This is a genomic window from Arthrobacter sp. NPDC055585 (assembly GCF_053619115.1).
Map to the genome: position 1 here is coordinate 113653 of NZ_JBSHIT010000011.1, position 44284 is coordinate 157936.

A 44284-nucleotide genomic window follows, 5' to 3' on the forward strand; every position below is an offset into this window, starting at 1 on the left:
TCTCACCGTCCCAGCGCCGCGGACTGGAAGACATCGTCAAGGTGAAGGTCATTGACCGCACCGCCCTGATCCTGGACATCTTCGCCCAGCACGCCAAGTCCCGCGAGGGCAAGGCACAGGTTGAACTGGCCCAGCTGGAATACCTGCTTCCCCGCCTGCGCGGCTGGGGCGAATCCATGTCCCGCCAGGCCGGCGGACAGGTGGGCAGCGCCGGAGCAGGCATGGGCTCACGTGGACCCGGTGAAACCAAGATCGAGCTGGACCGCCGGAAGATCCGCACCCGCATGGCCAAGCTGCGCCGCGAAATCGCCGGCATGAAGCCGGCCCGCGAAACCAAGCGCGCCAACCGCCAGCGGAACCAGATTCCCTCCGTAGCGATCGCCGGTTACACCAACGCCGGCAAGTCCTCGCTGCTGAACCGGCTCACCGACGCCGGCGTGCTGGTGGAGAACGCCCTGTTCGCTACCCTGGACCCGACTATCCGCCGCGCCGAGACTCCGGACGGCCTGGGCTACACCCTGGCGGACACGGTGGGTTTTGTGCGGTCCCTGCCCACCCAGCTGGTGGAAGCCTTCCGCTCCACGCTGGAGGAAGTCGCCGACTCGGACCTGATCCTGCACGTTGTGGACGCCTCCCACCCGGATCCCGAAGGCCAGATCGCTGCGGTCCGCTCCGTGCTGGCCGACGTCGATGCACGCCGGATCCCGGAGATCATCGTGCTGAACAAGGCCGACGCCGCGGACCCGTTTGTCATCGAACGGCTGCGCCAGCGCGAACCGCGCACCGTCGTCGTCTCCGCCCGCACCGGCGAAGGCATTGAGGAACTGCTGCAGGCAATCTCCGAAGGCATCCCGCGGCCGGGTGTTGAACTTGAACTGCTGGTTCCGTACGAGCGCGGCGACGTCGTCTCCCGCCTGCACAGCCAGGATGCCGAGATCCTGCGCCTCGATCATGAGGAAAACGGAACCCGGATGCGGGTCAAGGTCCGCGATTCGCTGGCTCCGGAGCTGGAGCCGTTCCTCAGCCATGCCTAAGAAAGACACCGCCGCCGAGGTCCTGGACCTGCTGCAGACGGCCGTTACAGCCATGGGCGGCCAGCAGCGGCCGGGCCAGCAGCAAATGGCACGCGAAGTCGCCGAGTCCATCGAATCCGGCAAGCACCTGCTGGTCCAGGCCGGAACCGGTACGGGCAAGTCACTGGCATACCTGGTGCCGCTGATCCAGCACTCACTGGAGAGCACCAAACCCGCGCTGGTCTCCACCGCCACCCTGGCGCTGCAGGCGCAGATCGTGGGGCGCGACGTGCCGCGCCTGCTGGCTGCGCTGAAGCCCAAACTGCCACGCGACGTGGACGTTGCCCTCCTGAAGGGCCGCAGCAACTATGTCTGCGTGCACAAGACGGGCGGCGGTTTCCCGGACGACGACGATCCCGGCGCGCTGTTTACGCTCGGTGAGGAAAAAGCCGTCTCCCATCCGGCTCCGGCCGCGGGACCGACGTCGGCGCTTGGCCGCGAAGTGGTGCGCCTGCGCGACTGGGCAGAGGAAACCGAAACAGGCGACCGCGACGAACTGCTGCCCGGCGTCAGCGACCGCGCCTGGCGGCAGGTGTCCGTGACGGCCATGGAATGCCTGGGTGCCCAGCGCTGCCCGGTGGCCGAGCACTGTTTCAGCGAACAGGCCCGCGCCAAGGCTGCGGTGGCCGACCTGGTGATCACCAACCATGCGATGCTGGCCATCAGTGCCTTCGAAGGCCTGGCGGTGCTCCCGGACTACGACGTAGTGGTCATCGATGAGGCCCACGAGCTGCAGGACCGCGTCACCGGTGCGGTCACCGGGCAGCTCTCCGGCACTGTCATCAGTGCAGCCGTCACCGCCGCCCGCAAGCACACCTCCGCCTCAGTGGAGGAACTGGCAGCAGCCGGCCGTGCGTTCGACGCCTCGGTAGAGGGGCTGCCCGCCGGCCTGATGCCCTCCGGTCTCAACGAGGAACAGCAGCTGGCGGTTTCCCGGGTCCGTGAAGCCTGCCGGGTGGCGCTGTCTGATTCCAAGCCTGAGGGCGGTGACGCGGGCGACGGCGGGCGGCAGATGGCCCGCTCCCGGCTGCTCGGAGTGCTGGAAGTCTGTGAACGCCTGCTCGAGGCGCCGGATTCCGGTGAGGTGCTCTGGTCATCGAGGCCCAGCACGTTCTCGCCCGGGGAAGGCTACTCCCCGCCGGATGATTCAGCTCCGGCCACACTGAACGTTGCTCCGATTTCCGTGGCCGGCAGGCTGCGGGACGGACTCTTCGACGGGCACACCGTGGTGCTTACCTCAGCCACCCTGGCGATCGGCTCCGAGTTCGGACCGGTAGCCGGAGGACTGGGCCTCGTCGGCGCCGGTGCGCCGGCCTGGACGGGCACCGACGTCGGCAGTCCCTTCGACTATCCCCGGCAGGGGGTCCTTTATGTTGCCAAGGATCTGCCCAAACCGGACCGCGGCACCTCACCGGCGCAGCTGGCAGAGCTTGAAACGCTGCTGAAAGCCTCAGGGGGCGCCGCACTGGGTCTGTTCTCTTCGCGGCGGGCGGCGGAGGAAGCCGCAGCAGCGCTGCGTGAGAAGGTGGATTTCCCCATCCTGTGCCAGGGCGAGTCCTCCATGTCCGCGCTGGTAAAGGAGTTCGCGGAAGACGACGCGACCTGCCTTTTCGGGACCATGTCACTTTGGCAGGGCGTGGACGTTCCGGGCGAAGCCTGCCGGCTGGTGGTCATTGACCGTATTCCGTTCCCACGCCCCGATGATCCGCTGATGACCGCGCGGACCCGCGCCGTGGCCAAGGCCGGAGGCAACGGCTTTATGAGCGTCTCGGCGACCCACGCTGCGGTCCGGCTGGCCCAGGGCGCCGGCCGGCTGATCCGCGCCGCGGGGGACCGCGGCATGGTGGCCGTGCTGGATTCCCGGCTGGCGACCGCCCGGTACGGCGGTTTCCTGCGCGCGGCGCTGCCGCCGTTCTGGTCAACTACTGACAGGACCGTGGCGCTGGGCATCCTCGAACGGCTGAACGCCGGACAGCGCGCCGGAGCCTAAGCCGCTCCGGCCTGGTTTCATTGCGGGGACACCCGGTCCGGGCGGGTCCCCGCAGGTCACACTGACTACAGGGAACGCATCACCGAAACGACTTTGCCCATGATGGTGGCGTGGTCGCCCATGATGGGTTCGTAGCGGGTGTTCTGCGGCAGCAGCCAGGTGTGGCCGTTGCGCTGCCGGAAGGTCTTGACCGTGGCTTCGTCATCCAGCAGGGCGGCCACAATGTCGCCGTTTTCTGCAGTCTGCTGGCGGCGGACCACCACCCAGTCACCGTCGCAGATCGCGGCGTCGACCATCGAGTCACCGGAGACCCGGAGCATAAAGAGTTCGCCGTGGCCCACCAGCTGCCGGGGGAGCGGCACCATTTCCTCCACCACCTGGTCAGCCAGGATCGGTCCGCCTGCGGCGATCCGTCCCACGAGCGGGACCATTGCCGTGTCCACCGCCGTAGTCAGTTCCGTGACTGATGCAGGAGTTCCAGTGCCTGATGACGTGTCCGCTGCATCCGCCTTCTCTTTGTGCATCAGCAGAGGCACCAGGATCTCCATGGCACGGGGCCGCTTCGGATCGCGGCGGATGTAGCCCATCTTCTCCAGCTGGCTCAGCTGGTGCGTGACGCTGGAGAGGCTGGCGAGTCCAACCGTGTCACCGATCTCGCGCATCGACGGCGGGTAGCCGTTGGCGCTGACGGACGCCTGGATGGTTTCCAGGATCTTCTTCTGCCGCGGGGTCAGTGCCCGGGGACGGGGGGAGTCGGCCGCAGCAGCGGCAGCCGGGCGGCCTTCGGAGTCAGTCCTACGGGGCACTTCGGCTTCCCTTCAAGCGTTCCGGAGGACCCGGAGAGTCGGCAATGTCAGTGGCGGGTGTTTTCCTTTAGTCCAAGGTTCCTGCCGATACCCACGCTAGGGGAGCGGAAGGTCATTTTCAAACATTTGTTCGAGTGAGTCTCGACAGCGTTCGTAGATAGATGCTAGAAAAGGAACAGCAGGAATCGAATACATGTTCGATTCAAGGATGCCAACAGTTCGAATCCACTTTCGAAGCCGGGATTGTGCCGGTACGGAAAGGACTCGGGCCGGAAAGGTTTAGCCATGTCCGTTCAGTTTGCGGCAGCCCGTACTTCACCGGGCTCCCTTCGCTTCATGTCCGCTCCTCAGCGCTCCGCGGGACGCCCCGTCGCCGACCAGCCGGCGGCCGCCCGTCAGGGCGCTGAGCGCCGTCCCGTTCCAGCCGGTCCGCTGAAGCTAACCCGCCGCGGCCGGCTCCTGCTCATCGGCGCTCCGGTCCTGCTGGGCGGCGCCGCGCTGCTGACCTTCATCGGTTTCTTCACGGCACCGGCCCTGGCCTCCAGTGACGGCGCCGAAGTGACGCGCACCCAGCAGGTCAGCGTGAGCACCGGAGACAGTTTGTGGAGCCTCGCCGGCCAGTACGCGCCGGAACGGGATCCGCGTGCCGTCGTCGCAGACATCATGGAACTGAACAACCTCACAGACGACGTCGTTCCCGCCGGCGTCCAGCTCTACATTCCGGTAACCGGCTAGCGCTGCACCGAATCCGCTGTCCGGCATAACCGGCCGTCACCTTTACGCCGGATTCTGCTCCCCGCCGGAGAGCGCCTTAAGCTGGACGGGTGAACGAACAGCTGGAAAAACTCAACCGCCTTCCCCTGCGAGATGACCTGAGGGGCCAGACCCCGTACGGGGCACCGCAGCTGGAAGTACCAATTCTGCTGAACGTCAACGAGAACACCCACGGACTGCCGCAGGAAGTCGCAGAGGCGATCACCGCCTCGGTCCGTGAGGCCGTCACCGGACTCAACCGCTACCCCGACCGCGAGTTCACCGAACTGCGCGAACGCCTGGCAGCCTACCTGGGCCACGGGCTGGCGGTGGAGAACATCTGGGCCGGCAACGGATCCAACGAAGTGCTGCAGCACATCCTGCAGGCCTTCGGCGGACCGGGCCGCACCGCCATGAGCTTCCCGCCCACCTACTCCATGTACCCGCTGCTCTCCAGCGGCACCGGCACCGAGTACATCACGGGCACCCGCGCGGCGGACTTCACACTCAGTGCCTCATCAGCTGCCGAGCAGGTACGGGCGGCGAAGCCGAACATTGTGTTCCTGTGCACCCCGAACAACCCCACCGGCACAGCCCTCGGTCTGGACGTGGTGGAAGCCGTCTACGAGGCAGGCGAGGCGAGCAATGCCATCGTGATCGTGGACGAGGCCTACGCCGAGTTCTCCCACACTGGTACGCCCAGCGCATTGTCCCTGCTGCCGGGCCGGGAACGGCTGATCGTGTCCCGGACCATGAGCAAGGCCTTCGCCCTGGCCGGTGCCCGGCTCGGATATATGGCTGCGGCACCCGAAGTCACCGACGCGCTCCGTCTGGTCCGTCTGCCGTACCACCTCTCGGCCGTAACGCAGGCAACCGCCAACGCCGCGCTGGCCCACGCTGATGCCCTGCTGGCCAATGTGGAGGACATCAAGGGCCAGCGGGACCGGATAGTGGCAGAGCTGACCGAAATGGGCCTGCAGCCTGCGGAATCGGACGCCAACTTCGTGCTCTTCGGCGGGCTGGAGAACCCCCGGAAGATCTGGCAGGGGCTCCTGGACGCAGGCGTGCTGATCCGCGACGTCGGCATTCCCGGGCACCTGCGTGTCACCGCCGGCACCGAAGCCGAAACAACCGCCTTCCTCACCCGGCTGCGCCAGCTGCTCTCTGCCTAGCGCACCCGGCAGCACCGGCAGGGTGCAAACACTAGACTGGTAACCAGAGCCCACTTCTTCCAAAGGAACCTTCTATGACCGTGGAGACCGCCACCGGCCGTACGGCCCGCCTCGAGCGGACCACCAGCGAATCATCCGTTCTCGTGGAACTGGATCTGGACGGCACCGGCCGTTCGGACATCAGCACCTCCGTGCCGTTCTACGACCACATGCTTACCGCGCTGGCCAAGCACTCGCTGATCGACCTCACGGTCAAGGCCACCGGTGACACCCACATCGACGTTCACCACACCGTGGAGGACGTTGCCATCAGCATCGGTGAAGCGCTCAAGACCGCGCTGGGCTCCAAGGCCGGCATCCGCCGGTTCGGCGAAGCCACGGTGCCGCTGGATGAAGCGCTGGCCAACGCCGTCGTCGACATTTCCGGCCGCCCCTACCTGGTGCACTCCGGTGAACCGGCCGGGCAGGAGTACCACCTGATCGGCGGTCACTTCACCGGGTCCCTGACCCGGCACGTCTTCGAAGCGATCACCCTGCACGCCCAGATCTGCCTGCACATGACCGTGCTCGGCGGCCGGGATCCGCACCACATCGTCGAAGCACAGTTCAAGGCCTTTGCCCGCGCGCTCCGCGCCGCAGTGGAGCCGGATCCCCGTGTGGAGGGCATTCCCTCCACAAAGGGTGCGCTGTGAGCCGCAACGTCACGGTCCTTGACTACGGATCGGGGAACATCCACTCCGCTGTCCGTGCGCTGGAACGGGTCGGAGCGAACGTCACCCTGAGCTCCAAGTCCTCCGACGTCCTGGAAGCCGACGGCCTGGTTGTTCCCGGCGTGGGCGCCTTTGCTGCCGTAATGCAGGGACTCAAGGACGTTGATGCGCTGCGGATGATCGGACGCCGGGTAGCCGGCGGACGCCCCGTGCTGGGCATCTGTGTGGGCCTGCAGGTCCTGTTCGATGAAGGCGTTGAGCACAGCGTCCGTACCCAGGGCATGGGCGAATGGCCCGGCGTTGTTGAGCGGCTCGCAGCTGACGTCGTGCCGCACATGGGCTGGAACACCGTTGAGGCTCCTGCCGGGTCACGGCTGTTCGCGGGCATCGAAGATGAACGCTTCTACTTCGTGCACAGCTACGGCGTGCAGAAATGGGACTTCGACGTCACACAGCCGGCCATGCAGCCGCCGCTGGTGACCTGGGCCAACCACGGCGGGCCGTTCGTTGCCGCAGTGGAGAACGGTCCGCTCAGCGCCACCCAGTTCCACCCGGAGAAGTCCGGCGACGCCGGGGCAGCCCTGCTTGAAAACTGGCTGAAGGGACTGGGCTGAGCCATGTGGAGTGTAGTCCTCATGGGCCTGGCCGGTCTGCTGATCGGCGGAGCCATTTCCTTCCGCCGGCAGGGCATGCCGCGCTTTGTCTCCATCAGTTTCTGGATCCTGGCGGGAATGTCCCTGCTCGGCGCCTACGTCCTTACCCTCGGCCTCTGAGCCGGCACCATCACTGAAAGCAGGACCATGTCCCTCACTGAAACACCCATCCTCGAACTGCTCCCTGCCGTGGACGTAGCTGACGGCCAGGCCGTCCGCCTGGTCCAGGGCGAAGCAGGTTCCGAGACCAGCTACGGCGATCCGCTGGATGCTGCCATGGCCTGGCAGAACGACGGCGCTGAGTGGGTGCACCTGGTGGACCTGGACGCAGCCTTCGGCCGGGGCAGCAACCTGCCGCTGCTCAAGCGCGTAGTGGAAGAACTCACCATCAAGGTGGAGCTTTCCGGCGGCATCCGTGATGACGCTTCATTGGAAAAGGCACTTGAACTCGGTGCCCGCCGCGTGAACCTGGGCACCGCCGCCCTGGAGAACCCGGAATGGACCGCCAGCGCCATTGCCCGCTACGGCGACGCGATCGCCGTTGGCCTTGATGTCCGCGGCACCACGCTCGCTGCCCGCGGCTGGACGAAGGAAGGCGGGGACCTCTGGGAGGTTTTGGCCCGCCTGGAAGACGCCGGCTGCCCGCGCTACGTCGTCACCGACGTCACCAAGGACGGCACCCTCCGCGGCCCCAACGTTGACCTGCTCCGTGACGTGCTGGCACGCACCGACCGCCCCGTCGTCGCGTCCGGCGGCATCTCCAGCCTGGATGACCTGGCAGCCCTGCGCGAACTGGTTCCCCTGGGCCTGGAAGGAACCATCGTCGGCAAGGCACTGTACGCCGGTGCCTTCACGCTTCCCCAGGCGTTCGACGTCGCCGGCCATCCGGAGCGCTAACTCCGGTGGCTAAGCGCGAACTGCCCGGGCACATTGCCGCAGCACTGGCTGCCGCAGGCGGGCCGGCGGACTCCGCCGGCGTCCCCTGGGCCGGGCGCAGCCTGGAAGGTGAAGGCAACCCGCTGCACCAGTTCGACAAGGACGACGGGCAGCCCGATGCCGGGTACACCCGCGCCGTCCAGGCGCTGGTTGCCGGCACCGGCACCGAAGCCGGGGTCATTGAGTCGCTGGCCACCGCCCGCGTCTACGTGGCGATCGTGGCAACACTCGGCGAGGAAACGACGTCGGACCACGGGCTCGCGGCTGACAAGGAAGCAGACCTTGCGCTGGTGACCCTCACTGCCCCCGACGGCCGCAAGGCACTGCCGGTCTTCTCTTCCGTCGATGCGCTCTCGCGCTGGCACCCCGAGGCCCGTCCGGTGGCGGTGTATGCACCGCGGGCGGCGCTGTCCGCCGTCTCGGAGGAAGCGCAGCTGCTGGTCATTGACCCCGGCAGCGATGTGACGTTCGTGGTCCGCCGGCCTGCCATGTGGGCTCTGGCGCAGCAGCGGACGTGGGTGCCCTCCTATGAGGACGCCGCGCTGGCTGGGATCGTTACCGAGGCGGCCGGCCAGGAGGCAGCAATCCGGCAGGTCCGCCTCACCGCAGGCGGCGGCGTGGCCTCCCGCACGGCAGAGGGTACGCTGGTTTCCGGCGGGGGCGCCGGGCCGGAACTGAGGATCATCCTCCAGCTGGCACCGGGACTGGATGCCGCAGGTGTCCAGTCACTCGCAGCAGCGCTGCAGCAGCGCCTTGCCAGCCATCCTGAATTCGTTGAGCGCGTTGATTCCCTGGAACTGAAAATCACGCGCTGACCGGCCTAAATGGCCAGAAGAGAAGTGCAGTGAACTTTAGTGTCTACCGGGACCTGCTGGCCATCGTCCCGGTCCGCCGGCTGCTTCTGGTCGGTATGATCGCGCGTTTCCCGCACGCTGCGGCCGGCGTGCTCCTGACCCTCCACGTAGTGCTCACCCTGGATAAGGGCTATGCCGCCGCCGGAGCGGTGGCCGCCCTGGTGACCATCGGCATCGCCGTCGGCGCCCCGTGGCGCGGCCGCCGCGTGGACAACGTGGGACTGCGCAAGGCGCTGATCCCTTCGGTGATTTCCGAAGCCGTCATCTGGTCCGTTGCCCCGCACGTGAGCTATGAATGGCTGCTGGTGCTGGCACTGATTGGCGGCGTCTTCACGCTGCCCGTCTTCAGCGTTGTCCGGCAGTCCCTGGGCATCCTGGCCACGGGGGACAAGCGCCGCACCGCCTTCACTCTGGACTCCATCGCCACGGAGGTTGTCTTCATGGGCGGCCCGGCCGTCGGTGCGGTGCTGGCCACCTCCGTTTCCACGGCCGTCGGGCTCGCCCTGGTCGGTCTGTGCACGGCCGGTGCCGGGCTGTTCCTGATGTGGTTCAACCCGCCCACACGCTCCGAGACTTTGGAGGCGCCGGAGCACGACGTCGAAGCCGCCACGGCGGCGGTCGTCTCCTCAGCGCCGGCTCATCTGGGCGAACCAGCAGCTGAGCTGGCCCAGGCCGCCGGTGCGGCGGCCGAGGCCGAGGATCCAAGCCTGCGCGGCGGGCTGCTGGCGCGGATCCAGGCAGGATTCTCCTGGATGACGCTCAGTGTGGCCGTGGTGTTCGTAGTCGCCGCGGGTGCCGGACTGCTCCTGGCGAGCAGCGACGTCGGCATTGTGGCCCTGGTGGAAGCCTCCGGCAACCCCGGGCAGCTGGGCATCGTCTTCGCCGTCTGGTGCTTCGCCTCGCTGGTGGGCGGCCTGATTTACGGTGCGATGAAGCGGCGGGTCTCCCCGATGCTGCTCCTGCTGGCCATGGCGGTTCTTACCCTGCCGATGTCCCTGGCAACGGACACCCTCAGCCTGGCCCTGCTCTCCATCCCCGGCGGACTCCTGTGCGCCCCGGTGCTCTCTGCCGCCTCCGAGCGTGTAGCTGACCTGGTTCCCGAGGAACGCCGCGGTGAAGCCATGGGCTGGTACGGCTCCGCCCTGACTACCGGAACTGCCATCGGCGCTCCGCTGGCCGGAGCTGCGATCGACATTGTAGGGCCGTGGGCCGGCTTTGCCTTCGCAGGTTCCGCCGCTGCGCTGATGGTACTCCTCACGCTGGGCACCCGCGCCGTGGTGAACGCGCGGCGCACCCTGGTCTAACCGGGGACCCTGGCCTTCAGGCACCCGCACCGGTGTTAAACGCGGCCGGGGCCTGAAGAGTGAACTCTTCGGGCCCCGGCCTTAGCGCTGGAGAATTAGTTGACGGGACCGGTGAACTTCTCGCCGGGGCCCTGTCCGGGAGCATCCGGAACGGAGGACGCTTCGCGGAAAGCGAGCTGCAGGGAACGCAGCCCGTCGCGCAACGGTCCGGCGTGCTGGCTGCCGATCTCCGGAGCCGCGGCGGTGACGAAGCCTGCCAGTGCGGTGATCAACTTGCGGGCCTCATCCAGGTCCTTGAGGTCTTCGGCGTCTGCGCCTTCGGCCAGACCGCACTTCACGGCGGCGGCACTCATCAGGTGGACGGCAGCGGTGGTGATCACTTCAACCGCCGGCACTTCGGCGATGTCGCGGACCTGCGTCGAAACGGGGGCTTCGGAGTGGGTGTGGGTTTCTTCTTCGGAGGTTCCGGGGAAGGAGTGGCGGGCAGAATCGCCAGCCGGATTGCTCTGTGGGGTACTCATACTGGTAAGCTTGTCACAGACCGACCGGTAGACGTTATTTGCGCCCGGCTCACAGGTATGAAATCAGTGGGCTGCTGTTGCAGGTAAAGACACCGGTATGCAAGCGGAGACTCTCCCACCCGCGTCAGCCTGATCAATCCCGCCACGGCGGGATCAGAGTTGCCGGGTTCTGGTCGGCCTTCCAGGGCAGCATCTTCGGATGACCCGCTGGAAGCGCACTGGACTCCAGTGCCAGCCGATCCTCGAGGCCTCCGATTGCGCGTGCAATTGGGGGCCTTCTTCAGTTGCAGGCGGTAGCCGTTTTGAGTCAAACAGGAGCTGCAACATTAGCGAGCCAAGAATCAATGATCGGATCCGTGTCCCTGAGGTGCGGTTGGTAGGACCGGCTGGGGAACAGGTAGGTGTGGTCCGGATCGAGGACGCCCTTCGCCTGGCAGCGGAGTCCGACCTGGATCTTGTAGAGGTAGCACCTCAGGCAAAGCCTCCGGTGTGCAAACTAATGGACTTCGGCAAGTACAAGTACGAAGCCGCAGTCAAGGCCCGTGAGGCACGCAAGAACCAGACCAACACGGTCCTGAAGGAAATCCGTTTCCGCCTCAAGATCGACACCCACGACTACGAGACCAAGCGCGGACACGCTCTTCGCTTCCTCGGCGCGGGTGACAAGGTCAAAGCCATGATCCAGTTCCGTGGACGTGAGCAGCAGCGCCCTGAGATGGGTATCCGCCTGCTGCAGAAGTTCGCAGAGGACGTCTCCGAGGTGGGTGTGGTTGAGTCCAGCCCGCGCATCGACGGCCGGAACATGGTCATGGTGATCGGCCCCCTGAAGAACAAGGCAGAAGCTAAGGCTGAAGCCCGCCGCGCCTCACAGCGCGCCGAGGCCAAGGCTGCCAACGAAGCCGCCAAGAAGGGCGAAGCCCCGGCACGGGTTGATACCAGTGCCGACAAGGCGCCCATGACGCAGAGCCTGGCGGATCTGCTGCCGGACGGACTGCGCCTTGGTTCCTCCGCAGCAGAGGCCGACAAGGCCCGCGCCGAACAGGAGCAGGCTGAGAAGGCAAAGGCAGCACAGGCCGCCAAGGCCGCTGCGGACAAGGCTGCCGCCGATGCCCGCCGTGCCGAGGAAGCAGCGAAGGCTGCTGCCGCCAAGCCGGCACAGGCTGCCAAGCCCGCTGCGGCACCGGCCCCGGCAAAGCCGGCTGAAGCGCCCAAGCCCATGGCGGTGCCGAAGCCGACTGCTGTGAAGCCGTCCGCGCCGAAGCCCGCTGCCCGGCCGAAGCCGGCAGCTGCGGCCAAGCCTGCTGGCAAGGCACCGGCACCCGGTGCAGGCCAGAAGAAGCCTGGCACAGCGGAGTAGGCCCCCGCGCAACACCGCTAGAAACGCCCAGGCGTCCCTAGGAAACCCTGGCACCTGTTACAGGTGCCCATATCCCCGCGGGTTCGTACCGCGGAAACCAAAAGGAGATCGGTTCCCATGCCGAAGATGAAGACCCACAGTGGCGCCAAGAAGCGCTTCAAGCTGACCGGCACCGGCAAGCTCAAGCGCCAGCAGGCCAACCGCCGCCACTACCTGGAGCACAAGTCCTCCCGCCTGACCCGTCGTCTCGCCGGTGACAAGATCGTCACCCCGGGCGAGGCCAAGGTCATCAAGAAGATGCTCGGCAAGTAACCGATCTGATCTTTTCGGACGGTCTTGCAAAGGACTGCTCCACCAATCAACTAACTTTCCCGCGGCCCAGGACGGGCCGCAGCACCGGTAGTGTGCGCGGGACTATTTCTAAGGAGTACGCACGTGGCACGTGTGAAGCGGGCGATTAACGCCCATAAGAAGCGTCGGGTAATCCTCGAGCGCGCCAAGGGCTACCGCGGACAGCGTTCGCGCCTGGTCCGCAAGGCCAAAGAGCAGCTGCTGCACTCGTACGTGTACAGCTACGGTGACCGCCGCAAGCGCAAGGGCGACTTCCGCCGCCTGTGGATCCAGCGCATCAACGCTGCTTCCCGCGCCAACGGCCTCACCTACAACCGTCTGATCCAGGGCCTGAAGGCTGCTGAGATCGAGGTTGATCGCCGCATGCTGGCCGAGCTGGCCGTGAACGACGCCAACGCGTTCGCCACCCTGGTTCAGGTTGCCAAGGACGCACTGCCGTCCGACACCTCCGCTCCGGCCGCTGCTGCTGCAGCTCCGGCTGCCAAGAAGGCTCCGGCCAAGGCTGCTCCCGCTGCAAAGGCTGCTCCGGCTGCCACTGCTGCTGTTGCTAACGGCGGCTTCAAGGCCTCCGAGGGCGAAGCTCCCGAGGGCTACGTCATCAAGGGTGCCGCAACCGGCAAGTACCACGTTCCGGGTTCCACCTGGTACGAGCAGACTGAAGCTGAGTACTGGTTCAACTCCGTGGAAGCAGCCAAGGCTGCCGGCCTGGAGCCTGCTGGCGGCGAAGCCCGCCAGAAGTTCCAGGGCTAATTTCGGTACCTGCTGAACATGTTTGACGCCGGACGCCCCCCAGCGCCGCTGATGTCCAATCCCCGAGCTGATCGGGTGAAGGAAGCAGCGAAGCTGGCGGGGCGTTCGGCGCGTTTAAAGACCGGCCGATTCCTGGCCGAAGGTCCCCAGGCTGTCCGCGAGGCCCTGATTGCGCACCGCGCCGCTCTAGTGGAAGGCCGGCCCGGCGTCGTCGTCGAGGCCTACGCCACCCAAGCCTGCCTGGACCGCCTCCCCGAACTTGCCGAATTGGCAGAGCAGACCATCCTGCGCCTGGCCACGGACGAAGTCCTGGCCGCCATGGCAGACACCGTCACCCCGCAGGGGATCGTGGCGGTGTGCCGCATCCAGTCCCCGTCGCTCGAGGACGTACTGGCCACCCGGCCCAAACTCCTGGCCGTCATGTGCGAGGTGCGGGACCCCGGCAACGCCGGAACGATCCTGCGCGCGGCGGACTCAGCCGGCGCGGACGCCGTGATTCTTACTGCCTCCAGTGTGGACATCCATAATCCCAAGGCCGTGCGCTCCACCGTTGGCTCCCTGTTCCACCTGCCCGTGGTGTCCGGCGTGGACTTCGCTGAACTTTCTTCCCGGCTGCACGAAGCCGGAATTACCATCCTCGCCGCAGACGGCTATGGCAGCCAGGACCTGGATGCCCTCCAGGACTGCTCCGCGCTGCGCCGGCTGGCGCCCGCTGCGGAAGTGTCCGGCGACGCCGGGCCGCGGCTTGAGGATCCCTCCGCCTGGCTGTTCGGCAACGAAGCCCAGGGCCTGGCCGAGAACGAGCTTGAAGCCGCCGACTACCGCGTAGCCGTCCCCGTCTACGGACAGGCCGAGAGCCTGAATGTGGGCACGGCAGCAACCGTCTGCCTGTACGCCTCCGCCCGCGCGCAGAACCGCTAAAGCAGGCCCGGAGCAGCGTCCGCTGTTAGCGCGACGCCGACGGCGTGTTCTCAGCGGCTGCGGTTCCTTCCGGCGCGCCAACCGGACGACGCCGGTCCAGGGCACCGCTGAGCAGGGCGACTCCCAGCCCAAGCAGTGCCAGCACGGCACCGACGATTGCCGGTGAACGGAAGCCCCAGCCCCAGGCAATGACCAGCCCGCCGGCCATGGCGCCCAGCGCGTTGGCCATGTTCAGTGCCGCGTGGTTCAGCGATGACGCGAGCGAGGCGGCGCCGGGGGAGACATCCAAAAGGCGCGTCTGCAGCGCAGGGGTCAGTGCAGATCCGATCGCGCCGACCAGGAAGACCAGGATGATCGCGCCGGCCTTGTACTGCACACCCCAGGCATACACGGCCAGGATCAGCACGGTGCCGGCCAGGACAGCGTAAATGCTGCCCATGACGGAGCGGTCGGCGATCCGGCCGCCCACAATGTTGCCCACTACCTGCCCCACACCGTAAAGCCCGACGATCAGCGGCAGCACTCCCATGGAGAAGCCGGCGACCTCGGTCATGGTGGGGGAGATGTAGGTGTAGACCGCGAAGAACCCTCCGAAGCCGACCGTGCCCACCAGCAGGGCCAGCCACATCTGCATCCGGCGCAGGGCACTAAGCTCACGCCGGATACTGGCATCCGGGTGCGCGGCCTGGAACGGAACAAACCAGGCCACCAGGGCCACGGTGAGCAGGGCGATGGCCCCGACGAGGACGAACATCCAGCGCCAGCCGGCCAGCTGACCCAGCCAGGTTGCGAACGGCACACCCACCACATTGGCGATGCTCAGGCCCAGCATGACCATCGAGATAGCCCAGCCCCGGCGGGTCGGCGCCACCAGGGACGCCGCGATCACCGCCGCGACGCCAAAGAAGGCGCCGTGCGGCAGTCCGGAGAGGAAACGTGTGAACAGCAGCCAGCCGTAGTCGGGGGCAATGAAGGAAGAAAGATTGGCGACGGCGAAGAACGCCATCAGCCCCAGGGCGAGCCACTTGCGGGGCATCTTGGCGCCCGCCGCGGCCAGCAGCGGTGCACCGACGACGACGCCGAGGGCATAGGCGGAAATGACATGGCCGCCTTCAGGGACGGAGACCCCAAGCTCGGCGACCATTTCCTGCAGCAGCCCCATAATGGCGAACTCGGTGGTGCCGATGGCAAAACCGCCGGCGGCGAGGGCTGTGATGGCCAGGGAAACGTGGCGGGTTTTGGGCGTCGCAACGCGCAGGGAGGGCATATATGCGGGGGTGCTTTCGGATCAGCGGTTGCGCGGAGCCGTGGTTGGGGCACGGGCGCGTCTGGCGGGCCCGGGGCCGGAGTATGGATACTTCCGTGGCCGGGGGCCAAACGGCCACAATGCCGTTCCTTCCAATTCTAGGCCAGCAGGCACCGTAGACTCGATCTGTGTCGAATTCAGAACTGAAGCAGGTAGTCGGAGCCGCGATCGTGGATGACCTGGGCCAGCCGCGGAGCCTGCTGGCCGCCCGCCGGACTGCTCCGGAGGCCTATGCCGGCATGTGGGAGTTCCCGGGCGGCAAGGTTGAGCCTGGGGAGACCTGCGAGGCGGCCCTGCACCGTGAACTCACCGAGGAGCTCGGCGTCGAAGTGGTCTTGGGCGCCGAAGTCACCGGACCGCTCGATCAGGGCTGGCCGCTGAACGCGAAAGCCGCCATGCGGGTGTGGCTCGTGGAGGTAAAGACCGGGGAACCGCAGCCGCTGGAGGACCACGATGAGCTGCGCTGGGTCCGCCTGGATTCCCCGGAGCTGGCTGAACTGCCGTGGATTCCGGCCGATCTTCCAATCGTCACGGCTGTCCGTGCGGCTGCGGAGCACCCCGGGGCCGGATCCGCCTGAGCTGATCCGGCCGGGGCACCCCGGGTTTTAGCCCGCGAGGACCGCGTCCATCTGCGACATGGCTTCAGCCGCGCCTTCCACGGCACCCATGGAGATCAGTTCCTCCATCTGGGACCGGTCCGCAAATGACGTCACCACCTCGACATCGGTTCCACCGTCCCGGGCGGTGAGCGTGACGCTCACAGCGGTGACCGGCATGTCTTCCCTCCGGGCACCGTCCTCGTCCGCAAACCCGTCCTGGAAACTCAGCTGCCTGGGCCGATCGACGGCCAGCACATTCCACCAGCCGTGATAGGTCTTCCCATCCGGGCCGGTCATGAAGTAGGTGACGGTGCCGCCGGGGGACAGCTCATGTTCCCGGACAGTGGCCGGGTAGGTAGGCGGTCCCCACCAGCCCTCCAGCTTGCGCGGGTCCGCCCAGAGCTCCCAGACCGTTTCCGGTGCTGCCTCGAATTCGGCGAGGGCGGTAATGGTCAGTGCGTCGTAATCCTTGTCAATGCTCTTCACGCTCATGGCGTTTCTTCCTGCCTCCGGGTGAATTCCCCGGCGTTTCCTGCCGCAGCAGGTCTGACATCCGGTTCAGCCGGCCTTCCCAGGCCTCAGCCAGCGCGTCCAGCGCGCGGTGTGCCTGGTCGACGGCGTCCGGTGCGGTGCTCACGAGCTGTTCCCTCCCGCGGCGAACCTTGAAGACCAGGCCCGCCGTTTCGAGGACCGCGACGTGCTTCTGCACTGCCGCGAAACTCATGGGATAGGCCTCGGCCAGCCGTGATACTGACAGCTCACCGGCGGCCGCACGGCGCAGGATATCCCTGCGTGTGCTGTCCGCCAGGGCATGGAACAGGAGGTTCACGGCTTCGTCTGACAACGTATCTACAACCATTTGGTTGTAACTTAGGACGCGCCGGGGCACGGGTCAAGACCTCGCCGAAACTAAAAGAGAGTTCCGGCGGCGACCGGCAGGCCGGCCTCCGTCACCGGTGCCGGCCGGGCGGCACCGCGGGTGGCGAGGAACTGGTTCTTGCCGGCGAAGCCATGCCGTTTCTTGAAATGGGTGATCCGGCCAGCCAGCCACTGGCGGTAGTCCTTCGAGGCGTAGGTGCCGCCGTCGTACAGCTTGTCGTAGCGTGCCGAAAGCTGCGGATAATCGCGGGCGAGCCATTCCCGGTACCACTCGCGCGCTCCCGGGCGAAGGTGCAGGGCGCCGGCCGTGACCGAGGTGGCACCGGCGTCGGCCAGCGCGGAGAAGAGCGCGTCCAGCGACTCGTCGCCGTCGGTCAGCCAGGGCAGGATCGGCATGGCCATCACATTGCAGTCCATTCCGGCATCCCGGATACGCCGGATAAGGTCCAGCCGGGCCTTGGGCGACGGCGTGCCGGGCTCCACCCGGTGGGCAAGGTCCGGATCCAGCAGGGCCAGCGAGATTCCCATGCTGATGCTGGTTTGCTGCGCAGCCTCCGCCAGGAGCGGCAGGTCCCGGGCCAGCAGCGTTCCCTTCGTCAGGATGGAGAAGGGGGTGCCGCTGTCCGCTAGGGCGCGGATGATGCCCGGCATGAGTTGATAGCGGCCCTCGGCCCGCTGGTACGGGTCGGTGTTGGTTCCCATGGCCACGTGCTCGTACTGCCAGGAGGGTCGGGCCAGTTCGCGGCGGAGAACCTCGGCAGCGTTCGTCTTGACGACCAGCTGGCTGTCGAAGTCAGCACCGGTGTCCAGGTCCAGGTAGCTGTGCGTCTTGCGGGCAAAGCAGTACACGCAGGCATGGCTGCAGCCGCGGTAGGGATTCACGGTCCAGCCAAACGGCATGGAGGAACTCCGCGGAACCTTGTTCAGCACGGACTTGGCGAGGACCTCATGGAAGGTCACCCCGGCGAATCCCGGCGTCTGCACGGAGCGGACCAGCCCCTGCAGGGGGAGCAGTGCGTCTGCGGACGGAGCTGCCTTCGGTTCCTGTTCCTGCCACCTCATGCCCACCATTAGAACATACGTTCGAATCCACGCCTACCCTTCCCTCCTGCCGAAAGGCCAGTTACGGCTCCTTAGACCCTTCAAAAGGGCCGTAAGTGGCCTTTCGACGGCGGTAGGGTTGGCGGCGGCGCCGGGAGGAGGGCCGGCGGGGGCGGTAACCGCCGTCGGAGAGTCCGGCCAGGATTTCGAAGATGTTCGACGACGCCGGATCCCCGGTTCGCAGCTTGGAGAATCCTGCCGCCGCGAAGTACAGCGGCAGGAACACCAGCCCCAGCACCGCGTACTGAGAGCTGTGCCGCGCCTCGTGGCGAAGCAGCGCGGAGGCGGGTTCGGCGTCGAACGCGCTGGAAACCCGGGAGCGGTAGAGAATGACGTTGCCCAGGGTGAAAGCTGCCGCATGGGGCAGGGGAAGGCTCCAGCCGCCGGCCAGCAGCAGGCCCCCGGGGCCTGGCCGGACCGGCACCCGGCCGAGCCGGGCAGCCACCAGTCCTGCCGCCGTCGTCCCGTTGACCAGGTTTGCCGCGCGGCGCAGGGACTGAAGACGGGTCAGGGACGGGCTCATGCGCCCATGCTAGGGGAGGGGAGTCCCTTCACACTGCCGGGACGGGGAACATGAGTTGGTTAGACTGGTAGCCGCAGGCTTTGTGCCTTTGCCTGCGGCACCCTTCGTTTGGTGCATGCACTTCAGGATTTAGCTCAACCCGCAAACCAACCCACATCAACACGGCCGGAAACAGGTAAGAACGGTACATGTCGAATTCCATACCGGGGACGGACTCCCCAGACAACGCGGCACCCAATCCGCTCGACGAGACAGCCATCGCGGCTGCCGTTGATTCAGCGCTCGCAGCCATCGCCTCTGCAGCGGACCTGGATGCCCTCAAGGACGTCCGCATCGCCGTCACCGGCGAGAAGTCCCCGCTGTCCCTGGCCAACCGCCAGATCGGCGGACTCCCCAAGGACCAGAAGGCAGCAGCCGGCAAGGTAGTCGGCCCCGCCCGCGGCCGAATCAACCAGGCGCTCGCCGCCCGCACCGTCGAGCTGGAAGCCGAGCGCGACGCCCGGATCCTCGTTGAGGAAGCCGTCGACGTCACCGCCGCCCCGCGCCGCCGCAGCATGGGCGGACGCCACCCGCTCTCCACCCTGCAGGACCGCGTCAGCGACATCTTCGTGGGCATGGGCTGGGAAATCGCAGAAGGCCCCGAGGTCGAATCCGAATGGTTCAACTTCGACGCGCTGAACTTCAAGCCGGACCACCCCGCCCGCGAAATGCAGGACACCTTCTTCGTGGAGCCTCCCGAGGCGCACCTGGTGATGCGCACGCACACTTCCCCGGTGCAGGTCCGCTCCATGCTTGAGCGCGACCTGCCCATCTATGTGCTCTGCCCTGGCAAGGTGTTCCGCACCGACGAACTCGACGCCACGCACACCCCGGTGTTCCACCAGTTCGAAGGCCTGGCCATCGACAAGGGCCTGACCATGGCAGACCTGGTCGGCACCCTGGAGCACTTCACCCGGGTGCTTTTCGGCGACGAAGCCAAGGTCCGGCTGCGCCCGAACTACTTCCCGTTCACCGAGCCCAGCGCCGAGCTGGACATTTGGCACCCCGGTGCCAAGGGTGGTCCGCGCTGGATCGAGTGGGGCGGCTGCGGCATGGTCAACCCCAACGTGCTGCGCGCCGCGGGAATCGACCCCGAGGTCTATTCAGGTTTTGCCTTTGGCATGGGCATTGAACGTGCCCTCATGTTCCGCAACGAAGTATCCGACATGCGGGACATGATCGAAGGCGACGTACGTTTCAGCGAACACTTCGGGATGGAGATCTAAGTGAGAATCCCACTTTCCTGGCTGCGCGAGTATGCCCAGGTGCCGGCGGACGCAACCGCCGAAGACGTCATGGCAGAGCTGGTCAAGGTTGGCCTGGAGGAAGAGGACGTCCACCGTCCCACCGACGAACTCTCCGGCCCGATCGTTGTAGGCCAGGTGCTCTCCAAGGAGCCCGAGCCGCAGAAGAACGGCAAGACCATCAACTGGTGCTCCGTCCGCGTGGTGCCCGAGGGTGCCGAGCAGACACTCACCGGTGACGGCATTGACCCGTCCGGCGTGCAGGGCATCGTCTGCGGTGCGCACAACTTCGAGGTAGGGGACAAGGTTGTTGTGACCCTGCCCGGCGCCGTGCTGCCCGGCGACTTCCGGATCAGCCCGCGCAAGACCTACGGCCACGTCTCCGCCGGCATGATCGCCTCCGTGCGTGAACTCGGCATCGGCGAAGACCACGACGGCATCCTGGTGCTCTCCACCCTGGGACTCGATCCCGAGGTCGGCACCGACGCGATGGAGCTTCTCGGTCTCTATGACCAGGCCGCGGAAATCAACGTCACCCCGGACCGCGGCTACGTCTTCTCCATCCGCGGCGCTGCCCGCGAGTACGCCCACGCAACCGGCACCAAGTTCACGGACCCCGCCGCCACGGTGGAGGTTCCGGAAGCCGACGGAGCCGGGTTCCCGGTGCACCTGGCCGACGAAGCCCCGATCTACGGCAAGGCCGGCTGCGACCGTTTCGTCGCCCGCACCGTCCGCGGCGTGGACCCGACCCGCCCGACGCCGCCGTGGATGTCCTCACGCCTGCGCCTGGCCGGAATGCGTTCCATCTCCCTGGTCGTGGACATCTCCAACTACGTAATGCTCGAGCTCGGCCAGCCGCTGCACTTCTATGACCTGGACAAGCTCACCGGGGAAATCACGGTCCGCCGCGCCAACCCGGGTGAGACGCTGAAGACCCTGGATGACAAGGTCCGCACCCTGGACCCCGAGGACCTCCTGATCACTGACGGCTCCGGTGCCATTGGCATCGCCGGCGTGATGGGCGGGGCCGCCACCGAGGTCTCCGACGCCACGCAGAACGTGCTCATCGAGGCCGCACACTTCGAGGAAGTCTCGATTGGCCGCTCGCGCCGCCGCCACAAGCTCCCGTCCGAAGCCTCCAAGCGCTTCGAACGCGGCGTTGACTGGTACGTGGCGGACATCGCTGCCCAGCGCGCGGTCGATCTGCTGGTGGAACTGGCCGGCGGCACCGCCGACGAGTCCATCACGGACGCCGGCACCGCCCCGGAAACCCGCAGCATCTTCCTGCCTGCGGACTTCCCGGCCAGGCTGATCGGCCTGGACTTCACCGAAGAGCAGATCACCGGCACCCTCACCGATCTGGGTGCGGACGTTGAAAAGGCCGACGGCGGCTTCCGGGTTGTTCCTCCGAGCTGGCGGACCGACCTGGAAACCCGTGAGGACCTGACCGAGGAAATCATCCGGCTGGTGGGCTACGACAAGATTCCCTCCACCCTTCCGGTGGCGCCTCCCGGACGCGGCCTGACCCGCATCCAGCAGCAGCGGCGCCGCCTGCTGCAGTCCCTCGCGGCGTCGGGCCTGACCGAAGTGCTGTCCTACCCCTTCGTCACCGAAGCGGACAACAACACCTTCGGCACACCGGTTGCCGGCGAAGAGCGCTCGGCGGTCAAGCTGGCCAACCCGCTCTCCGCCGAGTTCGGCTACCTGCGCACCTCGGTGCTGCCGGGCCTGTTCGACGTCGCCAAGCGGAACCTTTCGCGCGGCTTCCGCGACCTGGCGCTCTTCGAATCCGCGCTCGTGTTCCTCACGGGAGAACAGAACGGCACGGAGGCGATTCCGCCGTTGGGCATCAAGCCGTCCGAAGAGGTCCTGGACGGCCTGTACAACGGCATTCCGGACCAGCCGCTGCACATCGGCGTGCTGTTCACCGGCCATGAGTCACCGGCCGGCGCGGGCCACACCCCGCGCAACTGGGACTGGGCCGACGCCGTCGACACCGCCCGGCTCATGGGCGACGTGCTCGGCGTCGAACTGGTCATCAGCCAGGGCGAACACCAGGCCTTCCACCCGGGCCGCACGGCTAAGATCTCGCTGCGCAGCGGCGAAACCGTCGGCTACGCGGGGGAACTGCACCCGAAGCTGCTCGCAGCCCGGGACATGCCGGCCCGCACCGTGGCACTGGAACTCAACGCCGATGCCCTCTTCGACGCCGCACCGGACGTGATCGTGGCGAAGGAAATCTCCACCTTCCCGGCCACCACGCAGGATGTGGCGCTGATCGTGGCCTCGGAGATCCCGGCTGAGTCCGTGCTGGAAACCCTGCGCGAAGGAGCAGGCGAGCTGCTGGAAGACATCGCACTGTTCGATGTCTACACGGGCAAGGGCATTGAGCCGGGGCACAAGTCCCTGGCCTTCGCCCTGCGCTTCCGGGCGCCGGACCGCACGCTGACGGCCGATGAGGCCTCCGAATCCCGCGCCGCCGCCGTCGCGCTGGCAGCCGAGCGTTTTGGTGCCGTGCAGCGGTAGTTCCGCCTAGCTGAGAAAGGCCCTGCCGGATGATTCCGGCGGGGCCTTTTCGCGTTTCCGGGCTAGGTTCTGCGGGAGGTGCGTCCGACGGCGATCCACCAGGCCAGCGCTTCGTCATCCGCGATGCTTTCCATGGGCACGTTCATCCAGCCCTCGCCCATCGGCCGGCCCACGCCCATGTAGGCAGGCTGCCCGCCGGCGATCAGCAGGTCCTGGTACTGCGCCGGGTCAACACGCACCAGCAGGTCTCCGTCTTTGCCGGCCGCTACCGCCAGCTGACCGTCCACCATAAAGGACAGGCCACCGAACATACGTTTCTCCCGGACGTCCTGGTGCGAGGCGAGGTTCGCCCGGATCCGCTGTGCCAGGGTTTCCTGTGCCGGGTCCGACTGCATATTCCTGCCGCCTTCCGCTACGGACGGTTGTCCACGGGATCTGCCGAACTGGCTTTGCGGTTCGCCACCAGGAGCGGGGCGGTCATTCCCGTGCCAAGGAGCAGATATCCGATCGCTATCCAACCGTGCCCCGGAATCGAACTGACGTAAAGAGCTACAGGGGCGACAACTGCTCCCAGCAACAGCAGGGTTCCCGCCACGCGTTTGCCTTTGGGCTGGAACGTGCGGAAGGTTTCGTGTCTTGCGGCCGGGGCAATTCGCTGCCGGTTCAGGAAGATCCGACTGGTTTGCACTTCTGCTGCCGCTTACAACCGGCAGCAGAAGTGCAAACCGGCAGCAGAACCCCCACCCGGGCGAATGCTACGGAATCAGCAGCACCTTGCCGGTGGTCTTCCGGCCCTCGAGGTCTTCGTGTGCCTGGGCGGCGTCGGCCAGCGGATAGGTCGCGCCGATCCGCACGTCCAGGGTTCCGGCCTCCACCATTTCGAACAGCTCACGGGCACGCCACTGCCGCTCTTCGGCGCTGAGCAGGTAATCCCTTATTGTCGGCCGGGTCAGGTACAGCGAACCCAGGGCGTTCAGCCGCTGGATGTCGAACGGGGGCACCTGGCCTGACGCGCCGCCGAACAGCACCATCATGCCGCGCGGACGCAGGCTGGCCAAGGAACCGTCGAACGTTGCCTTGCCGACGCCGTCGAACACCACGTCCACGCCGCGCCCGTCGGTCAGCTCGCGCACCCGGTCTGCGAAACCGTCATACCGCAGCACATGGTCCGCACCGGCCGCAGAAGCCAGCGCCTCCTTGTCATCGGTCGAAACGGTGGTGATCACGGTGGCGCCCTTGGCTTTCAGCAGCTGGGTCAGCAGCAGGCCGACGCCGCCGGCACCGGCGTGGGTCAGAACGGTTTCCCCGGACTGGACCGGGTAGGTGGAGTTGCACAGGTAATGCGCCGTCATGCCCTGCAGCGGAAGCGCAGCAGCTACCTCGCTGCTGACATCACGCGGCACGGGCAGCGCCTTGGCTGCATCCAGCAGCATGTACTCCGCGTAGGCGCCGCCGCCTTCCGCGGTCGCCACCCGGTCGCCGTCGGCAAAAGCGGCAACGTCCATGCCCGCCTGGACCACGGTTCCGGCGGCCTCAGAACCCGGAATGAAGGGGTAGTTCATCTTGTAGACGCCGCTGCGCTGGTAGGTGTCAATGAAGTTCACGCCCGCAGCAGCGACCTTGACGAGCAGCTCGTTGGGGCCGGGAACCGGAAGATCCACGTCTTCATAGCGCAGGATTTCGGGTCCGCCCGCCTTCGGGACGACAATGGCCTTATGCATGGAATGCCTCTTCCGGTGGATGGGCGGTAAACGGGTTCGCGAACCCATCGTAGGGCGGCAGCCGCCGGGAGGCACGGATCCAGGCCCGCCGGAGTCACATTGCATAATTATGAAGCCTCATGCATAAAACTGCTGTAGGGTGGATGCCATGACGATTTCCGTAGCTGTTTCAGGTGCCAGCGGCTATGCCGGCGGCGAGGTCCTGCGCCTGCTCGCCGGCCACCCCGGCGTCAAAATTGGAGCCATCACCGCCCACAGCAACGCCGGTTCCCGGCTTGGCGAACTCCAGCCCCACCTGCACTCCCTGGCCGACCGCATCCTGGTGGACACCACGGTCGAAAACCTGGCCGGACACGACGTCGTCTTCCTCGCCCTGCCGCACGGCGCCAGCGCGGAGATCGCCGCCCAGCTGCCCGAAGACACCCTGGTCATCGACGCCGGCGCTGACCACCGGCTCACCGATCCCGCCGCGTGGGAAAAGTTCTACGGCTCCCCGCACGCCGGCTCCTGGCCCTACGGCCTGCCCGAGCTGCCCGGGCACCGCGACCTGCTCCGCGGCGCACGCCGGATCGCCGTTCCCGGCTGCTATCCCACCTCGTCGCTGCTGGCGCTCACCCCCGGTTTCGCAGCCGGCCTGCTGGAGCCCGACGACGTCGTCATCGTGGCAGCGTCCGGCACCTCCGGCGCGGGCAAGGCCGCGAAGCCGCACCTGCTCGGCTCCGAAGTGATGGGCGGCATGAGCCCGTACGGCGTTGGCGGCGGACACCGGCACACCCCCGAAATCGAACAGGGCCTCTCCGCCGCGGCAGGGGAGCAGGTCTCCATTTCCTTCACCCCGACGCTGGCCCCCATGGCCCGCGGCATCCTCACCACCGCGACGGCGAAGGTCCGGCCCGGCGTCGACGCCGCGGCGCTGCGCAAGGCCTGGGAAACGGCCTACGCCAATGAACCGTTCGTCCGTGTACTGCCCGAAGGCCAGTGGCCCGCCACCAAGATGGTGGTCGGCTCCAACTACGCCGCCCTGCAGCTCGCCTACGATCCGCACGCCGGCCGCGTGATTGTCTCCGCCGTGATCGACAATCTCACCAAGGGCACCGCCGGCGGCGCCGTCCAGTCCATGAACATCGCCCTGGGCCTCGAAGAGACCACTGGGCTCAGCCTGCAGGGAGTAGCACCGTAATGAGTACCAACGCAGCAGCCGGCATCACCGCACCGGCCGGGTTCCGCGCCGCCGGCATCACCGCCGGCTTGAAGGCCTCCGGGGGACGCGACGTCGCCCTGGTGGTCAACGACGGACCAGCCAAGGCAGCAGCAGCGGTCTTTACCCGCAACCGCGTCGCCGCAGCGCCCGTGCACTGGTCACGCCAGGCCATCTCCGACGGCCGGGCCGATGCCGTGTTCCTGAACTCCGGCGGAGCCAACGCCTGCACCGGCCCGCAGGGCTTCCAGAACACCCACGCCACGGCCGAAAAGGTCGCCGACCTGCTCGGCATTTCCGCGAACGACGTCCTGGTCTGCTCCACCGGCCTGATCGGCGAACAGCTGCCCATGGACAAGATCCTTCCGGGTGCCGAAGCCGCCGCAGCGGCGCTGGATTCCGACGGCGGCGCGCTGGCTGCCGAAGCGATCATGACCACGGACACGGTCTCCAAGCAGGCTGTCTTCACCGGCTCCGGCTACAGCATCGGCGGCATGGCCAAGGGCGCCGGCATGCTGGCGCCGGGCCTGGCCACCATGCTGGTGGTCCTGACCACCGACGCCAATCTCGACGCCGCCGCACTGGATGCCGCGCTGCGCGCCGCCACTGCCGTCACCTTCGACCGCACGGACTCGGACGGCTGCATGTCCACCAATGACACCGTGATCCTCATGGCCTCCGGAGCTTCCGGCACCACCCCGGACACCGAAGAGTTCACCCGGGGACTCACCGAGGTTTGCCACTCCCTGGCGCAGCAGCTGATCACCGATGCCGAAGGCGCCAGCCACGACATCGCGATCACCACGGTCAACGCCGCCACGGTGGCCGACGCCGAGAACGCCTCCCGCGCCGTCGCCCGCTCCAACCTCTTCAAGACCGCGATCTTCGGCAATGACCCGAACTGGGGCCGGGTGCTCTCCGCCGTCGGCACCACCGACGCCGCCTTCGAACCGGAGAACATCAACGTCACCATCAACGGCGTCCAGGTCTGCCGCGGCGGCGGCATCGGAGATCCGCGCGAGGGCGTGGACCTGACTGGCCGTGCCGTAAGTGTTGAGATCGACCTCGCCGCCGGCACCGAGTCCGCGACCATCTGGACGAACGACCTGACCACGGACTACGTCCACGAAAACTCGGCGTACAGCAGCTAGGCGGGAAGAGAAGCACATGAGCACAGCCACCCAGCAGGACCAGGCAGCGGCACAGGACAAAGCCGCCACCCTAATCGAGGCACTGCCCTGGATCCAGCGCTTCGCCGGCAGCACGATCGTGATCAAATACGGCGGCAACGCCATGATCAATGACGACCTGCGGCAGGCGTTCGCCGAAGACATCGTCTTCCTCCACCACGTGGGCGTCCACCCCGTCGTGGTGCACGGCGGCGGACCGCAGATCAGCGCCCTGCTGGACCGGCTCGGCATCGAATCCGAATTCAAGGGCGGGCTGCGCGTCACCACCCCCGAAGCCATGGACGCCGTCCGCATGGTGCTCACCGGACAGGTGGGCCGCGAGCTGGTAGGCCTGGTCAACTCCCACGGACCCTACGCCGTCGGCCTCTCCGGAGAAGACGGCGGACTGCTGCAGGCCGTCCGCACCGGAACCGTCATTGACGGCGAGGAAGTGGACCTGGGTCTGGTCGGCGAAGTCGTGGGTGTGAACCCCGGCGCCATCCTGGACCTCATCGAAGCAGGCCGGATTCCGGTGATCTCCACGGTCGCCCCGGAAATCGGCGCCGACGGCAACCCCACCGGCCAGGTGCTCAACGTCAACGCCGACACCGCTGCCGCCGCCCTTGCCGTGGCCCTGGGTGCCTGCCGCCTGGTGGTGCTGACCGACGTCGAGGGCCTCTACGCCAACTGGCCGGACAAGTCCTCACTGATTTCCGCACTCACCGCGGGTGAACTGCGCGAGATGCTGCCGTCCCTTGAATCCGGCATGATCCCCAAGATGGAAGCCTGCCTGGCTGCCGTGGACGGGGGAGTGGACCGCGCCGCCGTCGTCGACGGGCGCATGGCGCACTCCATGCTGCTGGAAGTCTTCACCACCGCCGGCATCGGCACCCAGATCATTCCGGATGGAGCAGAAGCATGAGCAACCACACCTCCTCAGAGATCCTGCCCGCCGCGGCAGTAGTAGACGCGGCCGGCTCCGGCAGCGAGTGGCTCGCCCGCTACACCGACTCACTGATGGGCGTCTTTGGCACCCCGCAGCGGGTCCTGGTGCGCGGCAACGGCTGCACCGTCTGGGACGCGGACGGCAACGCCTACCTTGACCTGCTCGGCGGCATTGCCGTCAACGCACTCGGCCACGCCCACCCGTTTGTCACCTCCGTGATCGCCAGCCAGCTGAACACCCTGGGACACATCTCCAATTTCTTCACCAGTCCCACGCAGGTGGCCCTCGCAGAGAAACTGCTGCAGCTGGCCCAGGCACCCGCCGGTTCCAAGGTCTTCTTCTCCAACTCCGGCACCGAAGCGATCGAAGCTGCGTTCAAGCTGGCCCGGCGCAACTCCGCCGGCAACCGCACCCGGATCATCGCCATGGACCGTGCTTTCCACGGCCGCACCATGGGAGCCCTCGCGCTGACCGCCAAGCCCGCCTACCGCGAGCCGTTCGAACCGCTGCCCGGCGGCGTCGAGCACATCCCGTATGGTGACGTCGATGCCCTGCGCGCCGCGGTGGATGACACCGTCGCCGCCGTGTTCATCGAACCCATCCAGGGCGAAGCCGGTGTGCAGGTGCCGCCGGCCGGTTACCTGGAAGCGGCACGGTCAATCACGCGCGACGCCGGTGCGCTGCTGGTCTTCGACGAAGTCCAGACCGGAATTGGCCGCACCGGACGCTGGTTCGCGTCCGAGGGCGTGCTGCCGGACGCCATGACCGTGGCCAAGGGGCTGGGCAGCGGCTTCCCGATCGGCGGGCTGATCACCTTCGGCCCCGAGGTCTCCGCCCTGCTGACACCCGGCCAGCACGGAACCACGTTCGGCGGAAATCCCGTGGCCACCGCCGCCGCCCTGGCCACGCTCGCCGCGATCGAAACCGGGGATGTCATGGCAAACGTGCGCGCCACCGGCGACTTCCTCCGCGAGGGCCTGCGCGCCGTCGACGGCGTCAAGGAAGTCCGCGGTGAAGGCCTGTTGATCGGCGTCGACCTGGAAGCTGAAATCGCCCCGGCAGCCGTCCCGGCAGCGCTGGAAGCCGGATTTATCATCAACGCCACCGGACCGGCAACCCTGCGCCTGGCTCCGCCGCTGATCCTCACCACCGACCAGGCAGCAACCTTCCTGGAGAAGCTACCCGCCATCCTGCAGGCCGCCGCGGCCACGACGATTGGACAGCCATGACCCGCCACTTCCTCGTTGACACCGACCTGACCCAGGCCGAACAGGCTGAAGTCCTGGACCTCGCGGACGCCCTGAAGAAGGACCGCTGGAAATACCAGCCCTACGCCGGTGAAGGCTCCGGCCGGCAGACCGTGGCGGTCATCTTCGACAAGACCTCCACCCGCACCCGGGTGTCCTTCGCCGCCGGCATCTCCGATCTGGGCGGCGTGCCGCTGATCATCGGGGCGGGGGAGTCCCAGCTGGGCCACAAGGAATCCATTACGGACACCGCTAAGGTCATGGAGCGCATGGTCTCCACCATCGTCTGGCGCACCTACGCCCAGTCCGGGCTGGAGGAAATGGCCGCGAACTCCTCCGTTCCGGTCATCAACGCGCTCTCCGATGACTACCACCCCTGCCAGCTCCTGGCGGACCTGATGACCATCCGTGAGCACAAAGGCACGCTGGCCGGCCTCACCCTGACCTACCTGGGCGACTGCGCCAACAACATGGCCAACTCTTACCTGCTGGCCGGTGTCACCGCCGGGATGCACGTACGCGTCGCCGGACCGGTGGGTTACCTGCCGAACCCGGAAATCGTCGACGCCGCCGCAGCCCGCGCCGAGGAAACCGGCGGATCGGTGCTGATCACCACCGACGCCGCCGAGGCACTGGCCGGCGCGGACGTCGTCGCCACGGACACCTGGGTCTCCATGGGCCAGGAAGAAGAGAAGGCCGAACGGCAGGAGCTGTTCCGCAGCTACGCCGTGGACGCCGATGCCATGGCGCAGGCCGCGGATGACGCCGTCGTACTTCACTGCCTGCCCGCCTACCGCGGCTACGAGATTTCCGCCGATGTGATCGACGGCCCGCAGTCCGTGGTCTGGGACGAGGCCGAAAACCGGCTGCACGCCCAGAAGGCACTGATGGTCTGGCTGATGGCGAGGTCCGGCCTGACCGGGATCCCGGAGGAAGCGGCATGACCATGCCCACCACCAAGACAGCCCGGCAGGCACGCATCCGTGCGCTGCTGACCGGGCTGTCGGTGCGGTCGCAGGCGGAACTGGCCGCCCTGCTGGCCGATGACGGCGTGCAGGTCAACCAGGCCACGCTCTCCCGCGACCTGGTGGAGCTCGGCGCCGTGCGCATGCGCGGCAAGGACGGGGTGCTGGTCTACGCCGTGCCCGCCGAGGGCGGGGAACGCACCCCGCAGTCCGGGATCAGCCAGGAAGTGCTCGACGCGCGGCTCGCCCGGCTGTGCGGCGAGCTGCTGGTCACAGCGGAGGCCTCCGGGAACATCGTGGTACTGCGCACCCCGCCCGGCGCCGCGAACTTCCTGGCCCTGGCCATCGACCACTCCGTGATGCCGTCCATCCTGGGCACCCTGGCCGGGGATGACACCGTGCTGCTGGTGACCCGGGAGCCCGACGGCGGTGCGGAGCTGGCGGCGCGTTTCCTCTCCATCGCGGACGAGGCAACCGCCAGCGGGCAGGCCCCTGACAATCGCATACTGTAGAACCTGGACCGGCGGACGTTCCCAACCAGGTTTTCCCCCACTTTTACAACCAACCCGCAGCGTGCGCGCTGCACCAATCGCAAGAGGAGCACATTCGTGAGCGAACGTATTGTTCTGGCCTACTCCGGTGGCCTGGATACGTCTGTAGCCATCGGCTGGATTGCCGAGGCAACCGGCGCCGAGGTCATCGCCGTGGCGGTCGACGTCGGACAGGGCGGAGAATCCCTGGAGACCATCCGCCAGCGTGCCCTCGACTGCGGCGCCGTGGAAGCCTACGTGGCTGACGCCCGCGACGAATTCGCCGCCGAGTACGCCATGCCGGCCCTGAAGGCCAACGCCCTGTACATGGATTCCTACCCGCTGGTTTCCGCACTGTCCCGCCCGGTGATCGTCAAGCACCTGGTCGCCGCTGCCCGCGAATTCGGTGCCACCACCGTGTCCCACGGCTGCACCGGCAAGGGCAACGACCAGGTCCGCTTCGAGGTCGGCATCCAGACCCTGGGCCCGGACCTGAAGTGCATCGCCCCGGTCCGCGACCTGGCCCTGACCCGCGACAAGGCCATTGCCTTCGCCGAGGAAAAGAACCTGCCGATCGTCACCACCAAGAAGAACCCGTTCTCCATCGACGCCAACGTCTGGGGACGCGCCGTGGAAACCGGCTTCCTGGAAGACATCTGGAACGGCCCCACCCCGGACGTGTACGAATACACCTCCGACCCCGCCTCCGGCATTGCCGCTGACGAAGTGGTCATCACCTTCAAGGAAGGCGTTCCGGTAGCGATCGACGGCAAGCCCGTCACCCCGCTGCAGGCCATCGAGGAGATGAACCGCCGCGCCGGCGCCCAGGGCATCGGCCGCATCGACATCGTCGAAGACCGTCTCGTGGGCATCAAGAGCCGCGAAATCTACGAAGCTCCCGGTGCCATGGCGCTGATCGCCGCGCACAAGGAACTCGAGAACGTCACCATCGAGCGCGAGCAGTCCCGCTTCAAGAAGACCGTGGGCCAGCGCTGGACCGAGCTGGTCTACGACGGCCAGTGGTTCTCCCCGCTGAAGAACTCCCTGGACGCCTTCATCGAAGACACCCAGAAGTACGTCTCCGGCGAGATCCGCATGGACCTGCACGCCGGCCGCGCCACCGTCACCGGCCGCCGCTCCGAGTCCTCGCTGTACGACTTCAACCTGGCCACCTACGACACCGGCGACACGTTCGACCAGTCGATGGCCCGCGGGTTCATCGAACTGTTCGGCATGTCCTCCAAGGTCGCCTCCGCCCGCGACCTGCGCCTGGCAGAAGGAAAGTAAGAAACATGGTCAACGGCAAGCCGTCAATCGAAACGCCTGGAGCCGGCGGCTCCACGGTCCAGGGTGCACTGTGGGGCGGCCGCTTCGCCGGCGGTCCGGCCGACGCACTGGCAGCCCTGAGCAAGTCCACCCACTTCGACTGGCGGCTTGCCGGCTATGACGTCGCCGGCTCCCGGGCGCACGCCCGGGTGCTGCACAAGGCAGGCCTGCTCGACGACGCCGAGCTGGCCGGCATGCTGGAGGCACTGGACGCGCTCGATAACGATGTGCGCTCCGGCGCCTACCTCCCCGCAGACTCCGACGAGGACGTCCACGGCTCTCTGGAACGCGGCCTGATCGAACGCGCCGGCCCGCAGCTGGGCGGCAAGCTCCGCGCCGGCCGGTCCCGCAACGACCAGATCGCCACCCTGGGCCGGATGTACCTGCGCGACCACGCCCGGATCATCGCCGCCGGCGTGCTGGCCACGGTCGATTCGCTGGTGGAGCAGGCCGAAAAGCACCTCGGGGTGGCCATGCCCGGCCGCACCCACCTGCAGCACGCCCAGCCGGTGCTGCTCAGCCACCACCTGCTGGCCCACGCCTGGGCGCTGCTGCGCGACGTGCAGCGCCTGGCCGACTGGGACAAGCGCGCCGCGGTGTCCCCGTACGGTTCCGGTGCACTGGCCGGTTCCTCCCTGGGACTGGACCCCAACGCCGTCGCAGCAGACCTGGGCTTCGACTCCGCAGCCTGGAACTCGATCGACGGCACCGCCTCGCGTGATGTCTACGCCGAGTTCGCCTGGGTTGCCGCCATGATCGGCGTCGACCTGTCCCGGATCAGCGAGGAAATCATCCTCTGGGCCACCAAGGAATTCTCCTTCGTCACGCTGGACGACGCCTTCTCCACCGGCTCCTCGATCATGCCGCAGAAGAAGAACCCGGACGTGGCCGAACTGGCCCGCGGCAAGGCCGGACGCCTGATCGGCGACCTGACCGGGCTGCTGGCCACGCTCAAGGGCCTGCCGCTGGCGTACAACCGTGACCTCCAGGAAGACAAGGAACCGGTCTTCGACGCCACGGACACGCTGGAGCTGCTGCTCCCGGCCGTCTCCGGCATGATTGCGACCCTGGTCTTCAACACCGAGCGGATGCAGTCCCTGGCGCCGCAGGGCTTCGCGCTGGCCACGGACATCGCCGAATGGCTGGTGCGCCAGGGAGTTCCGTTCCGCGAGGCGCACGAGCTTTCCGGTGCCGCCGTGAAGCTGGCCGAATCCCGCGGCGTCGAACTCTGGGACCTGAGCGATGAAGACTACGCCGGGATCTCGGAGCACCTCACCCCGGAAGTCCGCACCGTCCTTTCCACCGAGGGGTCGCTGGACAGCCGCAGCTCGCAGGGCGGCACCGCCCGTTCGGCCGTGGAGTCGCAGCTGGCCGAGCTGAAGAAGCAGCTCGACGCCGCCCGCGCCTTCTCCGCCTAACCCGCCCATCGAGAGGCCAGTTACGGCCGGTTTGAGCCCTCAAACCAGCCGTAACTGGCCTTTCGTTTGCCCGAAGGGCGCTAGCGTGGAGCCATGCCCAACCCGAACCTGCGCCGCACGCTGCGGGCCCTTCCCGACTTCGCCTCCGGCCTGCCCGGCTTCGACCCGGAGCAGGCACCGGAGGACCCGGCCGAGCTGTTCCTGAGCTGGCTCGACGACGCCCTGGCCGCCGGCGTACCCCAGCCGCATGCTTTCTCCCTCGCCACAGCCGACTCCGCGGGGAACCTCTCCTCCCGCATGCTCATCCTGAAGGACCTCGACGCCGACGGCTGGCACTTCGCCACCTCGCGTTCCTCTCGGAAGGGCCGTGAACTTGAGCAGAATCCCCGCGCCGCCATGAACTTCTACTGGTACGCCCAGGGGCGCCAGGTGCGGGTGGCAGGAAACGTGGTGCAGCTCAGTGCCGAAGCCTCCGCCCGGGACTGGAACGAACGTCCCGGCGCTGACGGCTCGGAGAACCCGCACTGGCAGCTTTACGCGCTGGCACCGCAGGAAGTGGAGTTCTGGCAGGCGGATCCGGTAAACCGGCACATCAGGCACCGGTATCCGGCCCGCAGGCCACAGTGAGGGCCGGCGTTCAAAACGAAAAGCCCCGGGCGGATGCTGCTGAACCGGCAGGAGCCAGGTCAGCGCAACCGCCCGGGGGGCTTGCTCTGTCCGCTAGGGAAGCGGCGTCTGCTCAGGAACGCGGGACGCGGCCAGCCGGCGGCGCTTGGCCCGCTGGCGCAGCGGCGGGACAATCAGCGCAGCTGCGGAGATCGTGAGGAGCACCAGCGCGATCGGACTGGTGAAGACTGAGTTCCAGCCGTCCGTGATCAGGGCCCGGCGCAGGTTCGCTTCGGCCAGCGGTCCGAGGATGAGGCCAAGAACTGCCGGTCCGGCAGGGAACCCGAAGCGCAGCATAAAGAGGCCGATCACTCCGAAGATCATCATCATGAACACGTCGAAGACGCTGTTGCTGATGGAATACGTTCCAACCATGCAGAAGATCAGGATGATCACCCAAAGGTAGTGGCTCGGCAGTTCCAGCAGCCGTACCATGCCGCGCATCCGCACCAGGCTCAGGCCCAGCGTCAGGATGGTCGCGATCAGCATAATGGTCACCAGCGAGGAGACCAGATCCGGGTGGGTGCTGAACAGCGCCGGCCCCGGCTGGATGCCCCAGATCATCATGGAACCGATCATCACCGCCATGACGGAGTCCCCAGGAACGCCCAGGGCCATTGTGGTGGTGACGCTGCCGCCCAGCGTTGCGGTGCTGGACGTGTCCCCGGCGGTCAGGCCCTCCAGGGAGCCCTTGCCGAATTCCTCGGGATGCTTGGAAGCCTTTCGGGCGTTTTCCCAGGCGATGACGCCGGCAATGTCGCCGCCGACCGCGGGAACCAGACCCACAACGGAACCGGTAGCCGCACCGATGCCCATGGGCTTCAGGAGCCGGCGCATAAGCTTGCCGCCCGGCATCCAGCGGCCCATCTGGGTCACCGGCTTCACATGGTTCTCCTGACGGCGCCTGGTCAGGATCTGGTTCAGTACTTCAGCAACACCAAAGAACCCGATGATGACGGCGATGAATGGGATGCCGCCGTTGAGCTCCAGGATGTTCAGGGTGAAGCGCGCATCGCCGGTGATCGGGTCACGGCCAATGGTTGAGAGCAGCAGGCCAAACGCGCCCGCGGCCAGGCCCTTGATGATGCGTCCGGAGGAGACTCCCACCATCATGGTCAAGCCGAACACCACGAGGGCGAACATCTCCGGCGGACCAAACTGGCGGGCGAATTCGGAGAGCGGCACCGCTGCGACGGCCAGGATGATAATGCCCGTGATCATGCCGAACGCTGAGCCGAACGCCGACGTCGTCATCGCCAGGCCCGCCTGGCCTTTCAGCGCGAGCGGGTAGCCGTCAAAGGTCGTTGAGATGGAGGCCGGTGTGCCGGGAGTGTTGATCAGGATGGCCGGCACCCTGTCTCCGAACTGGGCAGCAACATAGATGGTCAGCAGGACCGCCAGGCCCTGGATGGGTTCAAGCGTCAGCGTAAAGCCGCTGGCGAGGGCAACCGCCATGGTTGCGGTGACACCCGGAAACGCGCCGACCAGCATGCCAACGGCGATGCCGAGCCCAATGTAGAGGAGGGTGTCTACCTGGAGGACGGTCATGATGCCGTCTGTAACGGGGGAAGCGGCAATCGAAATCATAGGTTCACTCGCAATGCGACGACAAAGAGGAAATGGAGAATGGCCGCGACGATGGCCGGGAACATCAGCAGCGGCTTCCAGCCCCGTCCGCCGTAGAGGAACGTCAGCGCCGCCGTGGCGGCGAACGTGATCAGCCAGAACTGCAGGACATTCCACAGCAGGAGGTAGGCCACCAGGATGCCGGCGGTTCCAGCCAGCCGGCCGAGTCCCCAGGACGTAATCGGGTCCGGAACGTTGGTGCTGCTGACCCCGCGGAGCACGTTGACTGCCGCCATGAGCACTCCGCATGCGATGAGGCACCAGGCCAGCATGGTGGGCCAGAACGGCGGGCCAAGTTCCACCCGGACACCGGAGTTGATGTCCTGGGCCAGGATCAGGACCGTTATGCCAAGTCCCACGGTGACACCTGCGGGGACCAGTTCCCGAAGCCGGTGAGCCCTGTCGGTGACCAGGACGGCCGGGTTCTGGAGGAGGTCGCCCTGGCCCGGCTCCGTTTCGGCAGGATCGCCTTCAACGGCAGATTCGTGATTGCTCATATTGGGTTCCTTTGCTGCATCCGGGTCACCGGGCCATGTGCGGCCCGGTGACCCGGATGCTGGGGACTACTTGCCTTGGGCCAGCGCGATCCAGGGGCCGTAACGGTCTGCTTCAGATTCCAGGAACGACTTCATCTCATCGGAATCCTTGAAGGTCGGCACCAGGTTGGAGTTCTCGATCACGGTGCGGTATTCGGGATCCTCGACGGCTTTACCCATGGCCTCCGAGAGCTTCTGGACTACTTCCTCGGGGGTTCCGGCGGGGGCCATGATGCCCACCCAGGAGGCGTTGGTCAGGTCGATTCCTGACTCCTTGGCGGTGGGCACGTCAGGATTCTTGGGGTCCCGCTCATCCGTGAGCATGGCCAGGTAGCGCAGCTTGCCGGCGTCGACCTGCGTTTTCTGTGTGCCGATCGCGTCGATGGAGAAGTCCGCGTCACCGGCTGCAACGGCGGCCACAGCGGGGGCAGAGCCGTCGAACGGCACGGAGGTCAGCGTGATGCCGGCCAGTTCCTGAAGGCCCTGCGCGGGGGAGTCCCAGACCGAGCCCACACCTGGGCTGGAGTAAGTGATGTCCCCGGGGCTGGCTTTGGCGGCTTCGATCAGGTCTTCGAGGGTTTCGAACGGGCTGTCCACGGGGACCGCGATGGCGCCGGGCCCGGAAAGTCCCTGGCCGATGGGTTCGTAGTTGGCCGGATCGATGTCGTAGTCCTGGAACTGGAGGGTGGCAACCTCGACACCCATCATCGAGAGGTTGTAACCGTCGGGCTTCTGGTCCTTGAGCCAGTTGTAAGCAACTGAACCGTTGGCACCGGGACGGTTCTCAACAATGACATCCACGCCGAGCTCGCGTTCAAGCAGCGGGGCGATCGTGCGTGCAGTCAGGTCACCGGAGCCGCCGGCTGCCCAGGGGACAGTGAGCCTGATGTCCTGGGCCGGGAACTCCTCGCCGGAGTCGCTGCCGCTCCCGGAGGCGCATCCGGACAGTGCCAGGATCCCGATGGTTCCTATGGCCAGTGACTTGGTGAGTCTTTTCACGTAGAAGCTCCTTTTGCATCCGTAAGGCTGGCGGACGCGCTCCGGCTGTCGTCAATGACACCCGGTCGAGCCCCCAGATTTGCTACTGCGCGCTATGCGAACAAATGTTCATTAAACGCACACTGGCTGTAATCTAATTCACACATTCCGCATCCGCAAGGATGCGGTCAAACTGTGACCTGCCGGTCAAGGCGGGCCGTTCTTCCGCTCAATACCGCTGTGGGAGCAGAAGCGAGAGCCTCTCGGCAGCCTCCTGCAGAGACGGCAAATGGCGCTCAAGTTCGCTGATGCCGGCACGGAACACCGGAGCGGCCAAAGTCAGTGCCCCGATCAGCAGCCCTGACTGAACCGGGACCGCGATTGCCGCCATTCCCGGATCATTTTCTTCCGACTGCCCGGCCCAGCCCTGCTGGCGGATCTCTTCCAGCTGCCTGGACAGCGCCTGCCTGTCGGTCATGGACGCTGCCGTCCGCGGAGCCAGGTCCAGGGCGCTCACAAGGGCGGCGCTTGTCTCCCGGCTGCTGAAGGCAAGCAGGACCTTGCCGGAGGCGCTGGTGTGCAGCGGGACCTTGTCGCCGGGGTCGGTTGTGGTGCGGAACTGTGGCCCGTCCACCTTGTGCACCGTCAGGGACTGTCCGTCATGGAGCACATGGAAAATAGAGCTTTCCCGCGTCAGTGCGGTGAGTCGGCGAAGGATGGGTATTGCCGTGCCGGCGAACCCCCGGGCATGCGCCACCTTCTGGCCCAGCTGGTAGATCCGCAGCCCCAGCCGGTACCGCTTTTGGTCTGCTTCGTATTCTGCGTATCCGGTGTCCACCAGGGTATTAAGGAGTCTGTAGGCAGTGCTGAGCGGTATCTCCGCAGCGTGGCTGACGTCGCTCGCCGTCGCGCCGTCAGGGCAGCTGCCGAGGATTTCGAGCAGGCCCAGTGCCTTGGCTGCTGTGCCGGAACGCTCTGCTGCCACCGTTTCACCCCCTTTTTTTGCTGATGTGATCTCCGCCATGATGCCACCAACATGCGGTAACTGTTTCCAATATTCGGGAATGTGACCAAACGTGGCCGGATCGAGACGGAGTGCCGGTTCGCCTTGTGGATACAGGGGGGGCAGGGAAATAGAGCGGATGCTGCGGCCCTTCCGGAGCAGCGGCGGCCAATCTAGGCTGGAATGGCAAGGATCCGCAGCTACGGGAGGTCCGCCATGTCAGAAGCGCAGCCAACGGGAAGCGGGCATGAGCCCGGGCCCCGGCCGGTTCCCGAGGGCCGGATCGAAAAGGTAACCGACGGGTGGGTGCTGGCCTTCGACAAACAGCTTGATTACCCCACAGCCCACATCTGGGACGTCCTGACCAATCCCCGGAAGGTGGAGCAGTGGCTGGGGTCCATCCATCCGGATTGGGAACTGGGCAAGGAGTACACCCTTGAAAAGGGCGGCAGCGGTGTCTCGGGCACCGTCCTGCAGCTCAATCCGCGCTCCAGCCTCCAAATCAGCTGGGATGACGAACTCGGTGAGGAATCGGTGCTGGACTGGCAGGTTCTGGAGTCCGACGGCGGTTCCCTGCTGACTTTCCGCGCGCATTCGGACACCGCCGATTTCCTGGCCGAAGGCAGCGCGGGCTGGCAGGGAATCATGGATGCCTTCGCGGCAGTCGCCGCCGGGGACCCGCCGCCCGAAGTGGAACCGGGGTCCTGGGAGTTCCTGCGCGATGCGTACTCGAGGGAATTCGACGTCAGCCCCACCATGGGCAAGGTGGTGGAAAACCCGGACGGCAGGAGCATTGAGTTCGAACGCTGGTACAACGCGCCGGCGGAGGATGTGGGCGCCGCCGTTAAAGCGTCCAGCGGCAACCTCCGCGTCGGTGAGGAAGCCGCCATGGAGGTGCGCGACGACGGCGGACTGGCGAAACTGCACGTCCGGCAGCGCGTGGAGGGCGGCTCAGCGGAAGACACCGCGGCCCTCATGGCAGCGTGGCACCTGGCCCTGGATTCAGCGGCCGTCCGGCTGGAAGGCGACACACCTCATCCCAATTCCCACCGGCTGCGCGCCCTGGAAGCCCTCTACCGCACTGCGCTCTGAGTTTTTCGAGCGGACCGCCCGCCCTTTACGGTAAGGGAATGGACGTTTCCGACCCCCGCAGCCTCCTGGCCGTCCCCGCGACCGAAGCCGCTCCCTGGCTTCTGGGTGCCGTGCTCCACCGGGAGTCAGCCGAAGGCCCGGTAGCTGTCCGGATCACGGAGGTGGAAGCGTACCTGGGCGAAGCGGATCCCGGGTCCCACGCGTTCCGCGGCCAGTCCGCACGCAATGCCACCATGTTCGGACCGGCCGGGCACCTGTATGTCTACTTCACCTACGGCATGCACTACTGCGCCAACGTGGTGTGCGGGGAAGCCGGCCAGGCAACCGGGCTGCTGCTGCGGGCAGGCGAGATTGTCGAGGGACACGGGCTGGCACGTCTTCGGCGCAGGGAACCCAGGACGCAGCTGGATCTGGCCCGCGGACCGGCCCGGCTGGCACAGGCGCTTGGCATCGACCGCGAACTGAACGGAGCTGACGTCTTTACCGGACCGCTGCGGCTTGAGCTGCCGCCCGAACCTGCGGACCCATCCCGGATCTCCCGCGGTCCGCGGGTCGGGGTCAGCGGTGAAGGCGGGGGAGAGGCTTACCCGTGGCGCTACTGGCTCACCGGGGATCCAACGGTCTCCAAGTACCGTCCGGCCGTGAAGCGCCGCCGCCCGGCGGGGGCACCGCGAAAACGGGCTGATCCGGCACCCCTGTGACCAGCAGCGCAGCCCCGGACAGGCGCTGGGCGGGGCTTACCGGGCCGGGGCCCGGTAAGGTAGATGGGTGAAAGACGAAGCTTCAGCACCCCTGGCCGGCTCAGCAGTACCGGCCGAATCCATCCTCGAGACCATTGACCGCCTCTGCGCAGTGGTCCCGAACTACCCGGCGCCGGGAGTGACATTCCGCGATCTGACTCCGGTCTTCGCTGACGGACCGGCGCTGCGCGGCATGGTTGACGCCCTGCTGGCCGAATTTGAGGGAACCTTCGACTTCGTGGCCGGCGTCGAAGCGCGCGGCTTCCTGCTGGCGGCTGCCGCAGCCTACGCCTCCGGGAACGGCGTGATTACCGTCCGCAAGCCCGGCAAGCTGCCGCGCCCCACCTACAGCGAGACGTACTCCATGGAGTACGGCACCAACAGCCTCGAAGTGCACATCGGCGACATTCCGCACGGCTCCCGGGTCCTGGTTCTTGACGACGTCCTAGCGACCGGCGGCACCCTGGGCGCCACTGCCCGGCTGATCGAACGTGCCGGTTCCAGCGTTGCCGGCATCGGCGTCGTCCTTGAACTGGACGGTCTTGGCGGACGCGAAAACCTGGCCGGCTACAACGTCCATTCCCTGCGCACGTACTAGCCTTTTGGGCTCCGGCACTCCGCCGCAGGGCCGCACTCTGGACAGGGCATACAAAATGTGCCGAAGCACGGTAAACTTGACGGTCTGCCTTTGCGAGAGGGAACGCGAACATGCCTGAAGAGTCTTCGGCCCATACGGAGCTGGAAAACGAGCGCCAATACGTGGCCGGCTTGTACCACCGGCTCGATGAGCTGCGCGAGGAAAAACGTGAGCAGCTGGCCCAGGTGCGCCGCAGCCACTCCGCGGGGTCACACCAGAACCGGTCCGAACGTGATGCGTTCGCGACCATGTATGAAGACCGCCTGGCGCAGCTCATGGCCGTCGATGACCGGCTGGTCTTCGGACGGCTGGACCTCGACGACGGTGAGACCCGCTACATCGGCCGCATCGGCCTGTCCACCGCGGACCTGCAGCGGCTGATGGTGGACTGGCGTGCCCCGGAAGCGGGCACCTTCTACCAGGCAACCGCGTTTGAGCGGCAGGGTGTGCGGCGCCGCCGCCACCTGATGCTCAAGGGCCGCGAGGTCCAGGGCCTGGAAGATGACGTGCTGGACTATTCAATGCTCGAAGAAGGCCAGGACCTGCAGGGCGAAGGTGCGCTGCTCGCTGCCCTGAACTCCAAGCGGACCGGGCAGATGTCGGACATCGTCGGCACCATCCAGGCCGAGCAGGACCGCATTATCCGCGCTCCGCTGCCCGGCACCCTGGTGGTACAGGGCGGCCCGGGCACCGGTAAAACCGCTGTGGCCCTGCACCGCGCGGCCTACCTGCTCTACACCCACCGTGAACGGCTGAAGTCCGCCGGCGTGCTGCTGGTGGGTCCGTCCAACGCCTTCATCCGCTACATCGAACGTGTGCTGCCCTCCCTCGGTGAGACCGGTGTCGTTATGTCCAGCCTGGGCCAGCTGATGCCCGGCATCATCGCCTCGGGCGAGGACACGGCCGCCGCCGCGGAGATTAAGGGCCGGCTGGAAATGGCCGACGTCGTTGTCCGGGCGGTCGCGAACCGCCAGCGCAACTTCACCGAGCCGCGCCGGCTGAACATCGAGGGCACCTGGGTCACACTGACCCCCAAGCAGGTCTCCCGTGCCCGGGACCGCGCCCGCGCTACCGGCAAGCCGCACAACGAGGCCCGCGTGACCTTCGTGAAGATCCTGCTGCGCGAGCTCACCGACCAGATGACGGAAATCCTCGAAGAGTCGGCCGGAGCCGGCAACAGCACCGACCGCGCCTACCTGGCTGAAGACGTGCGCAGCTCCCGCGACGTGCGGGTGGCCCTGAACCTGTGCTGGATGCCGATGACTCCGGAGAAGCTCATCAGTGAACTCTTCAGCAAGCCCGGCCAGCTGGAAGCTGCCGCCCCGGAACTGACGGGGGCCGAGCGGGACGCGCTGCGGCGCAGCCCGGACGCGCCGTGGACCGAAGCCGATATTCCGCTGCTGGATGAGGCGGCGGAACTGCTCGGTGAACTCGACGCCTCCGCAGGCCGGGACAGCGCCGCGCTGGAAGAAGCCCGCAAGCGGGACCTGGCCAACGCCGAGCGCGCCATCGAAAACACCGAAGGGTTCCTGGAGGACTCCGGTGCCCACGGCATCCTCTCCGCCGAGGACCTGGCCAACCACAACATGGCCACCGAGCAGCGCCTCACCGCCGCGGACCGCGCAGCAGTGGACCGCACGTGGGCATTCGGCCACGTGGTGGTGGACGAGGCACAGGAACTCTCCGCCATGCAGTGGCGCCTGCTGATGCGCCGCTGCCCGCTGAAGTCCTTCACCGTGGTGGGCGACATCGCGCAGACCTCCTCCGCAGCCGGCGCTACCTCCTGGCAGCAGGCGCTGGACCCGTTCGTGGGGGAGCGCTGGACGCTGGAAGAGCTGACGGTCAACTACCGGACCCCGGCGCAGATCGCCGAAGCGGCCGTGCGCATGGCCAACGCCGCAGGTCTGGTGGTCTCGGCGCCCAAGGCCGTGCGCGAAGGGCAGTGGCCGCCGTTCCTGGATACCGTCCCCGAAGGCGGGCTGCTGCCGCGGCTGCTTGAGACGCTTCCGGAAGACCTCGCTGCAATCGAGGGCGGCCTGCTGGCGGTCATCACCGAGGACCACCGGCTGGAAACCGTCCGCCGGGAAGTCACTGCACTGTACGGAAACCGGGTTGGCACCGGTGCCGGCGGCTTGAGCCAGGACATCGTGGTGATTTCCCCGCGGGAAGCCAAGGGCCTGGAGTTCGACGCCGTCGTCATCCTGGAGCCGTCTGAGCTGCTCACCGCGGCCGCCGGCAAGGTGGGCGACCTGTACGTCGCCATGACCCGTCCCACCCAGCGCCTGCGTCTTATTGCGGAGCACGGCATCCCGGCGGGCATCGACGGCAGCGAATCCTGATAATTTAGAAGGCGTGCCACAGAATATCCAGACCCCCGAGGGCCTTGCTGCCCAGCAGAACGATCCGAGCTTTGCCAACATCTGGCAGGAACTGAAATGGCGTGGGCTGATCAAGCTCTCCACCGATGAGGCGGAACTTGAGAAGCTGCTCGCCGGGGATCCGGTCACGTATTACTGCGGCTTCGATCCCACAGCGCCCAGCCTCCACCTGGGCAACCTGGTCCAGCTGCTGACCATGCGCCGCCTGCAGCTTGCCGGCCACCGGCCGCTGGCCCTGGTGGGCGGTTCCACCGGCCTGGTCGGGGACCCGCGCCCGACGGCGGAACGCACCATGAACACCAAAGAGACGGTCAACGAGTGGGTTGGCTACCTGCAGGGACAAGTGCAGCGCTTCCTCAGCTTCGAGGGCGAGAACTCCGCCCGGATGGTGAACAACCTGGACTGGACGGCGCCGATGAGCGCCATCGACTTCCTGCGCGACATCGGCAAGCACTTCCGGGTGGGCACCATGGTCAAGAAGGAAATCGTTGCCTCACGCCTGAACTCCGATGAGGGCATCAGTTACGCCGAGTTCAGCTACCAGGTGCTGCAGGGTATGGATTACCTCCAGCTCTACCGCGACTACAACTGCGTGCTTGAAACCGGCGGTTCGGACCAGTGGGGCAATCTGACCTCCGGCACTGAACTGGTGCGCAAGGTGGAAGGCGCCACAGTGCATGCACTGGGTACCCCGCTGATCACCAACTCGGACGGCACCAAGTTCGGCAAGAGCGAAGGGAACGCCGTCTGGCTGGATGGGTCCATGACGAGCCCGTACGCGATGTTCCAGTTCTGGCTGAACACCGCCGACGCGGACGTGATCGACCGGCTGAAGGTCTTCACCTTCCGCACCAAGGCTGAAATCGAAGAACTCGAGCGTTCGGTGAAGGAAGCCCCGCATAAGCGGGAAGCCCAGCGCGCCCTGGCCTACGACGTGACCTCACTGGTCCACGGCACCGAAGCGACCGAGAAGGTTATTGCAGCTTCGGCCGCACTGTTCGGACAGGGTTCGCTTGAGGAACTGGACGAAGCGACCCTCACGGCGGCGACTGCTGAACTGCCGCGCGCTGAAGTGAATGCCGCCGGCCTGGGGCTTATTGACCTCCTGGTAGCTACCGGACTGTCGAAGACGAACTCCGAAGCACGGCGGACCATCACCGAAGGCGGCGCTTACGTGAACAACCGCAAGGTCACGGAGATCGACGCCGTGATCAACGAGTCCGAGCTGCTGCACGGCAAGTACCTGCTGCTGCGCCGCGGCAAGCGCAACCTGGCGACGGTAGTAGTCACAGGTTAGGAGTACGTGAAAGCAGGAGGCCGGTTCCCGTCTGGGAGCCGGCCTCCTGCTGTTTGCCCAGTCTCTGCGGGGCGGCGTTTGGGCCGTTGCCGGCGGGTGCAGGACGTCACACCCCGGCCGGCTTGCACGGGTGCCCGGGGGTGTGTAAAGTAATTGGAGTCGCCGCGGTTGGGGCGCCGGAAGCTAGACCTTCCGGAGATCCCCGGGACGGTGGCCAAACCACACAAAACAAAAGCTGGTTCACGGCTCTGCTGTGAAAGAGCTTCGTTTTCGTGTGGCATTATCTAATTGTTTCGAGCAAATTTCGGGAAATACGCCGAATTGCGGAAAACGAAAAGATGGAATAACCTAGTAAAACACCACAGCGGTGCGAAAAGAAAAGAAAGTTCCCGGTTGGGAATGGTTTTTCCGAGTAGGCCGGATGTGCCTGTTGTTTGAGAACT

General features: G+C 66.6%; 44 protein-coding genes (1 of these 44 cut by a window edge). 31 read left to right on the forward strand and 13 right to left on the reverse strand.

Annotation, left to right across the window (positions count from 1 at the left end; all coding sequences use genetic code 11):
• Nucleotides 1-1034 carry the 3' portion of a GTPase HflX gene (gene hflX, locus ACWGQ2_RS16815; protein ID WP_452019300.1) on the forward strand. The gene continues 535 nt to the left of window position 1, outside the view, so the window shows 1034 of its 1569 coding nt (coding positions 536-1569); the start codon falls outside the window, past its left edge; it ends in the stop codon at nucleotides 1032-1034.
• On the forward strand, nucleotides 1027-3063 hold the full coding sequence (locus ACWGQ2_RS16820; RefSeq protein WP_452019302.1) for an ATP-dependent DNA helicase: 2037 nt from the start codon (nucleotides 1027-1029) through the stop codon (nucleotides 3061-3063). Before hflX ends, ACWGQ2_RS16820 begins: the two co-directional genes overlap by 8 nt.
• Before the next feature lie 65 nt (nucleotides 3064-3128).
• Here the strand turns inward: ACWGQ2_RS16820 and lexA are convergent, their stop codons facing one another.
• Nucleotides 3129-3797: a transcriptional repressor LexA gene (lexA, locus tag ACWGQ2_RS16825; RefSeq protein WP_452019389.1), complete on the reverse strand. Its 669-nt coding sequence runs from the start codon at nucleotides 3795-3797 to the stop codon at nucleotides 3129-3131.
• Nucleotides 3798-4154: 357 nt separating this feature from the next.
• Between lexA and ACWGQ2_RS16830 the strand changes: the two genes are divergently transcribed.
• The 8 genes from ACWGQ2_RS16830 (at nucleotide 4155) to ACWGQ2_RS16865 (ending at nucleotide 10251) form a co-directional block, all read left to right on the forward strand.
• The gene (locus ACWGQ2_RS16830; protein ID WP_452019304.1) at nucleotides 4155-4604 is read left to right on the forward strand and encodes a LysM peptidoglycan-binding domain-containing protein; all 450 of its coding nucleotides are present in this window, start codon (nucleotides 4155-4157) and stop codon (nucleotides 4602-4604) included.
• A gap of 89 nt (nucleotides 4605-4693) precedes the next feature.
• Nucleotides 4694-5794 (forward strand): histidinol-phosphate transaminase, encoded by a 1101-nt coding sequence (locus ACWGQ2_RS16835; protein WP_452019306.1) that lies wholly within the window; start codon nucleotides 4694-4696, stop codon nucleotides 5792-5794.
• A gap of 74 nt (nucleotides 5795-5868) precedes the next feature.
• Complete coding sequence (gene hisB, locus ACWGQ2_RS16840) at nucleotides 5869-6486, forward strand: imidazoleglycerol-phosphate dehydratase HisB (RefSeq protein WP_422400997.1); 618 nt, start codon at nucleotides 5869-5871, stop codon at nucleotides 6484-6486.
• Entirely contained in the window at nucleotides 6483-7118 is a 636-nt protein-coding gene (gene hisH / locus ACWGQ2_RS16845; protein WP_452019308.1) for an imidazole glycerol phosphate synthase subunit HisH, read from the forward strand. Before hisB ends, hisH begins: the two co-directional genes overlap by 4 nt.
• Nucleotides 7119-7121: 3 nt before the next feature.
• Complete coding sequence (locus ACWGQ2_RS16850; protein WP_422400999.1) at nucleotides 7122-7277, forward strand: hypothetical protein; 156 nt, start codon at nucleotides 7122-7124, stop codon at nucleotides 7275-7277.
• Between the two features lie 27 nt (nucleotides 7278-7304).
• The gene (priA, locus tag ACWGQ2_RS16855) at nucleotides 7305-8054 is read left to right on the forward strand and encodes a bifunctional 1-(5-phosphoribosyl)-5-((5-phosphoribosylamino)methylideneamino)imidazole-4-carboxamide isomerase/phosphoribosylanthranilate isomerase PriA (protein WP_452019310.1); all 750 of its coding nucleotides are present in this window, start codon (nucleotides 7305-7307) and stop codon (nucleotides 8052-8054) included.
• Between the two features lie 5 nt (nucleotides 8055-8059).
• Nucleotides 8060-8908 carry an SseB family protein gene (locus tag ACWGQ2_RS16860; protein ID WP_452019312.1) on the forward strand — a complete coding sequence of 283 codons (849 nt, stop codon included), beginning with the start codon at nucleotides 8060-8062 and terminating at the stop codon, nucleotides 8906-8908.
• A 29-nt stretch (nucleotides 8909-8937) separates the two neighbouring features.
• Entirely contained in the window at nucleotides 8938-10251 is a 1314-nt protein-coding gene (locus ACWGQ2_RS16865; protein WP_452019314.1) for an MFS transporter, read from the forward strand.
• Nucleotides 10252-10346: 95 nt separating this feature from the next.
• On the opposite strand, the gene ACWGQ2_RS16870 is transcribed toward ACWGQ2_RS16865, so the two are convergent.
• On the reverse strand, nucleotides 10347-10772 hold the full coding sequence (locus tag ACWGQ2_RS16870) for a DUF1844 domain-containing protein (RefSeq protein ID WP_452019316.1): 426 nt from the start codon (nucleotides 10770-10772) through the stop codon (nucleotides 10347-10349).
• A gap of 367 nt (nucleotides 10773-11139) precedes the next feature.
• Here ACWGQ2_RS16870 and infC point away from each other — a divergent pair, with 367 nt between their 5' ends.
• The 4 genes from infC (at nucleotide 11140) to ACWGQ2_RS16890 (ending at nucleotide 14151) form a co-directional block, all read left to right on the forward strand.
• Nucleotides 11140-12129 carry a translation initiation factor IF-3 gene (infC, locus tag ACWGQ2_RS16875; protein ID WP_452019318.1) on the forward strand — a complete coding sequence of 330 codons (990 nt, stop codon included), beginning with the start codon at nucleotides 11140-11142 and terminating at the stop codon, nucleotides 12127-12129.
• Between the two features lie 117 nt (nucleotides 12130-12246).
• A complete protein-coding gene (rpmI, locus tag ACWGQ2_RS16880; protein WP_055240480.1) occupies nucleotides 12247-12441 on the forward strand; it encodes a 50S ribosomal protein L35 in 195 nt (64 codons plus the stop codon).
• Nucleotides 12442-12564: 123 nt separating this feature from the next.
• On the forward strand, nucleotides 12565-13230 hold the full coding sequence (gene rplT, locus ACWGQ2_RS16885) for a 50S ribosomal protein L20, sunset domain variant (RefSeq protein WP_452019321.1): 666 nt from the start codon (nucleotides 12565-12567) through the stop codon (nucleotides 13228-13230).
• Nucleotides 13231-13248: 18 nt separating this feature from the next.
• Complete coding sequence (locus tag ACWGQ2_RS16890) at nucleotides 13249-14151, forward strand: TrmH family RNA methyltransferase (RefSeq protein WP_452019323.1); 903 nt, start codon at nucleotides 13249-13251, stop codon at nucleotides 14149-14151.
• A gap of 25 nt (nucleotides 14152-14176) precedes the next feature.
• Here ACWGQ2_RS16890 and ACWGQ2_RS16895 read toward each other — a convergent pair whose 3' ends face one another.
• Nucleotides 14177-15418: an MFS transporter gene (locus ACWGQ2_RS16895; protein WP_452019325.1), complete on the reverse strand. Its 1242-nt coding sequence runs from the start codon at nucleotides 15416-15418 to the stop codon at nucleotides 14177-14179.
• Between the two features lie 167 nt (nucleotides 15419-15585).
• On the opposite strand from ACWGQ2_RS16895, the gene ACWGQ2_RS16900 reads away from it, so the two are divergent.
• Nucleotides 15586-16035, forward strand: coding sequence for a (deoxy)nucleoside triphosphate pyrophosphohydrolase (locus ACWGQ2_RS16900; protein WP_452019327.1), 450 nt, complete (start codon nucleotides 15586-15588; stop codon nucleotides 16033-16035).
• A 27-nt stretch (nucleotides 16036-16062) separates the two neighbouring features.
• Here ACWGQ2_RS16900 and ACWGQ2_RS16905 read toward each other — a convergent pair whose 3' ends face one another.
• The 4 genes from ACWGQ2_RS16905 to ACWGQ2_RS16920 form a co-directional block, all read right to left on the reverse strand.
• Entirely contained in the window at nucleotides 16063-16548 is a 486-nt protein-coding gene (locus ACWGQ2_RS16905; protein ID WP_452019329.1) for an SRPBCC family protein, read from the reverse strand.
• The gene (locus ACWGQ2_RS16910) at nucleotides 16529-16915 is read right to left on the reverse strand and encodes an ArsR/SmtB family transcription factor (RefSeq protein ID WP_452019331.1); all 387 of its coding nucleotides are present in this window, start codon (nucleotides 16913-16915) and stop codon (nucleotides 16529-16531) included. The genes ACWGQ2_RS16905 and ACWGQ2_RS16910 overlap by 20 nt, the downstream gene beginning before the upstream one ends.
• Nucleotides 16916-16965: 50 nt before the next feature.
• Nucleotides 16966-17997, reverse strand: a complete 1032-nt coding sequence (locus tag ACWGQ2_RS16915) for an Rv2578c family radical SAM protein (RefSeq protein WP_452019333.1) — start codon at nucleotides 17995-17997, stop codon at nucleotides 16966-16968.
• A gap of 61 nt (nucleotides 17998-18058) precedes the next feature.
• Nucleotides 18059-18559, reverse strand: coding sequence for a hypothetical protein (locus tag ACWGQ2_RS16920; RefSeq protein WP_452019335.1), 501 nt, complete (start codon nucleotides 18557-18559; stop codon nucleotides 18059-18061).
• A gap of 188 nt (nucleotides 18560-18747) precedes the next feature.
• Between ACWGQ2_RS16920 and pheS the strand changes: the two genes are divergently transcribed.
• Nucleotides 18748-19824, forward strand: coding sequence for a phenylalanine--tRNA ligase subunit alpha (pheS, locus tag ACWGQ2_RS16925; protein ID WP_452019337.1), 1077 nt, complete (start codon nucleotides 18748-18750; stop codon nucleotides 19822-19824).
• Nucleotides 19825-22368, forward strand: a complete 2544-nt coding sequence (gene pheT / locus ACWGQ2_RS16930) for a phenylalanine--tRNA ligase subunit beta (RefSeq protein WP_452019339.1) — start codon at nucleotides 19825-19827, stop codon at nucleotides 22366-22368.
• Nucleotides 22369-22430: 62 nt separating this feature from the next.
• Here pheT and ACWGQ2_RS16935 read toward each other — a convergent pair whose 3' ends face one another.
• Complete coding sequence (locus ACWGQ2_RS16935) at nucleotides 22431-22763, reverse strand: TfoX/Sxy family protein (protein WP_452019341.1); 333 nt, start codon at nucleotides 22761-22763, stop codon at nucleotides 22431-22433.
• Between the two features lie 360 nt (nucleotides 22764-23123).
• Entirely contained in the window at nucleotides 23124-24089 is a 966-nt protein-coding gene (locus ACWGQ2_RS16940; RefSeq protein WP_452019343.1) for a quinone oxidoreductase family protein, read from the reverse strand.
• A 148-nt stretch (nucleotides 24090-24237) separates the two neighbouring features.
• On the opposite strand from ACWGQ2_RS16940, the gene argC reads away from it, so the two are divergent.
• The 9 genes from argC to ACWGQ2_RS16985 all read left to right on the forward strand — a co-directional run bounded on the left by argC (nucleotide 24238) and on the right by ACWGQ2_RS16985 (nucleotide 33515).
• A complete protein-coding gene (argC, locus tag ACWGQ2_RS16945) occupies nucleotides 24238-25269 on the forward strand; it encodes an N-acetyl-gamma-glutamyl-phosphate reductase (RefSeq protein WP_452019345.1) in 1032 nt (343 codons plus the stop codon).
• Complete coding sequence (gene argJ, locus ACWGQ2_RS16950) at nucleotides 25269-26438, forward strand: bifunctional glutamate N-acetyltransferase/amino-acid acetyltransferase ArgJ (RefSeq protein WP_452019347.1); 1170 nt, start codon at nucleotides 25269-25271, stop codon at nucleotides 26436-26438. The genes argC and argJ overlap by 1 nt, the downstream gene beginning before the upstream one ends.
• Before the next feature lie 16 nt (nucleotides 26439-26454).
• Nucleotides 26455-27378, forward strand: coding sequence for an acetylglutamate kinase (argB, locus tag ACWGQ2_RS16955; protein WP_452019349.1), 924 nt, complete (start codon nucleotides 26455-26457; stop codon nucleotides 27376-27378).
• Entirely contained in the window at nucleotides 27375-28631 is a 1257-nt protein-coding gene (locus ACWGQ2_RS16960; protein WP_452019351.1) for an acetylornithine transaminase, read from the forward strand. Before argB ends, ACWGQ2_RS16960 begins: the two co-directional genes overlap by 4 nt.
• Complete coding sequence (argF, locus tag ACWGQ2_RS16965; RefSeq protein WP_452019353.1) at nucleotides 28628-29593, forward strand: ornithine carbamoyltransferase; 966 nt, start codon at nucleotides 28628-28630, stop codon at nucleotides 29591-29593. The genes ACWGQ2_RS16960 and argF overlap by 4 nt, the downstream gene beginning before the upstream one ends.
• Complete coding sequence (locus ACWGQ2_RS16970; RefSeq protein ID WP_452019355.1) at nucleotides 29590-30126, forward strand: arginine repressor; 537 nt, start codon at nucleotides 29590-29592, stop codon at nucleotides 30124-30126. Before argF ends, ACWGQ2_RS16970 begins: the two co-directional genes overlap by 4 nt.
• Nucleotides 30127-30222: 96 nt before the next feature.
• Entirely contained in the window at nucleotides 30223-31431 is a 1209-nt protein-coding gene (locus ACWGQ2_RS16975) for an argininosuccinate synthase (RefSeq protein WP_452019357.1), read from the forward strand.
• 5 nt (nucleotides 31432-31436) lie between these two features.
• Nucleotides 31437-32888 (forward strand): argininosuccinate lyase, encoded by a 1452-nt coding sequence (gene argH, locus ACWGQ2_RS16980; RefSeq protein ID WP_452019359.1) that lies wholly within the window; start codon nucleotides 31437-31439, stop codon nucleotides 32886-32888.
• A 93-nt stretch (nucleotides 32889-32981) separates the two neighbouring features.
• Nucleotides 32982-33515 carry a pyridoxine/pyridoxamine 5'-phosphate oxidase gene (locus tag ACWGQ2_RS16985; RefSeq protein WP_452019361.1) on the forward strand — a complete coding sequence of 178 codons (534 nt, stop codon included), beginning with the start codon at nucleotides 32982-32984 and terminating at the stop codon, nucleotides 33513-33515.
• Between the two features lie 93 nt (nucleotides 33516-33608).
• Here the strand turns inward: ACWGQ2_RS16985 and ACWGQ2_RS16990 are convergent, their stop codons facing one another.
• The 4 genes from ACWGQ2_RS16990 to ACWGQ2_RS17005 all read right to left on the reverse strand — a co-directional run bounded on the left by ACWGQ2_RS16990 (nucleotide 33609) and on the right by ACWGQ2_RS17005 (nucleotide 37679).
• On the reverse strand, nucleotides 33609-35102 hold the full coding sequence (locus ACWGQ2_RS16990; protein WP_452019363.1) for a tripartite tricarboxylate transporter permease: 1494 nt from the start codon (nucleotides 35100-35102) through the stop codon (nucleotides 33609-33611).
• A gap of 35 nt (nucleotides 35103-35137) precedes the next feature.
• The gene (locus tag ACWGQ2_RS16995) at nucleotides 35138-35677 is read right to left on the reverse strand and encodes a tripartite tricarboxylate transporter TctB family protein (RefSeq protein WP_452019365.1); all 540 of its coding nucleotides are present in this window, start codon (nucleotides 35675-35677) and stop codon (nucleotides 35138-35140) included.
• 66 nt (nucleotides 35678-35743) lie between these two features.
• A complete protein-coding gene (locus ACWGQ2_RS17000) occupies nucleotides 35744-36715 on the reverse strand; it encodes a Bug family tripartite tricarboxylate transporter substrate binding protein (protein WP_452019367.1) in 972 nt (323 codons plus the stop codon).
• Between the two features lie 208 nt (nucleotides 36716-36923).
• The gene (locus ACWGQ2_RS17005; protein WP_452019369.1) at nucleotides 36924-37679 is read right to left on the reverse strand and encodes an IclR family transcriptional regulator; all 756 of its coding nucleotides are present in this window, start codon (nucleotides 37677-37679) and stop codon (nucleotides 36924-36926) included.
• 234 nt (nucleotides 37680-37913) lie between these two features.
• Between ACWGQ2_RS17005 and ACWGQ2_RS17010 the strand changes: the two genes are divergently transcribed.
• The 5 genes from ACWGQ2_RS17010 (at nucleotide 37914) to tyrS (ending at nucleotide 43841) form a co-directional block, all read left to right on the forward strand.
• Nucleotides 37914-38789, forward strand: a complete 876-nt coding sequence (locus tag ACWGQ2_RS17010) for an SRPBCC domain-containing protein (protein ID WP_452019371.1) — start codon at nucleotides 37914-37916, stop codon at nucleotides 38787-38789.
• A 38-nt stretch (nucleotides 38790-38827) separates the two neighbouring features.
• Nucleotides 38828-39490 (forward strand): DNA-3-methyladenine glycosylase, encoded by a 663-nt coding sequence (locus tag ACWGQ2_RS17015; protein WP_452019373.1) that lies wholly within the window; start codon nucleotides 38828-38830, stop codon nucleotides 39488-39490.
• Nucleotides 39491-39581: 91 nt separating this feature from the next.
• Complete coding sequence (locus tag ACWGQ2_RS17020; RefSeq protein WP_452019391.1) at nucleotides 39582-40127, forward strand: adenine phosphoribosyltransferase; 546 nt, start codon at nucleotides 39582-39584, stop codon at nucleotides 40125-40127.
• 110 nt (nucleotides 40128-40237) lie between these two features.
• Nucleotides 40238-42505 (forward strand): UvrD-helicase domain-containing protein, encoded by a 2268-nt coding sequence (locus tag ACWGQ2_RS17025; RefSeq protein ID WP_452019375.1) that lies wholly within the window; start codon nucleotides 40238-40240, stop codon nucleotides 42503-42505.
• Nucleotides 42506-42518: 13 nt separating this feature from the next.
• Nucleotides 42519-43841: a tyrosine--tRNA ligase gene (gene tyrS / locus ACWGQ2_RS17030; RefSeq protein ID WP_452019377.1), complete on the forward strand. Its 1323-nt coding sequence runs from the start codon at nucleotides 42519-42521 to the stop codon at nucleotides 43839-43841.
• The last annotated feature ends 443 nt before the right edge of the window (nucleotides 43842-44284 follow it).

Excerpts from the sequence above, each read along its gene's own strand:
- ACWGQ2_RS16905 (WP_452019329.1), bottom strand. The coding sequence starts at position 16,548 with ATGAGCGTGAAGAGCATTGACAAGGATTACGACGCACTGACCATTACC.
- ACWGQ2_RS16940 (WP_452019343.1), bottom strand. The coding sequence starts at position 24,089 with ATGCATAAGGCCATTGTCGTCCCGAAGGCGGGCGGACCCGAAATCCTG.
- argC (WP_452019345.1), top strand. The coding sequence starts at position 24,238 with ATGACGATTTCCGTAGCTGTTTCAGGTGCCAGCGGCTATGCCGGCGGC.
- ACWGQ2_RS16995 (WP_452019365.1), bottom strand. The coding sequence starts at position 35,677 with ATGAGCAATCACGAATCTGCCGTTGAAGGCGATCCTGCCGAAACGGAG.
- hisB (WP_422400997.1), top strand. The coding sequence starts at position 5,869 with ATGACCGTGGAGACCGCCACCGGCCGTACGGCCCGCCTCGAGCGGACC.
- ACWGQ2_RS16830 (WP_452019304.1), top strand. The coding sequence starts at position 4,155 with ATGTCCGTTCAGTTTGCGGCAGCCCGTACTTCACCGGGCTCCCTTCGC.
- ACWGQ2_RS17015 (WP_452019373.1), top strand. The coding sequence starts at position 38,828 with ATGGACGTTTCCGACCCCCGCAGCCTCCTGGCCGTCCCCGCGACCGAA.
- ACWGQ2_RS17010 (WP_452019371.1), top strand. The coding sequence starts at position 37,914 with ATGTCAGAAGCGCAGCCAACGGGAAGCGGGCATGAGCCCGGGCCCCGG.
- ACWGQ2_RS16820 (WP_452019302.1), top strand. The coding sequence starts at position 1,027 with ATGCCTAAGAAAGACACCGCCGCCGAGGTCCTGGACCTGCTGCAGACG.
- ACWGQ2_RS16910 (WP_452019331.1), bottom strand. The coding sequence starts at position 16,915 with ATGGTTGTAGATACGTTGTCAGACGAAGCCGTGAACCTCCTGTTCCAT.
- ACWGQ2_RS16985 (WP_452019361.1), top strand. The coding sequence starts at position 32,982 with ATGCCCAACCCGAACCTGCGCCGCACGCTGCGGGCCCTTCCCGACTTC.
- ACWGQ2_RS16970 (WP_452019355.1), top strand. The coding sequence starts at position 29,590 with ATGACCATGCCCACCACCAAGACAGCCCGGCAGGCACGCATCCGTGCG.
- argB (WP_452019349.1), top strand. The coding sequence starts at position 26,455 with ATGAGCACAGCCACCCAGCAGGACCAGGCAGCGGCACAGGACAAAGCC.
- priA (WP_452019310.1), top strand. The coding sequence starts at position 7,305 with ATGTCCCTCACTGAAACACCCATCCTCGAACTGCTCCCTGCCGTGGAC.
- ACWGQ2_RS16850 (WP_422400999.1), top strand. The coding sequence starts at position 7,122 with ATGTGGAGTGTAGTCCTCATGGGCCTGGCCGGTCTGCTGATCGGCGGA.
- argH (WP_452019359.1), top strand. The coding sequence starts at position 31,437 with ATGGTCAACGGCAAGCCGTCAATCGAAACGCCTGGAGCCGGCGGCTCC.
- ACWGQ2_RS16870 (WP_452019316.1), bottom strand. The coding sequence starts at position 10,772 with ATGAGTACCCCACAGAGCAATCCGGCTGGCGATTCTGCCCGCCACTCC.
- ACWGQ2_RS16960 (WP_452019351.1), top strand. The coding sequence starts at position 27,375 with ATGAGCAACCACACCTCCTCAGAGATCCTGCCCGCCGCGGCAGTAGTA.
- pheS (WP_452019337.1), top strand. The coding sequence starts at position 18,748 with ATGTCGAATTCCATACCGGGGACGGACTCCCCAGACAACGCGGCACCC.
- argF (WP_452019353.1), top strand. The coding sequence starts at position 28,628 with ATGACCCGCCACTTCCTCGTTGACACCGACCTGACCCAGGCCGAACAG.
- ACWGQ2_RS16895 (WP_452019325.1), bottom strand. The coding sequence starts at position 15,418 with ATGCCCTCCCTGCGCGTTGCGACGCCCAAAACCCGCCACGTTTCCCTG.
- ACWGQ2_RS16890 (WP_452019323.1), top strand. The coding sequence starts at position 13,249 with ATGTTTGACGCCGGACGCCCCCCAGCGCCGCTGATGTCCAATCCCCGA.
- rpmI (WP_055240480.1), top strand. The coding sequence starts at position 12,247 with ATGCCGAAGATGAAGACCCACAGTGGCGCCAAGAAGCGCTTCAAGCTG.
- argJ (WP_452019347.1), top strand. The coding sequence starts at position 25,269 with ATGAGTACCAACGCAGCAGCCGGCATCACCGCACCGGCCGGGTTCCGC.
- ACWGQ2_RS16990 (WP_452019363.1), bottom strand. The coding sequence starts at position 35,102 with ATGACCGTCCTCCAGGTAGACACCCTCCTCTACATTGGGCTCGGCATC.
- ACWGQ2_RS16915 (WP_452019333.1), bottom strand. The coding sequence starts at position 17,997 with ATGAGGTGGCAGGAACAGGAACCGAAGGCAGCTCCGTCCGCAGACGCA.
- ACWGQ2_RS16935 (WP_452019341.1), bottom strand. The coding sequence starts at position 22,763 with ATGCAGTCGGACCCGGCACAGGAAACCCTGGCACAGCGGATCCGGGCG.
- ACWGQ2_RS16920 (WP_452019335.1), bottom strand. The coding sequence starts at position 18,559 with ATGAGCCCGTCCCTGACCCGTCTTCAGTCCCTGCGCCGCGCGGCAAAC.
- ACWGQ2_RS17025 (WP_452019375.1), top strand. The coding sequence starts at position 40,238 with ATGCCTGAAGAGTCTTCGGCCCATACGGAGCTGGAAAACGAGCGCCAA.